Below are 41,609 nucleotides of genomic sequence, written 5' to 3'. Positions count from 1 at the left end.
CCCTCGGTTTGTTTTACCATGACTGCGCTTGTGATATTTCTTACCGTGTCGGCGCAGATGTAGGTATAACTCACCACCTGCTTTTTTATCTTCCCAGATATACAGATAAATGCATTCATGGCTGACAGACCGTTCACTTTCTTTGCGCAACCATCCCGTTATTTGTTAAGGACTCCACTTCTCATTAAGCTTCTGGGTAATTAAAGCCATCATTTCAGGTGTCATCTTAAGCGGTTTTCTTACACTTCTTCGGCGAAACAAAGCCCGCTCATGAGCTTGTTTGTGTCTGTAACCTCGCTTACCTGTATTTCTAGAAAGCTCTCTTGAAATCGTAGATTGCGATAAATTAGTTAGCTCAGCAATACTTTGTTGCGTAAAACCACTTTTCTTTAGAACGGCGATCTGGCATCTTTGCGCATAGGTTCAGTTGTTTGTAATGTCTCATTGTAAAATCTCTTGCCGGAGAAAAAGCAGTTAGCTTATGAGCAACTGACCACTTAATCTAGCCAAAACAAGTTATGCACTTACAATTTGAATCTAGGTAGTAAAATAACCTTTCCTAAGCATAATATTTATTAATGGCAATAACTTACACTATTTGCTATTAATAGAAACTCATAAAATAAGGGCGTTTTCGCGCTAGAATAGGGAAAGTGTCCACTGATAAAGCCGTTATGTAGCTTGGAGGATAATCATGCAACATGTCATAAATGTGTTAGAGCCTATTTTTCAAGAACATTGTTGTAGGGTCAAGTCGGCACCTGAGGAGTCTCTAACGATATTTAAACTCAGAGCTCATGGCCATGGTGTTCCTGATGAGGTGACTAAACAGTTAACCTCCTTTTATTTACAAGTTGCAGAAGTTCCTTGTTTGGACTCATTTGCTGTACATGGTTGTGATGAAATCATCATATTCGAGTGGTGGCAGGACGGTGAGCTATGGCTAGGTACAAAGGATTATTACATTTTACGTTGGTCATCTGAGAAAGCACGTTTTTGTATTGGGGATGCAAACAACGTAAGCTTCAGCAATGAAGAAGAGTTTATAATGTTTTCCGATGCCGTTGTAGCTTTAGCCAATGTATATTCGTGATGTTGAGTTTTTATGCTACATAAGAAAGGTATTTAAACTAAACAAAAAAAACAGTGAGTTACGATTTGTTTTGCTACGCATTTCACCCCACAATTGTTGTCCGCATAAGGCGGCGTTATCAACGTCCGCAATTGGCACTTACCTGCCAATAATAGTCACATCACTCCCACCGGCACTCGCGTATATTCACTTTGTCGTTTTTAAACAGTACGCCTTCTGATAGTAGCTTTTCGCGTTGTTCTTGGTATTTTTCGCTACCTTCAGGGAATGATATTTTACCTTGGCTATTCACTACCCTGTGCCAAGGTATAACCGAGTCGTTTGGCATCATTTTTAATAAGCGCCCGACCAACCGTGAGTTTTGCGGGTAGCCCGCAAGTGCTGCAACTTGCCCGTAACTTGCTACTTTTCCTACTGGTATGCCTGCGATAACAGTATAAATAAGCGTTTCTTTATCAATATCCATTGTTGTTAGAATATTCCTTACTTAATTGTTTAAATTGCTCCCAGATAGTACGCGCTACAGGGCCGTGGTGCATTGCATGCTGCCTAAAGGCTCTAATTTGCGCGCTAAATTTATGCTCTCGGTCAGTTATGTGTATTTCTTGAAGTAAGCCTGCTTTTATTTCAGGGTCGCAGTGCTCTAGGCTCATCATTGCCCAACCCGCACCTGAGAGTAAAAACGATTTTAGGGTCGATACATCATCAATTTTCATCATGGCGGAGCCTTTTGAGTACGATAGCCTGTCGCTGTCGATACTCAAGTCACTTTCAAACATGGCTAAACACGGATACGTTTGCAGTTCGCTATAGGTGAGTTTTTGAGGGAGTACGCCTTTAGCGCTCACAATGCCAATATCGAGCCTGCCTATGGGTACGCTTTCTAAATCGCCTGTTGCATGAAATAAATCAAACCACGGGCCAATGCCTAATTCGGCTTGCCCACTGTTTACTTGCTCTAATGAAATAAAGCGCTTCCCGCTGGTTAAGCTAAACTCTGTGCTGGTAAACAACCTAAAAGTATTACTTATGATCTCGTTATAACTCTGCATATGACAAAGTTGCTCGTAACAAACTCTAAATTGGGGTTCATTACCTAATGCCAATTCTTTAGCGAGCTGTGCCAGCTCGTCGTTGGCATGCAGTAGTTGCTGCGCTTCGCGGTGAAAAACACGCCCTTTTTCAGTAAGCTGCAATCGGTACTTACTTCTGTCTAGTAACTCAAATCCTATTTTGGCTTCTAAGTTTTTAATTGCGAGTGTAAGCGCGGGCTGCGTTTTATGTAGCTTTAGTGCTGCTCCACTTAAGCTTGCGCTTTGCACTATGGCATCTAAAATTATTAATTGATTCAGCTTCATATACCGCCCTGCAACATCATAAATAAAACTTATTGAGTTTCTAAAATTTAATGATTTTTATTTTATATGTTTGCAGCGTATGCTGCACTTAATTATTTTGCCATGATTGCAACGGAGAAGACATGAAACTCTTTCGTCTATGTTTATTAACAACGACCTTACTTAGCTTAATAGCCTGTTCTGAGCCAGAACAACAAGTTAAAGAAGAGCCTATTCGCCCTGTTAAATTATTCAACATAGGTCATGATACGCAAATTAACATTCGTAGTTTTCCTGCTGAAGTTGTTGCAAACCAAGGCTCTTACCTTGCTTTTAGGGTAAACGGCGAACTTGTTAAGTTTCCGGTTCTTGCTGGTGAACACGTTGAAAAAGGTGATTTATTAGCAAAACTGGATCCAGAAGATTTTCAATTACAGTTTGACGAACGTAAAGCGCGCTTTGAATTGGCAAAGTCACAACTTGGCCGTATTGAGCAATTGTTTGAGAAAAAAATCACCAGCCAATCAGAATTAGATCAAGCCACTGCTAATATGCAAATTGCTGAATCTGCATTTAGAATTGCACAAACGAACCTTGAATACAGTGAACTACGCGCACCATTTTCAGGCACTGTCGCTAAGGTGTTTGTTAAAAACTTTGAAAATATTCAAGCAAAGCAAAATATATTACGCTTAGAAACACGCGATTTAATGGATGTAGAAATCCAGGTTCCTGAAAAAATAATCGCTCGCCTTAAAAAAGGCACCGATTACCACCCTACTGTAAAGTTTGATGGCTTTGACGATAAAGAATACACACTTGATATCAAAGAGTGGGACACCCAAGCTGACCCTGCAACGCTTACCTATAAAGTTGTGTTTTCGCTACCAGTACCTGAGGACTTTAATTTACTAGCGGGTATGACGGGTAGCGTGCTTATAGATTTAAGTAAAGTAACACGCTCGCAAGTTGCTTATACAATATTACCTATCGAGTCGGTGTTTTCTGAGCCGCAAGAATCAATTGAAGATAACGCCTACGTATGGCTTTTTGATTCAAAAACTAGCCAAGTGCACAAACAAGCTGTAAAGGTTGGCCAGTTGCACCGCGATGGTATTGAAGTATTAAGCGGTATTGAAGAAGGCCAAATTGTGGTTTCTGCCGGTGTGCATTCACTAAAAGAAGGCATGAAAGTAAGAGCATGGAATAAAGAGCGAGGCTTATAATTATGAGCTTTGCACAACTCTCCATAGAGAAAAAAGTAATCAGTTGGATGTTTACGCTGCTGCTATTAATTGGCGGTAGTGTGTCGTACTTTGATTTAGGGCAACTAGAAGACCCTGAGTTTACGCTTAAAAAAGCCATGGTTATTACCATGTACCCTGGCGCTTCGCCGCAGCAAGTTGAAGAAGAAGTTACTTTTCCGATTGAAAACGCGATTCAGCAATTACCTTATGTTGATTACGTTACGTCTATTTCATCTAACGGGAAATCACAAATTACTGTTGAAATGAAAAGCACTTATCGTAAGGAACAACTCCGCCAAATTTGGGATGAAATGCGTCGAAAAATTAACGACCTTTCTCCGTCATTACCCAGTGGTGTTTACCCAAGCACTATTTTGGACGACTTTGCCGACGTTTACGGTGTTATGTATTCGGTAACCGGTGATGGTTATTCGTATGACGAGCTTAAAGATTACGTCGATTTTTTAAAACGTGAACTGGTATTGGTTAAAGGCGTAAGTAAAGTAACAATAGCGGGTGAACAACAAGCGCAAGTAATGGTTGAAGTTTCTACGCGTAAACTTGCTCAATTAGGTATTGCGCCAAGCCATATATTCCAGTTATTGCAATCGCAAAACACGGTATCTAACGCGGGTAAAATTCGCGTGGGCGATGAATCAATTCGCCTGCACCCTACCGGTGAATTTAAAGACGTAAAAGAACTCGAAACGTTGCTTATTTCAAAATCGGGTGAAAGTGAACTTATTTATTTAGGCGATGTTGCAAAGGTTTACAGAGAGTATGCAGAAGTACCAAATAACATTATTCGTTATAACTCTCAGCAAGCTTTACTTATTGGCGTGTCGTTTATGTCGGGTGTTAACGTGGTTGATGTGGGTAAAAACATAGACGAGCATTTAGCATCACTTGAATATCAACGCCCTCATGGTATTCATATAAATTCTGTATACAACCAACCACAAGAGGTTCAAAAATCGGTTGATGGTTTTATTATCAGCTTACTTGAAGCCATTGCGATTGTTATTGTAGTCCTGCTGTTATTTATGGGTTTAAAAAGCGGTATTTTAATTGGTGGTATTTTACTGCTTACCGTACTGGGTACGTTTATATTTATGAAGTTGTTTGCTATCGACTTGCAACGCATATCGCTTGGGGCACTTATTATTGCGCTTGGTATGCTGGTTGATAACGCAATAGTCGTCACCGAAGGCATACTTATAAACCTTAAACGTGGCCAAACAAAACTCAAAGCGGCTGTTAATATTGTTGAGCAAACAAAATGGCCTTTACTAGGTGCAACAGTAATTGCAGTCACTGCCTTTGCGCCAATTGGTTTAAGCTCTGATGCCAGTGGTGAATTTGCCGGTAGCTTGTTTTGGGTGTTGTTTATTTCGCTTTTATTAAGCTGGATAACAGCAATTACGCTAACGCCATTTTTTGCTAATTTAATGTTTAAAGAAAACGAATTTAAAAACGAAGAAGGCCAAGAAGATGAAGACCCATACAAAGGCTTTATTTTTAATGGTTACAAAGCGATTTTAGATTTAGCGCTGCACTTTAGAAAAACCACGCTTATATTAATGGTTGTTTTACTGTGTACAGCGGTTGTTGGTTTTGGCTCTGTAAAACAGTCGTTTTTTCCTGCCTCTAATACGCCTATGTTTTATGTAGATTACTGGCAAGAGCAAGGTTCTGATATTCGCTCAACCCTTGAGGGCGTTAAAAAACTTGAACAGTTTTTATTAAAAGAACAGCTTGTTGAAGAAGTAACAAGTACAACAGGCCAAGGTGCACCGCGCTTTATGCTTACCTACGCGCCAGAAAAATCATACCCAGCGTACGGGCAATTAATTATTCGTGTTTCCAACAGAGAAGCCGTAGCAACTGTAATGCAAACAGTGCGTGATTACTCACACAATTATGCACTCTCTGCACAGCTTAAAATTAAACCTATGGAAATTGGCCCCTCTACTGATGCAAAAATAGAAGCTCGTTTTTCGGGTCCTGACCCCGTGGTATTAAGGCAGTTATCCGCTAAAACCAAAGAGATATTAGGCAAGGACGACGGTGCATTCAATATTCGAGATGACTGGCGCGCACGTACCAAAATGATTCGCCCGCAATTTAACGAGCAAAAAGCACGTCGATTAGGTATTAGTAAATCAGATTTAGACAATGTATTACTAACGAGCTTATCGGGTAAACAAGTGGGCGTATATCGCGATGGCACGCAGTTGCTACCCATTATTGCCCGTTCTCCCGCTAACGAGCGCTTAAACGTAGAAAGCGTACACGACCTTCAAATATACAGCCCAGTATTGGGTGTATTTGTACCAGTGACTCAGGTTGTAGACGAATTTGATGTGCAGTGGGAAGACAGCCTAATAATGCGCCGCGATCGCAAACGTACTATTACAGTAATGGCCGATAATAATGTATTAGGGGATGAAACACCTGCAAAACTATTTGCCCGTATTCGCGGTCCGATAGAGAACATGGAACTACCGCGTGGTTACCAACTAGAATGGGGCGGCGAGTTTGAGTCATCAAGCAAGGCGCAAAAAGCAATATTTGGCTCATTACCGCTGGGTTATTTAGCGATGTTTGCAGTCACGGTATTACTTTTTAACTCACTTAAACAGCCACTTGTTATTTGGGCAACTGTGCCTTTGGCTATTATTGGTGTAAGCGCGGGCTTGTTAGCAATGAATGCTCCGTTTAGCTTTATGGGTCTACTTGGTTTGTTAAGCTTAAGCGGTATGCTAATTAAAAACGGTATTGTATTAGTTGATCAAATAAATCTTGAATTAAGGGAAGGTAAATCGCCCTATGAGGCCGTATTTGACTCTGGTGTGAGCCGTGTACGACCGGTTGCAATGGCAGCTATAACCACTATTTTGGGTATGATCCCGCTGTTATTTGACGTGTTTTTTCAATCAATGGCGGTAACGATTATGTTTGGTTTAGGCTTTGCTACAATTTTGACTCTAATTGTAGTGCCAGTACTTTACACGGTTATATTTAGAATTGATTACGAGCCACGTAAGTAGTTAAACATATAATTGGTTAACATTAAAAAATGCCACTGGCTCAAGGTCAGTGGCATTTTTATTTAATACCGATGAAAAAAGAAAGGCTACATATTTAGTTGTTAAGAAACTAACCGCAACACTTTTTATATTTTTTGCCACTACCACATACACAGGGTGCGTTACGCTCTGGTACTTTATCAAATACTTGTGGTGTTGACTTGCTAAGCGCAAAGTCTAGTTCGCGAATATCTTCTGGTACGTCTGCTTTAACTTCAATTGAAGCAAACAGCGAATGCTCTTCTAGTATTGCTTCTATTTCTGATTGTCGTTCAGCTGAGTTTACAATTAGCGTTAACGGGTGTAACTCTGTGCCGACCTTTGCGGTACGATTTGGCGCAAATCCATTACTGTTATTTTTACCCATTATGTCGGGCTTACCCATAAAGAAAAATTTTGACATGTTACTTCTATAACCTTTCTACATTATTAAGACGGCGCATCTTAACAGCTTACCCAACATATAACTAAGTGTACTTGCTAATGCACAATATAAATCAAGCTTTAGCGTATATACGCCTAATATAGCGACATAATGAGACCATTTAATGGATTTAGGCAAAATTTGAATTCGAAATATAGTAAAATTATCATGACTCAACTTAGTGCCGTTTTAGTATCTAACTCAATATTATGGAAAAGCATTGGAAACCTTTAAAATTGCAGTACTAATAGCAGGCAGTCTTTTTATACTTTTTGGTTATTTACGCTTTATAACTGACGATAGTGGTAACGTGAACTTAAACAACTACCGTTTTACAGGGGGCATACTACTGGTTATTTCCGGTATGGTTGATGGCACACGCGACCTTGTTAAGCGCTTGCGTTCTAAAAACTCGTTATCGGCGATTGCAGTTTATTTAGGTATACTCTTATTTTATATTGGCTTTAGCATTCAATAGCTAAACATTAAGCGCTAATTTGGGCTTTATACAAGCAGCATTTTATAAGTGAATCCCCTGTGACCTTTAAACAACTATTCAACAGCGCCTTATTACTTTTAGTAACAGCACCTCCGCTGGTTTTACTTGCATGGGATGAACAAGCCGATCCCGCTTTTATCCCCAACGGTATATATAACACCTTAACATTTACGTTATTTCCAATAATAACGATCGTGTTATCGGTTGCTTTATTTAGGCACCTATATAAAAAATACAATAATAACGTTGAATTTAAACATACGGTTAAGGATTATATTGTTGAGCACGGGAAATTCCGCTCAGTATTTATACCAATCGGTTTACCTATTTTAATTTACTTATGGTTGTGGACGTCAGTATGTATTTCAGTAAAGTTACTGGCTAATAAATACGGCGATAATATATGGCAGCAAGAATATCAGTTACTCGAAGTAGGTACTTGCCCAACTGATTATGAATACAGTTGCGCAAAACTGACTGTACTGGATTTAAAAAGCTATAAAAAGCACACTTTTAGATGGTATTTAGATAAAGGTAGATTGGTGGGTTTGCAAAATAACAACGTAAACTTAGTGGGCGTTAAAAGCCCACTTGGTAATATAGTACAAGAAATACAGTGGTAGTAGAATACCACTTAGCTGCACATTATTTTTTTAGACTGAGAATACGGTCCGAGCTTGGTTTTGAGTCTGATTTAGCATTAGACGACTTGTTCTCTTTAATGCTTTTTGGCTTACCCACATACGTTGTAGAACGCTTTTGGTAAGGAGTATTACTGCGCTCATTTTTGCGCTCGCCATTAGCGTTGCTGCGCTCAGAGTTACGATTTGTATTTCGCTCAGTACTACGCTCACTATTTCGATCACCATTATTAAAGCGTCGTGGGTTTTCGCCCTGAAAATCGCGTTTTTTAGGTGCTAAAGGTGCATTATTTTCTGATTGCTTATTAGTATCAAGCGAGTGCTCTTGAGTTTTACCAGAATCAGAAATTGAATCGTTTATTTGCGCCATTTCAATATCTGACAAGTGACGCCATTGTCCTACTTTTAAACCTTTAAGTGTTACGTTCATTATGCGCGTACGTTTTAAGGTTACCACTTCGTAGCCTAAGTATTCACACATGCGGCGTATTTGACGGTTTAAACCTTGAGTAAGTACTATTTTAAATTCTTTGGGGCCACTTTGCGTTACTTTACATTCTTTAGTAACGGTATCTAAAATAGGCACACCATTCGCCATTTTTGTAACAAACTGACGATTAAGCGGTTTATCTACCGTAACAACGTATTCTTTTTCGTGATTATTGCCTGCACGCAAAATTTTATTAACGATGTCGCCTTCGTTAGTTAAAAATATAAGCCCTTCAGACGGTCTATCTAAGCGCCCTATTGGGAATATACGCGTAGGATAATTTACTGCGCGAATAATATTACTTTGAATTTTACTTTCGGTAGTACACGTTATGCCAACGGGTTTATTGTAGGCAATGTAAACGCGCTTCGGCGTGGCTTTAAGAGGCTTACCATCAATTAATACAACATCGGTAGCGGCTACTTTTACGCCCATTTCTGGTGAGTAGCCATTAACGCTGACACGACCTTGCTCAATATATTTATCGGCTTCGCGGCGTGAACAAAATCCTGTTTCACTAATAAATTTATTTAAACGTTTTAATTCGGTCATGGCACTTATAGCGTAGTAATTTTTAAGGCGAGTAGTGTAAACCACCCACACTATTTTTTCGCCCCTAATTTACTATTTATAGGCGTTTAAGCACTAATTTTTACTTTAGTTAATTTACGCCATACACATTCAAGCGGACCTTGATTAAAATAGCGGCTGTATAAAAAGGTAAATATGAGCTGCAGCGCAACTAATGCCGTTGCAACTAACCAATAGTCAATACGATCAAAACTGAGCACCCAGTGGGTAAATAGCACTTTATATAACAACAGTTGTATGAGTGTTTGGCTAATATATAAAGTAAATGCTAAGCGCCCTGCTTGTTGAATAAGCATGCCGACGTGTGCCCTGTTATTGCAAAATTTAACAATTAAATGAATATATAGCGTAGCCATACCTAGGGCCGCAAACATATTTACAAATTCTTGCACCCCATATCCTAAGCTGCCATTAAGCTGTGATGCATAAAGCCTGATTCCACAAAAAACAAGGGTCATTGCACCGCAAACTATTAATTGCTGAGTCGTTAAGCCTTTACTAAAAACGTCTTGTTTATATAAATAAATGCCAATGAGCATAAGGCCCACGCACATCCACATTGTCATTATTGGCACCATAACAAGCATCAATGTGTTCATGGCGAGGTTACTAATAAAGTAATCAATATAGTGTGGGTTATATAAATCTATAAACTGTGCTGAATCACGGTAAATCACTTCATCGGGTACGTTAGATACAATAAGCACTGTAGCTACACCCGATAACAAAATAAACTCAAGTCCTCTTTTTAAAAGAACAGTGCTATCACTCTCTAAATATTTAATAACAAACCAGCCAGATACACCGTAAACAAATAAAATATCACCTGCCCAAAGTAAAAAACCATGTGCTAAGCCAAAGAGGATTAACCAATAGAGCCTGCTTTTTAACTGCAATTCAGATTTGTAACGTTGCCACTGAATGTAAAGCCCAGCACCAAAAAGCAAACTAAACAGTGTTCTAAAACGCCCGTCTACAAACAAACTGCTAAAGGTGTGAATAATTGAGTCGCTAACAGGAGGATTAGTTAAGGAGGTATACCCGTATTCAAAAAGGCCGAAGGCGTAAGCATTCATGTAAACTAGGCCAAGTACGGCAACGCCGCGAATAAAGTCCATATTATAATTGCGCATTAAAGCTATTATCCGTTAAATATTATTCTTATAACTGTCAGCCCAATCGACTGACTGCTGGTAAAGTGGAGGAAGTATAGCACTGTCTATATTTAGCAAAAGTACAGCTTGTTCAAGTGCCCACCAGCTTCCTGTTTCGTATGCTTTAACAACGTTTAAAATATAATAAAGTGTGTTTTTATCCCCTAATAATGCCGTTTTTATTTCATCAGGGAAAGGTAGCTTTTCAACAAGCAAGCTCATTGGTTGATCAAGGATTGCATCCAGCAGTGAAAATAACCCAGTTAAAAATGCTTCGCCTGACTGGCTTTTATTAACCTTTTTTGCTAACAACTCACAAAAACGAGCACGTACAACACACACTTGCATTAGCTCTGCAGGCTTTTTACCCGCTGTATGAGCAGTAACAATAAGGCTCACAAACTTTTTAAGGCGTTCATGGCCTAAATACACAAGCGCTTGCTTTAATGACGATATTTGGCTTTGTATAGGAAAAACACCGCTGTTAATTAAACGCAGTAATTTATATGCAAGTGCAGTATCAAGCTCAAACAGTCCAGATATAGCTTTTATATCTGGACTGTTTTTCATTATTTCGGCGTAAATAGCGACGACTAAACCATAATTATAATCAATGTCATTTTGTTTGATCATGGTAGGTTTTGCAAAAAAATAGCCTTGAAAATAATCAAACCCCATATCAAAGGCGAGCTTATAGTCTTCTTGTGTTTCTATTTTTTCGGCTAGTATTTTTATTTGTTTATGTGTTTGTAACTTTTTAATTATGGGCTGTATTTCGCTAAGAGGTGTAATTGCAATATCAAATTTAATGAGCTTCACAAGCTTTAAAAAACGATCCCATTGTGGTTTATATACAAAGTCATCGAGTGCGAGTTTGTAGTTACTATGAAATAAACCTCGGCACAGTTCATAGTTATCGTCGGTAGGTTCAATGCTTTCGAGCAACTCAATAACAACATCTTGGCATGGTAAAAAAGCACATAAATCGAGTTTTAATGATTCAGGCCCTATATTAATAAGTGCCTTTTTGCCTGATGTAATATGACGTGTACCTAAATTTAATTGATTTTCCATAATAAGCCTTGCTGTTGCTTGGCCTTCTGCAATATCTGGAAAATAATTTTTAGGACTATCACGAAAAAGTAGCTCATAGGCTACTACTTTTTTACTTCGATTGAATATTGCTTGCCTTGCAACAAATACAGACACATTACCTACTTCTTAGTTTTTATATAATACTAAGTAATTAAACCCTAAGCAGGCACAATTGTCACTAAACTTTAAAGTACAGTAACGATTTACCGGTATAAGGTTGTTATATAATCAGCTGCCACTTGCGGCCACGAAAAACGCATTTGCTCTGCGCTGTGCTTAATTTTATGCCACTTTTTAGGATTCTGCTTTTTAATTAAGAGAGTTTCGTCTAAACAGCTAATTAAATTACTTGTTTGCGTTGCTAACGTGTCGCCATTAAAGCTAAAACCATTTTCATGATGTTTTACCGTGTCTTTTAATCCGCCAACACTGTGTACTAAACATGGTTGCCCGGCACGCATTGCCAACATTTGGCTAATACCACAAGGTTCAAACGAGCTTGGCATTAAAAATAAGTCACCTAGCTGATACATTAAATCGCCAACACCTTGACCATAACCCTTCAAAAATAAAAGATTAGAATTACGCGCCATTGCTTTGGTAAATATGCTTTCGAGTTCTTTGTCACCCGAACCTAAAACAATGAGTCTGCCGTTATATTCATTAATAACTTGGCACACTTTATCAATAGCTAAAGCCTCATTAACCTGCTGGCACAATAACAACACTTTTTGCTCTGTAAGTCGGCCAACGCTTGTAACTAATGGGCCATTATTAACCGTTGCTTTAAATTGCTGTAGTCGTTGGTGGGCAATATAGTAACCGCTTTGTAACTGCTCGCTATTTGCCATCCAAGTAAATAAAGTGTTCTCGGCTTGGCTATAAAAATCGGCGAGAGTTGCTCCTTCAAGTGCATTGCTTGGATATTCGCAGCCATTTAAAATACCGACAAGCTTACCCTGGCTTGCTGCATTTTGCAGATCTTGCTCAAGCCCTTCGCCACCAAAAAAACCATGCTCGTAATTACTAGGTTCAAGAACCTCTTGGCTGTAGGTTGGTGATACAACATGTATTTTATCGCAAAGATTTATTGCACTGCGCATAGGATTAAAGCAATGAGGGTAACGCGGGTCGCATAGTTGCTGGCCATTATAACTAAGTGACGGAAACCATGCCTCTAAGCTTGAGTCGTCGTGTTTAAAAGGTCTTATACCTTGCAGTGCAATATTATGTACCGTGTAGGCAATGGGTAAGGTATTAAGTGAGCTATAACGTGGCTCAAACTTAAGTAAAACTGCAACGCAGGCGCTGTGCCAATCATGTAAATGTAGCGCTGTAGGGCGCTTTAATACACCTTGTAATAATGCTTCGCAGACAGCTGCATTAAATAAAGCAAATTTTGTCGCATCAGTTGCAAAAGGCCTCCCCGGTGCATCGTTACAATATACACTACCTGATTCACTAAATAGCGGGTGGCTAATAACAATTTGGCTTACATTATTTTCGGCTTGTTGTACTTTAAAAACTTTTAATACATGGGGTTGAGCATTAAATGCAACGGTTACTTCACCTATATAAATACGCTCAAGCGGCTCAAACCCGTAGTCAGGAATAACAACGTCAACAGTTATACCTTGTTTTGCGAGTGCCCTTGGGGCATCGCGTACTACATCTGCCACACCACCTACTTTTGCGCCTGGTAACGCGTCATTCTCTGCTGCAACCATTAATACATGCATTAATTTACTACTTCCTTTAACCTGTGTGGGCTTGCTCATAAATGAGCAAGCTTTGTTGTCGTGCTTAATATTTAACGTGTTTTACGCTAGCTTTTTATTCTCACGCGCTTGGCGCTCTAACTTTTTTGCAAGCTCAGTGAGCATATCACGAGTAACAAGAACGATGCCTTTCTTAGATACCCTAAAGCCGTTTTCTTCATCTGTTTTTTTGTCAAAACCGATTTCGAGACCTGCAGGTATTTCACAGCTTCTATCTATAATCGCACGCTTAATTTTACAACCTCGATTTATAACCGCACCGGGTAAAATTACCGACTGCTCAATAGTACAAAATGAGCGAACGTGGACATTAGAAAACAAGAGTGACTTTCTAACCGCAGAGCCCGAAATAATACACCCACCCGACACGGTTGAGTCCAAGGCCATACCGCGCCTATCTTCGTCATCAAAAATAAACTTAGCAGGTGGTAGTTGCTCTTGATATGTCCATATTGGCCACGTTGGGTCATATAAATCGAGTTGTGGCTCAGGCATTACCAATTCCATATTAGCCTCCCAGAACGAATCTAGGGTACCTACATCGCGCCAATAAGGTTGCCCTTCTTGGTTTGGATCTCTAAATGGGAAGGCAAATACATTATGCTCTTCTATAATCGCTGGAATAATATCGTGACCAAAATCTCGGCCAGAACCTTCATTCTCAGAATCTTTTTTAAGTTGCTCAAACAAAAATTCAGTATTAAAAATGTAGTTTCCCATTGATGCTAAGCATGTACCTGGCTTGCCAGGTACGGAGCTAGGCATTGCTGGTTTTTCATCAAAACGACACACTCTGTTTTCTTCATCAACGGTCATTACACCAAATGTGTCTGCAGCTTCTTCAACAGGCACTTCAATACAACATACCGTCATATCTGCGCCCTTTTGCACATGTTCAGCCAATAGAGCGCCATAGTCCATGCGGTACACGTGATCTCCAGACAAAATCATCACATATTTAGGCAGTTCGTGGCGAATAATATCTATGTTTTGAAAAACAGCATCTGCGGTGCCACAGTACCAATCATCACCTTGGCGCTGAGATGCAGGTAGTATTTCAACCGACTCTCCTAGCTCTTTTTTAAAGTGCCCCCACGCGCGGTTTACATGACGTATTAATGAATGTGATTTATATTGTGTAGCAATACCAACACGTCTCACACCCGAGTTAATACAGTTTGATAGTGGAAAATCGATAATTCGATGTTTACCACCAAAGTAAACTGCTGGCTTTGCTCGCCAATCGGTTAGCTCATGCAGGCGAGAACCGCGTCCGCCTGCCAGTATTAACGCGTAAGTTTCTCTGGTTAGGCTACTTATGTAGCGATTTGCATAATTGGGCATAATACTCTCTCCATTTAGTCTAGGCTGTTAGTGGCATGGCTTTTAGTTGTCGTTAAGTCTGTTTCACTAATATTGAGGGGTTCTAAATGCCAAATGTCTTCACTGTATTGGCTTATGGTTCTATCACTTGAAAACATGCCACTGGCTGCCGTATTTAAAATACTCATTTGTGTCCAGTAGGTTTGATCTGCGTAAGCTTTATCAACTTCTTTTTGAGCTGCTACATAACTTTCAAAATCGTGCGCAACAAGCCATGGATCGTGTGGGCTTTTAATTGCATTTGTTATATCGTCAAATAAGCACGGTTCAAACAAGTTAAAATGGCCGCTTTCGAGCAGTTGCATTACATTATTTAAATCGCTATTTTGCGCGATTAAATGCTCAGGATTGTAACGTGACTTAATATCATCAATTTGATGAGCTTGTGCCCCAAACAAAAAGAAGTTGTCTGCACCAACTGCATCTCTAATTTCAATGTTTGCGCCATCCAGCGTGCCTATCGTCAATGCACCATTCATCATAAACTTCATGTTGCCAGTACCAGACGCTTCTTTGCCTGCGGTAGATACTTGCTCTGACAAATCGGTTGCAGGACAAATAACTTCCATAGCGGTTACGTTGTAATTAGGTAAAAAGGCGACGCGTAAATACGGGGCTGCTAACGGGTCTTTATTTATAACTTCTGCCACGTTATTAATAAGCTTAATAATTTTTTTAGCCATGTAATAACCCGGTGCTGCTTTACCACCTAATAAAACACAGCGAGGAACAAGCCCTTGGGTATCACCACGGCGAATACGGTCATATAAATGAATAACATGAAGTATGTTTAATAGCTGACGTTTGTATTCGTGGATACGTTTTACTTGTACGTCAAACATCATCGATACGTCAAAATCAACATCGCAGCGCGCCTTAACTAAATCAACTAAACGCTGTTTGTTTTCGCGTTTAGCATTTTGCCATTGCCCATGAAATGCTTTGTCATCGTAAAAACGACGTAGGTCGCTAATTGTTGAAAAGTTTTTAACCCAGTCATGACCAATTTTTTCGCTGATTAATTTACTTAAAACGGGATTACAATGCGCAAGCCAACGTCTTGGTGTAACACCATTTGTTTTGTTATTAAACTTATCTGGCCAAAGCGCGTAAAACTCTTTAAATAAACCCGCTTTTAACAGTTCGGTATGCAGTGCTGCTACGCCATTTACAGAGTAACTCCCTACAATGGCTAAGTAAGCCATACGAATTTGCGGCTCATCGCCCTCTTCAATCAACGACAATGCACGCTGTTTATTAACATCACCCGGCCATTGCTGTGCAACTTGTACTAAAAAGCGTGCGTTTATCTCGTAAACTATTTCTAAAATGCGTGGTAATAATTTTGAAAACAACGAAACAGACCACTTTTCAAGCGCTTCAGGAAGTAGCGTATGGTTTGTGTAGGCCATTGTTTTAGTAGTGATTTGCCAAGCATCGTTCCAATCAAGTTCGTAATCATCAATTAAAATACGCATCAGCTCTGCAACAGCAATACTTGGGTGCGTATCGTTTAACTGAAAAACATGAAAATCAGCAAAGTCGCTAAAGCTCTCGCCATGTTGGGAAACCCACTGATCAACTACGTCTTGAATACTCGCAGATGATAAAAAGTATTGTTGGCGCAATCTAAGCTCTTTACCATTTTCGCTACTGTCGTTTGGATATAGCACCATGGTAATTTGTTCAGCTAGGTTTTTTTGAGCGACGGCTTCTGAGTAACTGCCTGCATTAAATTCGGTCAAATTAAATTCATCTGTCGCTTCTGATTTCCATAAGCGTAGCGTATTTACAATATTGTTTTTATAACCTGGGACAGGGACATCGTAAGGGACAGCTAATACATCTTGTGAACTCATCCATTGACGATGCTCTCGGCCAAATTTATCCGTGTAACTTTGCACGTAGCCGCCAAATTTCACACGTTTTGCATGTTCTGGCGCGCTTAGCTCCCATGGGTGCCCTTCGCGCAGCCAGTTATCTGGTTGCTCAATTTGGTTACCATCTTTAATTGATTGGTTAAACATGCCGTATTCGTAACGAAGGCCATAACCAATGACAGGTAACGCTAGACTTGCACAGCTATCTAAAAAACAAGCAGCTAGGCGGCCTAAACCACCGTTACCTAGGCCTGCGTCGTGCTCGGCATCTTCAAGCGTTTCTACTGTTGTGCAGTATTCTTGTAATGCAGCAGCAACTTGGTCGTCTAAATCTAGGTTTAGTATTGCATTACCCAGCGCACGTCCCATTAAAAATTCAAGAGAAAGGTAAGCCGTTTTGCGGCGTTTCTCTTGCTTAATTTGTTGGTTCGTTTCTCTGCAGCGGGCAACAAGTCTGTCGCGAATAGTCAGCGCTAAAGCATGGTATAAATACAGTCTTGATTCGCCGACCTTATCGCGACCTAGGGTATAATAAAAATGCCGTGTTAAGTCATCTTTAAGCGTACTTTCATCTATAACAGGACCTTCTTGCCAGCCCTTTACTACACACACTTGTTCACTTTGTTTAGCCATGACTTACATCCTCTAAATTAGCACTAAAAACCCAACTACTTTGTGCTGAAATTTCAACCATCGCATCTTCATTACTACTCACAGATGCATTATTTACACTTGATAAAACCATTTGCCACGGCGCATTAATAGGCGAAGGCGGCATTTGGCAAAAAACTGTTTTTTTACTGGCATTAAATACCATCAGTAATGCATGATTGTTTTGCTTATCAAGTAAGCTATACATTAAAAACTGTCTGGTATCTTCATGCCAATGAGCGTCGGTCATGGTTTTACCTTGTTCAGTAAACCACTTAACGGTAAAACGCTCGTCTATATCATCTAAAAATACACTGTGTTTGAACGCACTGTGCCCGCGTCTAATTTTTAAAGCATCGTCAATAAATCGTGTTAGCGAATGATTAAGCTGAGAATCTTTCCAGGCAAGCCAGCTAGTGCGATTATTTTGGCAATAAGCATTGTTATTACCCCCTTGAGAGTGCGCCATTTCGCTGCCAGCGGCAATCATGGGAACACCTTTTGAGAGTATCAAAGTAAGTAAAAAGTTCTTTTGTTGTTGCAAACGCAGTGCGTTTATTTTTGAGTCACTGGTAAAGCCTTCTACTCCACAGTTGAACGAGTGATTTGCACTGTGCCCATCTCTGTTTTGCTCACCATTAGCTTCGTTATGTTTTTCTTCATAACTCACTAAATCGGCAAGCGTGAAACCATCATGACTCGTTATAAAGTTAATGCTATTAAGCGGTCCACGTTGGCTGTGCTCAAAAATATCAAACGATCCATGCAAACGTTTTGCAACGTTGGCAATTATGCCCGTTTCACTTTGCCAAAAACGTCTAATTACATCGCGGTATTGATCGTTCCATTCTCGCCATGGCGGCGGAAATGCCCCAAGCTGATAGCCACCAGGACCTATATCCCAAGGCTCACTTATTAGCTTAACCTTATTAAGCACAGGGTCTTGGGCTACTGCTTGTAAAAAAGTATGCGCAGAGCTAAAGCCTGCTTTTGAGCGCCCTAAAATGGTCGCTAAATCAAACCTAAAACCATCAACCCCCATTACCTCAACCCAATAACGAAGGCTATCAAGTACAAGTTGCAGTGTTTTAGGGTGATCAATATTTATGGTATTTCCACAGCCGGTATCGTTTATGTATACATTAGGCTGACCCTCCACTGTGCGGTAATACGCTAAGTTATCAAAGCCTCTTAGCGATAATATAGGGCCATCGGCCCCAGCCTCTGCTGTATGGTTATAAACAACATCTAAAATAACTTCTATGTCGGCAGCATGAAGCTCGCGCACCATTTGCTTAAACTCGTTTATATCGTCGTTTACTAAATAGTCTCTATGGGGGGTAAAAAAGTTAAGCGTGTTATAACCCCAATAGTTTTGCAGCCCTTTTCCTGTTAAAAATTGCTCACTAATAAAAGAATGAACAGGTAAAAGCTCAACTGCTGTAATGCCAAAGCTTTGTAAATGCTCAATAAAGCTTGGGTGGCTTAACCCTAAAAACTTTCCTTGTAGAGATTTAGGTATTTTAGGATGACGACACGTTGTGCCTTTAACATGGCACTCGTAAATAACCGTGTTTGACCAACGGTGGTTTGGCTTTTTATGCGCATACAACGTAGGGGGTGCTACTTTTGACTTAGGTATATCAATCGCATTATTTACGGTGCTTTTAGTGCCAATTGGCATTTGCCCATAATGGCGTTCGCTCCATGTAAACTCACCAAACAAGTCTTTTGCGTATGGGTCTATCAGTAGTTTATTTTCGTTAAATAGTTGGCCATTTTTAGGGTTATATTCACCCTCAACTCTAAAGCCATAAAGTGCGCCGGCGCTTAATGGCGAAATATGAATACTCCAAATACCCCCTTCGTTAATATTCATCGCCATTTTTAGAATTTCTGAATGGCCACTTTTATCAAACAAACACACATAGGCTTGGCTTGCACCTGGCGCATAAAGCGCGAAGTTAACCCCATTATTAATAACACTAGAACCTAGCGGTTCTACATTACCGGGGGCTACATCAAATTGGTTACTCATCATCAACCTTTTGTAAGTAAATAGTTGTTAAGCCACCAAAGGCAATTGAAATACTGTGTTTAAACCCATGATTTGATTCATTTATAGCGTGAACTATCTGCGATGAATCTTTAGTTACCTCAACGCCAGAGCCAAAAAACTGAGTATCGTCTGTATTTAAAACAACTTTATAACGCCCTTTACTCGGTACGCCAATAACGTAGTTTTCATAGGACGCGGGGGTAAAATTAGCAATAACAACCACAAAGTCTTTTGCGTTTTTAGCATAGCGAACAAAGCTTAAAATACTCTGCTGATTATTATTGTTATCTATCCAGGTAAAACCAGCCGCGCTCGAATCTAGCTCATACAACGCGGGTTGGTTTTTATAAACGGTATTGAGCGCTTTTACGGTGTGCTTTATACCGTTATGGCTTTGGTGCTCAAGTAAATGCCAATCGATAGAATGATCGTGTCCCCACTCTTTTCGCTGTGCAATTTCACCGCCCATAAACAAGAGTTTTTTACCCGGATGTGCCCACATAAATGCGTAGTAAGCGCGTAAATTAGCAAATTTCTGCCAATCATCGCCTGGCATTTTTTCAATTAACGATCCTTTACCGTGGACTACTTCATCGTGGCTTAATGGCAATATATAGTTTTCACTAAAAGCGTATACCATCGAAAAAGTCATTTCATGATGATGATGCTGACGATAAAGAGGGTCGTGCTGCATGTAATGCAAACTATCGTTCATCCAACCCATATTCCACTTATATCCAAAGCCTAAACCGTTGTGCTCAACACTTTGCGTGACGCCCGGCCACGCTGTTGACTCCTCAGCCACCATCATAATGCCTGAGTTGTTTTTATAGCTGCGCATATTGACTTGCTTTAGGCACTCAATTGCACCTAAGTTTTCGCGCCCGCCATAACAATTAGCAACCCACTCGCCTTCTTTTCGGCTGTAATCTAAATACAACATAGAGGCTACGGCATCTACACGCAGACCATCTAAACCAAATTGATGTAACCAATACATAGCATTTGAAATCAAAAAGCTTTTAACTTCAGGGCGGTCGTAGTTATAAATGTAGGTATTCCAATCAGGATGAAAACCTTGGCGCTTATCGGCATGCTCATATAAATGAGTGCCATCAAATCGGTGCAAACCATGCGGATCACTAGGAAAATGCCCTGGTACCCAATCAAGTAAAATACCCAAATTCGCTTTATGGCACTGCTCTACAAAGTATTTAAAGCTGTTGTAGTCGCCAAAACGGCTAGTAGGTGCAAATAAACCAACAGGCTGATACCCCCACGAACCATCAAACGGGTATTCACTTATTGGCATAAGTTGTAAGTGAGTAAAATTCATTTCAAGGGCGTAGCTAACGAGTTTGTCAGCAAGCTCTGTGTAACTTAAATAACGGTTGTTTTCAGCGCGTTGCCATGAGCCTAAATGCACTTCATAAATACTAATTGGCGCATCAATATGATTGCGTTTTTGCCTGTTTTGAAGTGCCTTTTCGCCAAGCTTTATAGGTTCTGGTTTATACTGCAGAACACTTGCAGTACCCGGTGCTTGTTGCATTTTAAAGGCATAGGGGTCGGCTTTTTCGAGTACTTCTCCACTTTGCGCGGTAATTGCAAATTTGTAGCACATGTCGGCTTTAAGGCCTGGTACGAATAACTCCCATACACCACTTGCAGGATGAAAACGCATAAAGTGGCGATTAGCTTGCCAAAAATTAAACTCACCAATAATAGAAATACTTGCTGCGTTGGGTGCCCATACACAAAAGCGCACACCCTCTACGTTTTGTTGAGTACTAAAATGTGCACCAAAATGAGAGTAAGCATGTTCAAGGCTGCCTTCGTTAAATAAATACATTGCCTCTGCATCAAGTGTGCTTTCAAAGCTATATTCATCATAAAAGGTAGTGCTGCTATTTGTGTACTTAGCAATGCATTGATAAGGCGCGGTGGGTAGAGCATCAACTTTAGCTATAAATAAGTCACTTTGTTGGTAGCGCTGCGCCTCAATGCTTTTATTATTTAATGTAACACTTACGTTTATTGCACAAGGTAAGTAAAGACGGATTTCAACCTCAGCATCTGTTTTATGTGCCCCTAAAAAGCTAAATGGGTCTTTAAATCGTCCTGTATTTAATGCATGCACTTGTGCATCGTAACTATTTTCATTAGTTGTACTGCTCATTTAACCTTTCCTTATTGAATCGATAGCAGCTAAAAGTGAGGCATTTTTGGTAAAAATTTCTTCACTGGTATGCGTTAATACACGTCGCCAATTAGGATATTCTTTGTCTGTCCCGGGGATATTAACCGGATACTTCTGCTCATCTAAATCATCTATTTGTATTGCAAATAAACGCGATTGAGAACCCGCCAAACATAATGCTAGTGCGTTATATACTTCGACTGAATTACTATGTAATAGAAGCTCGGTTGTATTGGTATGGCGATTAATAAATCGTAGTATCCTATGTTTCTCTTCTATTCGTTGTTGCTTTAATTGCTCGTATTCATTGCAAGTAATAAGCTTGTATCGTTGCTTAATATTTAAATCAGCATGCTGCCACCAACCTGTAAAAGGCGGTACATCATGATTGGCTATCATTAACAAACACTGTGTTGCTAGCTCATCTGTCGATAAAAACTCACCACTGTGTTGTTTTTCAAAATAAAATAAGCTGTTAGAAAAAATACCGCTAGATGCCAAAGCCTGCCTTACCTCTGGCGGCACAACGCCTAAATCTTCTCCAATAACAATACTCTGATTAATATGTGATTCAATTTTTAAAATGGCGAGTAAGTTCTCAAACGGGTAGTAAACATAACAGCCATCTTGTTCACCATTGCTTTCAAAGCACCACCATAGGCGCCTAATAGCCATTACGTGGTCAATTCTAAGTCCACCTACATTTTGCATGTTTGCGCGAATGAGCGAGCGATAGAATTGGTAGTGATTATTACTAAGACTTTGAGGATTTAGTGCTGGAAGCCCCCAGTTTTGGCCAGCTTCGGCCCATGGATCTGGTGGAGCACCTACACTTGCACCTTGGCTAAACAGTGGCTTTTGATTTTTAAACTCGGCCCCATCACCCGCACAACCAACAGCTAAATCATTTATTAAGCCAATAGCCATACCTCGCTCTGCACAACTTTGTTGACACAGTGCCAATTGCGTATGCGCTTGCCACTGCAGGTAATAATCAAATGTTAAGTTATCTGATTCGAGGGTATTTAACGTAGTTGAATGAGTATTACAAAAATCAGTAAACGCTTGGCGACGCTCATCACTTGCCGTTAATTCAAACTGATTATAAAGCGCTTCAAATAACGCATACTTTATACGGCTTACATTTTCATAATCTATAAATTGATCATTACTTTTTATAAGTGTAATTACATCGTCTCGTTGCATGAGGTCATGTAGAACTGCGTTATTTTGTGCGTCTTCGCTTAATACTATAGAAATATAAAGAGGGTTTAATAAAGCCCGACTACTAGGGCTATAAGGGCTTGCACGCTCTGGCATATCAGCAAATAACAAATGCAGTGGATTAAGTAATATGTAATCCATATTTTGCGAGCTACATAATTTTGTAAGCGTTAGTAAATCGTCAAAATCGCCAATACCTAAATGCGCTTTATTTTTTAATGTGTAAAGCTGAATAGATAATCCAGTGCGCTTTGTGTCTTCAACTTGATAGACTTGCTCAGGCACGCACCAAATTTGTGTAATAGCGTGTTGCTCACCTACCTGAACATTAGCGTCATGATAGCCAATTGGCATAGTTTCTATGGGTAGTGCTAGCTCAATATAGCGAACGCCATGTAAGTAATATTCACCTGTAACTACCAAATTATAAAGGTTCTCAACCGCTATATTCATCCCAAGAGAAGGGACATTAATGTTGGCGGCTAAATACTGCTGACGTTCGTCTATACGAAGCTTTAAAGCGCATTTTTTTTGGTCAACCAAACTCACACTGGGTACTAAATCCAGCCAAAGCGATGCATCTAAATCATAAGTTAGTTGAGTTATTTCGGCTTCGTTATTTGTATCAACACCGCAACATTGCAAAGCACGTTTACGCGTGTCTTCGCTAAAAAACACCTGTTCACCTGTATACTTAGTGAATTCAAAGCCAATACCATGCAGGTAAAACAACTGCGAAAGAGCATCCATTGAATCGCCTTAATTAATGCGTTGAGTATTTACTATGCTGTTTTCTGTGCCAAATGTATTGCCAATATAACCATCAGCTTGGTGGTCGTTATCCCAAATGTCTCCATTTATTAAATAACGAAAGTGAAATTGTTGATCGATAGGTAAGCGTTGCTTAAATTTAAACACACCTTGTTTTTTATTAAGCTTCATTGGCACAGGTTGCCAATCATTAAATTCGCCTAGTAAGCAAACTTCTTCTGCCTCTGGATGAGAAAATTCAAAGGTTACTTCAGCTTCATCTTTTGTTTTAAAAAAACGTTTATTCAACATAGCAGGCTCCAACTAAACCAAAAAGGGTACTTAATCTTTGCCACAGGCCATACAACTAAACAAAAAGGCGATGTGGATTCCATTCAAAATCATTAAACACGTTGTAAGTTAACCAAAACTTTATTTACGCATTATTACAGTGCAACAATTCATTTTTTCTGCACTTAAAAAGTGCGGTTAGTATATAAACAATCTTTTTTAAAAAGCTCAGTAGTACAGAGCAATATTTGAACCAACTAAGCGTACATCACATATTATTTATTTAATCGAATTTAAAGTTAAATAATCCAAAAGTATTGCCTAAATTTATAAAATTCTTTTGTTCTGTACTTTCATCAGCGATAATACACAGCATCTTAATACTCTGAAATATCATAATTTTCATGTTGAAAAAAAGCATTTTAATAACTATAGCCATCATCTTTTTAATAATAGCCACACTTGTTGGTTCTTCAATCTATACCCTTTATAGTAAAAAAGAAATCTCAGTTGATCCTAAATTAAAAGAAATCTCAGGTATTGAATTTGATAAACAAAAACGTCTATGGGCTATTAACGATGGAGGCAATGAACCCAAGCTTTACCGCCTTAACAAAGATGGTTCTATCGCCAAAGAAATTTTGGTTGAAAATGCTAAAAACATTGATTGGGAAGACATGACCCAAAACAAATTTGGGCACTTTTTTTTAGGGGATTTTGGTAATAACAAAAACGATCGTAGATGGCTGACTATTTATAAAATAGAAAACCCGATAGATATAAAAACAGATACGACCCAAGCCGAAATAATTAAGTTTACCTACCCTGAAATGGATGGAAGCCCAATAAAACCTAATAACCGTAATTTTGATTTAGAAGCATTTGTAGCACTAGGTCGTCATTTATATTTATTTACTAAAAACCGCACAGAACCTTTCGATGGTATTACTAAAGTGTATAAAGTGGGCGATCATGCAGCAAATTTTGATGCTGAACTAATTGACTCTTTTAAAACGTGTACCACGCTTGAAAAACTATGCTGGATAACCTCTGCTGCGCTCAGCCCCGATCGTAAAAAATTAGTCTTACTTGATTCAACCAGTCTTTGGTTATTTGAAAACTTTGAAGGTGATAAGTTTTTCTCTGGTGATGTATCAAAAATAGATTTAGGGATTGTTACTCAAAAAGAAGCAGTCACCTTTTTTGATGACAACACGATTGTATTTACAGATGAAGAGTTTAAAGGCATAGGCGGTAATGCTTATTTTATAAAGCTTGATAAAGCCAAAAAAGAAGTTATAAGAAAAAAACCTATTTCAGAAAAAACACTTCCATAGCATCTAGTTAGCTAAGCTAAAGCATTAAAGCTTAGCTAACTTATGTGAAAGGTAATGAGTTAATTACTCTTTTCATTTGACGAATGAAGTGCTTTTTCTACATCAACACCTAAAATCAACACTCCAATATGACTATTATTATCATCTAAAACAGGAAAACTTAGCTGAACTTGAAAATGATGTGTTGATGCATCATATGTGACGCTATCAAAGTTAAAATCTTTTGACTGTTTAAATGTTTTAGTAAACTTATTTTCATCTCCTTGCCAGTAGTCACTGGTTAGCTTACTAATAGCGATGTTTTTTCCTTGGTTATCAGTCAATATTAGCTCAGTAACAACACCTTTGAATTGAGATTGCCATTTTTTAAATACTTTAGATAACGGTAAATTAAGCATAGCTAATCCATCAGGGTGCTTTACTTGTTTACTTTCTTTTATCCATAGCTGGTCTAGTCTTTTAATTTCAGATTCACTTAAGGGAGACTCATTACTTATTTGAACTTGTTCTACTAAACTAGGTAAGTTTAGTAAGGTTTTAGCACTACTGGACAATCTATCAAGTATTTGCTTTTCTTCACTTTTTGATAGTGAAAATGGAGCCTGCGCGCAAGTATTTATATTTTCATCAAACTGCTGCATAAATTTAGGGAAGCGTTTAATAAGTGAATGCGAAGCAAATAATCCCAAAGGTACATACCTAAAAAATTCTCTTTGATACTCATCTTCATTAATGCCTAGCTTTGAGGCTGCTAATTCAAAATCGTCTAAATCAAGTAGAATTCTATCAATCCGCTTATGGTGCATAACATTTACTATTTCTTCTAATGAATTTACTTCTACCTCAGCAATAATATTCTGAGTTTTAAACCAATTAGCCTGGTAACTCCCTCTTACTGCACCATAACGCATTTTATTTTTTGGTTTATTAATGCTCTCTGGATGAGTAAACCAGTACCAGCTTTCTAAAAATATGGGGGATGATATGCGCCCATAGGCCTTCATTTCAGGCATTAAATGAGTTGTGAAATAACCATCTAAGCGGTCTAACTTTACTTCTCGACGTGCACGTAACCATGGCAAGGTTTGTAGCTGAAAAGGGGCTCCCATTTCAAATAAAATACACTCAACTTGGTTGACTGCATTATTAGGTGCACTGGTGGGTAAGTTTGTCCCAAACTGAAGAGGCTCAGTTAAACCCAATAAGAGGGTAAAAAAATATGCAGGCATAATCCATTACTAAATATTGTACAAATTAAAATGAGTATAGTCATGCATATTAAAAAAGCATAAATTCTCCTTACAAAATTTTGTATCTTATCAATGGCTTCAATATTTAAATCTATGTTCTACTGCTATTAGCTTATAAAAAGTACACTTAAATATTTAAATTAATGCATTTATATCTAGGGTCTGTTGATCTTTGAGGATTAAAATTTGTTCAAATTAGGTGCTATTTAATCGCGGCGCGAGATTTGTAACCTAGTGGGCTCAATAACTGCTCCTGCGTTGTTCTAATGGCTTACACCCATGTAAGAATAAGTAAAAACCGAGCAAAGCTTCCGCGTCTTGCTCACGCCCCTTACCTACATCCATGCAGGCAACAAAGAGTAAATAGCTCCTAGGAAGAACCCTTTGAGCAGCGCCTGTTTGGCATTAATGCTACGTTATCGCCCATTTATGGGGAGTAACCACACTGCATAGGCTCTGCCTTGCCTGAATACTAAACAGGCTACTGAAAATTCAACCTTGAAAGATCAACAAACCCTAGCCTTTCTATTACTTACCTAAAGTATACCGAGTGTTCACTTAACGACTAAAACAAAAACTCACTGACTCTAGCGCTTAAATTTAGTTTCTAAAATAACAGAAGATGTTGTGCGCTCTACTCCATCCAGATTTCCTATATCGTCAAGTAAATGGCTAAGCTGCTCTAAATTTTGAGCCTGTACTACAGCAATTAAATCAAACTCACCACTTATGGCATAGAGCTGCGAAATTGCATCAATTTGCTTAAGCTCAATATTTGTTTTAGTTGTTAGTTTTTGTCTTACTTTTATAGACACATGAGCTGATACCATTTTACTGAGGTAGTCATCTCCATAATCAACGCTATAGCCTTTAATTACACCCGTTTCTTCTAGTTTGAGCATACGGCTTTGTACCGTTGAACGAGATAAGTCAAGCATTCGAGCAAGATCAGAAATACTCGCTCTAGCGTTTGTTTTTAGTACAGAAAGTAGCTTTTCATCTTGTGGAGTTATCATAATGGTTATTTTCTTCGTTATTTTGTCTTTTATTTTAATCATTTTTCACAAAATAGCACTGCAATTTTAATAGCTAACCTTCGATAATGACCTCCACAAGAAATAATAACGTGTTTGCTGAAGAATAAAGGCTATATTCTTCTTTGAGTTAGCAACTAATCTTTTATCTAAGCCCATTAAATTTAGGTGTAAAAATGCAAGTAACAAGAGACTTATTTAACGACGTAATGGTACCAAACTATAATCCATCAGCAATCATTCCAGTTCGTGGTGAAGGTTCACGCGTTTGGGATCAAAATGATAACGAGTTTATCGATTTTGCTGGTGGTATTGCCGTTAACTGTTTGGGTCACTGTCATCCTGCATTAGTTAAAGCATTAAAAGAGCAAGGCGAAAAAATTTGGCATTTATCGAATGTTATGACTAATGAGCCAGCACTTCGTTTAGCTCAAAAAATGGTTGAAGCAACATTCGCTGATAAAGTTTACTTTGCAAACTCAGGCGCAGAAGCAAACGAAGCAGCGCTTAAGCTAGCGCGTCGTTATGCACTGGACGTATATGGCGCTGAAAAAACGCAAATAATTGCATTTAATAAAGGTTTCCATGGTCGAACATTTTTCACAGTCACTGTGGGCGGGCAAGCTGCATATTCGGACGGCTTTGGTCCTAAACCTGCTGACATAGTACATTGTGATTTTAACGATATAGCAGCATTTGAAGCGCTGATCAGCGATAAAACATGTGCTGTTATGATGGAACCATTACAAGGTGAAGGCGGTATTATTTCACCAACAGATGAATTTGCTAAAAAAGTACGTGAACTTTGTACTAAACATAACGCGTTACTTATTTTTGATGAAGTACAAACAGGTGTTGGTCGCACAGGCGATTTATACGCTTATGAAGGTTTAGGGGTTGTTCCTGACATTTTAACAACGGCAAAAGCATTGGGTGGTGGTTTTCCAATTGGCGCTATGATCACTCGTACACCAATTGCTGAGCATTTAAAAATTGGTACTCACGGTTCTACTTATGGCGGAAACGCACTTGCTTGTGCGGTAGCCGAAGCGGCATTTGATACAGTAAATACACCTGACGTACTAAACGGTGTTAAAGAGCGGGAGCAATTATTCCGTGACGGATTAAACGCAATCAACGAAAAATACAACGTATTTAGCGAAGTACGTGGTAAAGGCTTATTAATTGGCGCAGTACTAAATGACAAATTTGAAGGACGTGCACGCGACTTTTTAGTAGCCAGTGCTAATAATGGTTTAATGAACCTTGTAGCTGGCATGAATGTAATTCGCTTTACACCGTCTTTAGTTATCCCGTTTGAAGATATTAAAGAAGGCTTAGCGCGCTTTGAAAAAGCCGTTAGCGATGTAGTAAACGGTTAATATAGTTTAAATTAGCACGCCTACTGGCGTGCTATTGGAGCAAGCAATAAATGCAAGTATTACGTCCTATTACTGCCAATGATTTTGACGCGCTTAAACAAATAGCGATTGAGTCCGGTCATGGGTTCACCTCTTTACCTGTGGACGATGCACAGCTTAAAGAAAAAATTGAACGTGCTGAAAAAAGCTTTGCCAAAAACATTAACCAGCCACTTGATGAAAGCTATTTATTTGTTTTAGAGGACAGTGAAACAGGTGACGTTATTGGCACAACCGCTATAGAAGCCGCAGTAGGTTTATCGGTGCCTTTATATCATTATCATTTAGGTAAAACAGTACACCACTCGCCTACTTTAAATGTATATAACACCGTTGATATTTTAAGCATGTGTAACGACTACACAGGTTGCTCTGAAATATGCACATTATTTTTGCGCGAAAATAGCCGTAAAGGTTTAACAGGTCGATTTTTATCACGTTCACGCTTTTTGTTTATGGCTCAGCATAGCGAGCGTTTTGCCGATACTGTTATCGCAGAAATGCGCGGTGTTAGCGACGAAGACGGCCATTCTCCTTTTTGGCAATGGCTGCAAGAGCACTTTTTTAGTATTGAATTTCCAGAAGCGGATCACTTAGTTGGCTTAGGCGATAAGGTATTTATTAGCGAGTTAATGCCTAAATACCCTATTTATGTGAACTTGCTTAGCAAAAAAGCCCAAGCAGTTATTGGGCATGTGCATGAAAAAACAAAACCTGCGCTAAAATTATTAGAAAAAGAAGGTTTTGAGCACAGAGGCTACGTTGACTTATTTGACGCAGGCCCAACGGTTGAAGCAAAGCTTGGTAATATTCGCAGCATTCGCGACTCTCAAGTTTGCCCTATTACTATTGGTGAGCTTGATCACATATCACAAAATAGCTCTGATACGCTGGCTGTATGTAATCAAGGCGTAAGTGGCTTTAGAGCAACATTTACCAAAGACGCACATTACAATCATGCAAAACATACTCTCGTCATTAGCCAAGATGTGGCTAAAGCACTTAATTTAAGCCAAGGAGATGCAGCGCGATTTTTCCGCCTGTAAATAATTTATGAATACACACCTAATTAATAATCAGTGGCATGCAGGGCAAGGTCCAGCATTTGAGTCAATCAATCCAAGTAATGGCGATGTGGTATGGCAAGGTAATGGCGCAAACGCTGATCAAGTAGATTCAGCTATAAAAGCAGCCAGAGCAGCACAGGTACAATGGGCAGATAAGCCGCTTGAAGAGCGTATAGCCATTTTAGAAAACTTTGCCGCTCAATTAAAAGAACACAGTGAAGAATTTGCGACCATTATTGCACGCGAAACAGGTAAGCCATTATGGGAAACCCGCACCGAAGTGGGTGCAATGACAGGCAAAGTAGCTATATCTGTAAAAGCGTACCATGAGCGTACCGGTACAACCGAAAACCCAATGCCCGGTGCTAAAGCGCTTATTAGACACAAACCGCATGGCGTTGTGGCTATTTTTGGCCCGTATAACTTTCCGGGGCATTTACCAAACGGGCATATTGTTCCTGCAATTTTAGCAGGCAACACCGTAGTATTTAAGCCATCAGAACTAACACCGCACGTTGCAGAATTCACCCTCTCACTTTGGTTAAAAGCGGGCTTACCAGCAGGTGTTATTAACCTTGTGCAAGGTGAAATTGAAACAGGCAAAGCGCTTGCTTCTCATAAAGATATAGATGGATTGTTTTTTACCGGTAGCTCAAACACAGGTCACTTACTACATAAGCAATTTGCAGGGCACCCTGGCAAAATTTTAGCACTTGAAATGGGCGGTAATAATCCTCTTATTGTAAAAGACGTGAGTGATGTAAGCGCTGCTGTGCACGATATTATTCAATCAGGCTTTATTACCTCAGGTCAGCGCTGTACGTGTGCACGCCGCTTATTTATTGAAAAATCGCTCAATGGCGATGCTATTTTAGAAAAGCTAATAAGCGCGACTAAAAACATAGTTGTAGACGACAGTTTTGCTACAGAGCAGCCTTTTATGGGTGCAATGATAAGCGAAAAAGCAGCACTGGGTATGGTCGCTGCGCAAAGTGAATTAGTGTCAAAAGGCGCGCAAATCCTTGTTGAACTTAAGCAATTAAAATCAGGCACCGGTTTTGTAAGCCCAGGCATTATTGATGTAACAAACATTACCGACATGCCAGATGAAGAGCATTTTGGACCGCTTATTAAAGTGTATCGTTACAACGACTTTGACAGCGCAATTATTGAAGCTAACAACACAAGCTTTGGCTTATCTGCAGGTTTACTTAGCGACAGTGAAGATGATTACACTCACTTCTTAAAGCGCATTCGTGCAGGTATTGTTAACTGGAACCGCCCTATTACGGGTGCCTCTAGCGCGGCTCCATTTGGCGGCATAGGCGCCAGTGGTAATCACAGAGCAAGTGCCTATTATGCCGCCGATTATTGTGCATACCCTGTGGCATCTGTTGAGTCAGACAAAGTGAGCTTACCGCAAACCCTAGCGCCAGGCTTGATAATTGAATAAGTAATAAACCAAAATTTTAGATTTAAGGATTTAACATGCATACTGATGTAAACACATTATTTGAGAGCCTTTGGAAAAACTACTTAAACGTAACACCATCGGCAGATAAAATTCATGACCTTTTAGGGTCAACGCAAAAAGATGACATTATTAACGATCATATTGCGCTGCGTACATTTAATATTGAAAAAGTAGGTCTTGAAAAACTCGCTGCTCACTTTTTAGCTATTGGTTACAAAGAATGTGGTGAGTACCACTTTGAAGCTAAAAAACTTTACGCAAAGCACTACGAGCATAGCGATCCTAATCAGCCAAAAGTGTTTATCTCTGAGCTACTAGTAGAAAAATGCTCGCCTGAGTTACAAGCCATCGTAACCGACATGATTGACAAAATTGACGAAAGCGCAGTAACAGCAGAGAACTTTTTGTATTCAGGCACGCATTGGCAAGTAAGCACCGATACTTATAAGCAGCTGCTAGCTGAAAGCGAGTATGCAGCGTGGATGTCGGCGTGGGGTTACCGCGCCAATCACTTTACAGTAAATATTAATACGCTTGCTAAGTTTGATAACATTCATGATGTTAACCAAGCCCTAAAAGACGCCGGCTTTTCGCTTAATACGTCAGGCGGTGAAGTTAAAGGCTCACCAGAGGTGTTACTAGAGCAATCGTCAACACTTGCTGATGAATACTCTGTTACCTTTAGTGACGGTGATATGAGCATCCCTAGCTGTTTTTATGAGTTTGCTATTCGTTACCCTAAAGCCGACGGTGAGCTTTATACTGGTTTTGTTGCAGCCTCAGCTGACAAAATATTTGAAAGCACCAACGCTCGATAGCAAAACCTAAAGTACTTTATTTAAAAAGCCCGTTATGGGCTTTTTTTATGTAGGTAGGTTATGTTGATTAATTATAAAAATAACGGTTTATAATCGTTTTCTAACTTTTCAAACGATAAATCGCCAATAAAGCGGCCAAAGCTCAACCAAGTTGCCAAACCGCGTAAGTCTTTAAAGTGTGGTGGCACAAATTGTGGGCTCTCAATTACACCTAAATCATGAAGCTGCGATATTAATCTAAAATCATCTATCGATATTTTACCTACCAGTAATAAAGGGAGTCTATCTATTCGACCAAGCTGTATTGCAACGCGTATTAAGTTATAAACCAATACAAAGCCTTTAATGTAGGCAATATCTTTTGTAAAAGGCAAACCTGTTGGCGTACTGCCTCTAAATACACGCTGCGCGAGTGTGTAGCTGTCATCTTTTGATAAACCTTGCGCTACGTAATCACGGTAAATGTCTACAAACTCAGCGCCATCTATTACCTTTGTAACGGCCTGAATACGGTTAACTAATTTAGATAAGCGCCTTGGGGTCGATTTTAAAGTAATAATTTCGGTTAATACCGCTAGGCCTTCTTGGGTAATAGTAGAGCTAGGCGTGCCTTTACTCAAACATGTTAAATACGGCTGTGCTAAACCATTTTGAGTGGTACCTACGTGTATCCACCCTTCGTGAACTTCCAATATATCAAGTTCACGCTGAGAAAACTTAACATCTTGATTAAGCTTTATATTATTAGCACCTGCGGCTGCATCACTAACAATACCATCGCTAAGCATTACCTCTACATTTATGCCTGCCATACTGGCATTTACTTGCTCAGACAAAATACGCACAGCATCAACAGCATCAATATTTTTAGGGTCGTCAGGCAGTATGTCGGCTATAAGTAAATTTTGCAGCGGTTTATCTAGCATATTAGCTAGCTCAGAAAGTGAGGGCTCACCAGCATGGAATAAGTCTTTAGGGTGTCCAAATAACTCCACTGATAAGTCATGAAACTCTGGCGTTCCACGATACTCAAGCATACTTAATACCGTTTTATACTCGGTGCACATTTTTCCCATATATTGAGCAATCGGATTTAACTGCCCCAATTGGTTAATAATGTTACGGTGCAAAGTAGAAAATGCTTGGCGTAACTCGCTAGGTACAAAACCAAGGTCGCGCTGTTGATAATATGCACGATCGATGAGTGGGTTTTTTTGACATTTCTGTCTAAAAAACTCCTCTTTAGTTTGTTTATCCCAATTAATAGCATCGAGTATCCTAATTGGAGTTTGCAATGCAATTAATTGATCCGATAACTCACGAGTTTTTAGTAGTAACGCCTTGTCTATCATGCTCTAAGCTCAACAATAAATGAGTTTTGAGCATAATTTAAAAAAGCGAAATTACAAAGCAATATCACACTTTTTTAGCTATTGTTTTTAAGATGATCGACCCTCATATCTGTATCGTATGAGTTACTAAACGAAGGGCATAAAACATGAAAAACGAAATCGACAATAAACAGATTTTAGCCGTATATGAACGTATAATTCAAAAAGGTGAAATGACTAATGAAGGCAAGCATTATCAAGGTGTTACTGCTTATTCAGACGTAGATGGCTACACAGTATACCTACAAGGTAGCGGCGTTGAACTGCGCTTTGGTTTTCATAATACTTACCACCTTGACTACGAACATGAAAAGCATAAAGACGACTTTTTGAAAAAATTATATAACATTGCAAACGAGAGCTAATGCACCCACGAAAACGCAGACACCGCCCTACCAGTAAGCTCAATACTACTTTTATAAACCAAGTAGTAGAAGAGCTTAGAGCTGATCCAAGCAAAGTCTCAATTATTCAAGACAATTTAGAACAGTACCGTGCTCAAACTCATTTAAAGCGTGGTTTTTTACTGGCTATAGAGCGCTTTGATTGGGTTTTTGAAGCAAGCAAAGATATAGACTTTATTTGCCAGCAAATTTTAGCTGATGACTATATTGGCAATAGACTAAGACGTTACCCCCTACTTTTTAAAGGCGTTATTAATAATGCCTGACCTTTCAAAACCAAGCGCTTTAAAACGATAAAACTACAAAGTTTACTCTCTATATAAATTTATTAGAGCACTAAGCAATTGCAGGTTTAGTGCCCTTTTGTATTAAATTAATACCATTAGTACTCTAACTATTACTGCACTAATGATTATTGAACATTTTATTCATTTGTTGCTGTAAACAAATCATTACTATTATTTAATTTCAAAATAAAATTCACAAGCCTTTGTTTTAAATAAAATAAAACAAAGTAAAACCTTATCTTCTTTATCGCATTAGTTGCGCTTTTATTAATGATTAATCTACATTTTGGCATCTAGATATTTACTTCAGCCTTGAATTGTTAGAGCTATTACCTTAAGCTTATGTTTATTGAACGTTCAATTAATAAAAATTATGCCTAAAGTCGGAATGGAACCTGTCAGACGTCAGCAGCTAATTGACGCGACTATAGAGTCAGTTGCAACTAATGGACTACAAGGCACAACTATAAACAGCATTAGTAAAAATGCCGGTTTATCGTCAGGTATTATTAGTCATTATTTTGGTGGTAAGCAGGGGTTAATTGAAGCCACTGTTAGATACTTACTAACAAGCTTAAAACAAGGCTTAATAAGTAAAGTAAACAACCAAACGAATGCCATTGAACGTTTAATGATTATTATCGAAGCCAACTTTGCGCTTGTACAACAGCGTAATGATACAACCCGAACGTGGTTAAGTTTTTGGGCGCAATCGATGCATGATGAAGAATTACACAGACTACAAAACGTAAACAGTAAACGCTTGCAAAGTAATTTAGCATTTTCTTTTAAGCAATTAATGCCTATTGAGCAAGCAAAGCAAGCTGCAGAACTTAGCGCCGCAATGATCGATGGCCTATGGTTAAGAGCAGTACTGAGTAAATCAGACAATAATCAGTTTAAACACAGTGAAAAGTTAGCAAAAAGCTACGTACTTTCACTTATCAAGCAATATGGAGCCTAGCGTGACTACACCTGTCTATCAAAATTTTATTAACGGCCATTTTCTTGCAAACCAGAACGGCAAAACATTTGATGTAACAAACCCAGCAACGGGCGAGGTTATTTACGCAGTAGAAATTGCCGACGAATTTATTCAAAACGCAGCCATTGCCAGTGCAAAGCAAGGTTTTGCTCAGTGGTCAGCAATGACACCCATTGAACGTAGCCGCATTTTATTAAAAGCAGTGGCTATTTTACGCGAGCGCAACGATGAGCTAGCACTTGTAGAAGTACTCGACACCGGTAAACCAATGCAAGAAGCAAATTGTGTTGATATTGAAACCGGCGCTGATGTAATTGAATACTTTGCAGGCCTTGCGCCAGCACAAGTAGGCCAACAACAAATGGTTGGTGATGACTTTTACTACACACGTAAAGAGCCATTAGGTATTTGTGCGGGTATTGGTGCATGGAACTACCCACTACAAATTGCATGTTGGAAGTCGGGCCCTGCCCTTGCAGCTGGTAATGCATTTATATTTAAACCATCAGAAGAAACACCACTGGGCGCACTTAAACTCGCAGAAGTCTTTGTTGAAGCTGGCGTACCTGCAGGTGTATTTAATGTTGTTCAAGGCGCGGGCGATGTAGGCCAGTGGCTAACGCAGCATAGCGATATTGATAAAGTATCATTTACGGGTGAAGTAGGCACAGGTAAAAAAGTAGTAGCAAGTGCTGCCGGTACTTTAAAAGATGTCACGATGGAACTTGGTGGTAAATCTCCACTATTAGTATTTGATGATGCCAACATTGAGCAAGCGGTTAGTGCTGCTATGTTAGGTAACTTTTATACGCAAGGCGAAATTTGTACTAACTGTACACGTATTTACGTTCATAAAAATGTATATCAGCAGTTTATTGATGAGCTTAAAGCGCGCACTGAGAAAAACATTATTGCTGGCGACCCACAAGATTTAAATACTAACTTTGGCGCACTTATTTCTAAAAAGCACCAAGAACTAGTAATGAGCTACGTTAATAAAGGTATTGAAGAAGGTGCAACGCTATTAACCGGTGGTACAACGCTTTCACCTAAATCTGCACCAAATGGCTATTTTGTGGCACCGACTGTGTTTATTGATTGTAATGACGACATGACTATTGTTAAAGAAGAAATATTTGGCCCTGTAATGAGCGTGCTTGTTTTTGACGACGAAGACGATGTTATTGCACGCGCTAACGGGACTCACCTAGGCTTAGCCGCAGGCGTATTTACTAGCGATATTAAACGTGCGCACCGCGTTATTCATAAGTTACAAGCCGGTATTTGTTGGATTAATGCATACGGTAACTCACCTGCTGAAATGCCAGTTGGCGGTTATAAGCAATCGGGCATTGGCCGTGAAAATGGTATACAAACTCTTGATCAATACACGCAAACTAAGTCTATTTATGTTGGTATGGCCGACATAGAAAGCCCATTTTAAGGCGCCCTACTATGAGTAATCATTACGACTATATTATTGTTGGCGCGGGTTCGGCGGGTTGTGTTTTAGCAAACCGTTTATCTGAAGATTCAAGTAACCGCGTGTTACTACTTGAAACTGGCGGTAGCGATAAAAGTATTTTTATAAAAATGCCAACCGCGTTATCTATTCCTATGAATAGTGACAAATACGCATGGCAGTTTCATACGCAGCCTGAGCCTCATTTAGATAACCGTGAGATGCATTGTCCTCGAGGCAAAGTGTTAGGCGGCTCGTCATCTATTAATGGCATGGTATATGTACGTGGCCACGCAAAAGATTTTGACGAATGGCAGCAACACGGTGCAAACGGTTGGGATTACCAATCGTGTTTACCGTATTTTCAAAAAGCAGAAAGCTTTTACCTTGGTGAAAATACTTACCGTGGTGGCAAAGGCCCGCTTGGCGTTAATAACGGCAACGAAATGAAAAACCCGCTTTACCGCACCTTTATCAAAGCAGGTGTACAAGCCGGTTACGCTTCTACAGATGATTATAATGCGTCGCAGCAAGAGGGTTTTGGCCCAATGCACATGACCGTAAAAGACGGCGTGCGCAGCTCTGCTTCTCGTGAGTATTTAGACCCTGTTAAATCACGTAGTAATTTAACAATTATTACAGGTGCACTAGCACAACGCGTGATTTTAGATGGCAAAAAAGCCACTGGCATTGAATACAAAGTAAATGGCGACGTTAAAACTGCACATGCTGCAAAAGACGTTGTACTAAGTGCAGGGCCAATTGGCTCTCCACATATTTTACAACTCTCTGGTATTGGTGATACTCAAGTGCTTGAAAAAGCAGGCGTTGAAGTACAGCATCATTTACCAGGTGTTGGTCAAAACTTACAAGATCATCTTGAGTTTTACTTTCAATACAAGTGTAAGCAACCTATCACACTTAACGGCAAGCTAGGCATTGTATCAAAAGGTTTGATTGGCGCGCGCTGGTTATTAACGCGTTCGGGTTTAGGTGCAACGAATCATTTTGAATCGTGTGCGTTCATTCGCTCAAAACCAGGTGTTGAATGGCCAGACATTCAATATCACTTTTTACCAGCGGCTATGCGTTACGATGGTAGAAGTGCATTTGCAGGTCATGGTTTTCAGGTACATGTTGGTCATAACAAACCAAAAAGTCGCGGTAGTGTCACTATTGCTTCTGCGAACCCTGAGCAACCACCAACCATTTTATTTAATTACCTTGAACACCAAGACGATATTGAAGGCTTCAGAGCGTGCGTTCGCTTAACACGCGACATAATCGAACAAAGTGCCTTTGATGAATACCGCGATGAAGAAATTCAACCTGGTAAACATATTCAAACAGATGAAGAAATAGATGCCTTTGTACGCCAAGCCGTAGAAAGTGCCTACCACCCTTCTTGCTCATGCAAAATGGGTGAGGATGATATGGCCGTTGTTAACTCAAATACGCAAGTACATGGTATTGAAGGACTACGTGTTGTTGACTCATCTATATTCCCAACAGTTCCTAACGGAAACTTGAATGCGCCTACTATTATGGTTGCCGAAAAAGCAGCTGACATAATTTTAGGTAAAGAACCATTACAGAAATCGGATGTGAATGTTGCCATAACAACAAACTGGCATGAAACACAACGTAGTACGGAGATCTAACTTTAGCCACATGCTTAGGTTTGGTCTCGTCGGGCTAAACCAATGCGTGCCTTGCAGTGGCACACGATGTAAATAGGTTACGTTGTGTTAATGCGAGAATAAAACAATAAAATACGGAGTGCTTATGAATTATTTTTATTCATTACTGGAGGGTAACAATGACTATTTGGCTTAATGCTGGCATCATTTTTACTTTACTAGCGGTTATTATTATCTTACTTAAATGGGGTAATGTTCGCGTAGTAGGTGTAACACCGGTAAAAACGTTTACTTTTATCGCTATACTATTTACGTCAGGCCTTGATGTAGGTCTTATAATGTTTCCTTTAACTGAGTTTGCAGGTTATGCAGACATAAAAGCAAGCCCAGAATACGCGTTTGCAAATCCACTGGCTATTGAGTTTGGCTACTGGGGATTTTTGATCTGGGGATTTTACTTTCTTACGTGCTTTTATTTCTGTGTAATAGAACCTAAAGTGAAATTTTTCGAAATTCCTTGGGTTAAATTTATCAATAATGTTGTAATTATTGGTACATGCGCATTCACCGCTTATTTATTATTGAACAATTTATCTTGGTATTTACCTGGATTGGCTGATGATTCAAGTGTAGCTCCTGAGTTTTATCTAATCGTATTCGCTGCTATTTGTTTTGCTGTGTACTCGAGTACAGATATTAAATATGTTCGTATTTTAAGTATTTCTACTACGTGGCTGTTTTTAGCATTGATTGCCTTTATGTGGGTTGGCGCTTTTGCAATGGGCGACAATGAGATGTCAGCATTTACAGATAACCTAGGATCAATCGGAACGTATTTCGCTAATCTTAATGAATTTGTTTTACCACTTAATGACTATCATGAGTTTTATTTATTTTGGTGGTTTGCGTGGAGCATAATGATTGGTCAATTTACATCACGTTTTGTCGGGGGTCTTAAAACATACCAAGTACTTGGTGCAATGTTAATATTTCCTTCAATTCCAATTGCAATCTGGTTTAGCGTGCTATACCAATACCACGAAGCAGGCATTTCGACTCAGGGAATTAAAAACTTTGCGATGGTGTTTGTAGGTATTGTATTTGTAATTAACTCACTTGATTCGTTAGTGCGCTTATACACAGATAACCTAAACTTTACCGTAAAGCGTTTTGGCAAAATGAAATACATGATCGGAAATGTTGTTGCTCTATCACTACTTACGTTATTGTTTAAATTAGAATTTTTACAAATTCAATGGGTAGGCGCGTTAGTCATTGGTTTGTTCTTTGTTTGTGCCGCATTTATTGGCTATAACAAATTTAAAACAGTAACGAATATTGATAGTTCACCAAAAGAAAATAAAATTGATTACACAAAAATAGACACTGTACACTAGGGATAAACAATGAATAACAAACTAAAACAACTTGTAGTAGCACTACCATTTGCACTTTTATCAACAACCGCAGCTGCTGATTGGTCAACAACAATCACAGCAGCCTCTGATTATACATTTAACGATGTGAGCCAAACTGATAGCGATCCTGCTATTCAAGGCAGTTTAGACTATGCTTTTGATAGCGGTGTATACGCAGGCGTATGGGCTTCAAATGTTGATTTTGGTGATGACACTGATTTTGAACTTGATGCTTATGTAGGTAAGTATGTGCAGCTTAATGAGCAATTGAGCGTTGACTACGGTATTGCTTATTACACTTATCAAGGTAATAACAGCGATGGTAACTACGCTGAAGCTTACACTAAGTTTGGTTATGCAAGTGAATACGGCCAAACTGAGCTTAACTTTTGGTACAGCTGGGATTATTTTGGTCAAGGTGGAGGCCATGTAATCTCAATGATTGCACACACCTATGAGCTGGCTCCAAATCATGCACTACGTGCAAGCTTTGATATTTCAAACTCGCTTGATGGACAAAAATGGGCGTGGGACGTAAACGAGAAAAAATCATACAATCATTACCGTTTAGCATATCAAACTAGTTATGAAGGGTTTGGTATTGAAGTGGCCGCTGAAAACACAAGCTTAGATTACGATTATGCTGATGAGCGTATCGTACTTGCCGTTTCTCGCACATTTGATCTTTAATACAATAATTACTGATTAAACAAAAAATGCCACTCTATTTAGAGTGGCATTTTTATTTGTAAACTAACTAACTATATCCCAAGCACTTGTACCCGATGCTGAAAGGTTACTAGTGTTATTGCGTAATACTTTATTACCTACATTAGCTGATGACTCAGGTCGACTTACTAAATAACCCTGAACAGAACTCACACCCATTTTTTTAACAAGTTCAAACTGCCCTATTTCTTCAACGCCTTCTGCTACAATTTTAAGGCCAAGCTTTTGTCCAAGCTCACTAATTGTATTTAATATATCATTATATTTTTGGCTTTTATTAGCTTGAGCTATAAACGAGCGATCAATTTTAATAACATCTATTGGTAAATCCGCTAATGTGCTCAACGAGCTAAAACCTGTGCCAAAGTCATCAATAGCAATAGTGATACCCTCTTCTCTTAGCCTACTTAGCTCTTTAATTATTTTAGGACTGGCTTTAATAAATGTTGATTCGGTAATTTCAAGCATTAAAGACGTAGCCGGTAAACCGGTTTTTTTGAGCTTCTTCATTACCCAATCATAAATGTCACGGTGCTTTAATTGAATGCCCGAAACATTTACTGATATTTTTACTTTACGCATACCTGCATTGTGCCATGCAGCCATTTGCCTACATGATTCAAGCATAATCCAATCGCCAAGTTCTAATATTAAATTAGACTCCTCTGCTATTGGAATAAATTCTGAAGGGGGGATCATACCCTCAACTGGGTGGTCCCACCGGGTAAGCGCTTCAAAATAATCAATCATACAATCTTCAACATGCACAATTGGCTGAAAAGATAAGTAAAAATCTTTACAAGCGACCGCTAAACGCAGCTCTTCAAGTAAATAATGGTAACGGCGCATTTTGTTACCCATTTCTGGCGAGTAAACTTTAAATATTCCCTTACCATCACTTTTAGCTCTATACATAGCTACATCGGCTAATTGTAAAAGCGCTTGAGGCGTTGATGCACTTTCTGGGTAAGCCGCAATACCAATACTGGCACTAATTTTTACTATTTTATTGCCAA

At 39.2% G+C, this 41,609-nt stretch carries 34 protein-coding genes and 1 pseudogene (1 of these 35 only partly in view); 17 read left to right on the top strand and 18 right to left on the bottom strand.

Annotated elements, in window-relative coordinates:
* Positions 1 to 445, bottom strand: a pseudogene (locus L659_RS1000000124145) (IS30 family transposase); the annotation flags it as partial.
* 249 nt (positions 446 to 694) lie between these two features.
* On the opposite strand from L659_RS1000000124145, the gene L659_RS0120900 reads away from it, so the two are divergent.
* Positions 695 to 1,093 (top strand): hypothetical protein, encoded by a 399-nt coding sequence (locus L659_RS0120900; protein ID WP_024591782.1) that lies wholly within the window; start codon positions 695 to 697, stop codon positions 1,091 to 1,093.
* Between the two features lie 160 nt (positions 1,094 to 1,253).
* Here the strand turns inward: L659_RS0120900 and L659_RS0120895 are convergent, their stop codons facing one another.
* Positions 1,254 to 1,559 (bottom strand): MGMT family protein, encoded by a 306-nt coding sequence (locus tag L659_RS0120895; protein ID WP_024591781.1) that lies wholly within the window; start codon positions 1,557 to 1,559, stop codon positions 1,254 to 1,256.
* Complete coding sequence (locus L659_RS0120890; protein ID WP_010552989.1) at positions 1,549 to 2,451, bottom strand: LysR family transcriptional regulator; 903 nt, start codon at positions 2,449 to 2,451, stop codon at positions 1,549 to 1,551. The genes L659_RS0120895 and L659_RS0120890 overlap by 11 nt, the downstream gene beginning before the upstream one ends.
* A 122-nt stretch (positions 2,452 to 2,573) precedes the next feature.
* Between L659_RS0120890 and L659_RS0120885 the strand changes: the two genes are divergently transcribed.
* Positions 2,574 to 3,656, top strand: a complete 1,083-nt coding sequence (locus L659_RS0120885) for an efflux RND transporter periplasmic adaptor subunit (RefSeq protein WP_024591780.1) — start codon at positions 2,574 to 2,576, stop codon at positions 3,654 to 3,656.
* 2 nt (positions 3,657 to 3,658) lie between these two features.
* A complete protein-coding gene (locus L659_RS0120880) occupies positions 3,659 to 6,727 on the top strand; it encodes an efflux RND transporter permease subunit (RefSeq protein ID WP_024591779.1) in 3,069 nt (1,022 codons plus the stop codon).
* A 109-nt stretch (positions 6,728 to 6,836) separates the two neighbouring features.
* Here the strand turns inward: L659_RS0120880 and L659_RS0120875 are convergent, their stop codons facing one another.
* Positions 6,837 to 7,169, bottom strand: coding sequence for a PBPRA1643 family SWIM/SEC-C metal-binding motif protein (locus L659_RS0120875; RefSeq protein WP_010552992.1), 333 nt, complete (start codon positions 7,167 to 7,169; stop codon positions 6,837 to 6,839).
* 241 nt (positions 7,170 to 7,410) lie between these two features.
* Between L659_RS0120875 and L659_RS0120870 the strand changes: the two genes are divergently transcribed.
* Together L659_RS0120870 and L659_RS0120865 are read left to right on the top strand one after the other, a co-directional pair.
* Positions 7,411 to 7,668, top strand: coding sequence for a hypothetical protein (locus L659_RS0120870; protein ID WP_024591778.1), 258 nt, complete (start codon positions 7,411 to 7,413; stop codon positions 7,666 to 7,668).
* 59 nt (positions 7,669 to 7,727) lie between these two features.
* Positions 7,728 to 8,312, top strand: coding sequence for a hypothetical protein (locus tag L659_RS0120865; protein WP_024591777.1), 585 nt, complete (start codon positions 7,728 to 7,730; stop codon positions 8,310 to 8,312).
* Positions 8,313 to 8,334: 22 nt separating this feature from the next.
* Here L659_RS0120865 and rluF read toward each other — a convergent pair whose 3' ends face one another.
* From rluF to L659_RS0120815, 10 genes are all read right to left on the bottom strand, one after another.
* Positions 8,335 to 9,372, bottom strand: coding sequence for a 23S rRNA pseudouridine(2604) synthase RluF (rluF, locus tag L659_RS0120860; RefSeq protein WP_024591776.1), 1,038 nt, complete (start codon positions 9,370 to 9,372; stop codon positions 8,335 to 8,337).
* An 86-nt stretch (positions 9,373 to 9,458) separates the two neighbouring features.
* Complete coding sequence (locus tag L659_RS0120855; RefSeq protein WP_024591775.1) at positions 9,459 to 10,529, bottom strand: DUF418 domain-containing protein; 1,071 nt, start codon at positions 10,527 to 10,529, stop codon at positions 9,459 to 9,461.
* A gap of 30 nt (positions 10,530 to 10,559) precedes the next feature.
* Complete coding sequence (locus L659_RS0120850) at positions 10,560 to 11,774, bottom strand: EAL and HDOD domain-containing protein (RefSeq protein ID WP_024591774.1); 1,215 nt, start codon at positions 11,772 to 11,774, stop codon at positions 10,560 to 10,562.
* A gap of 89 nt (positions 11,775 to 11,863) precedes the next feature.
* Complete coding sequence (locus L659_RS0120845; protein ID WP_024591773.1) at positions 11,864 to 13,399, bottom strand: glycogen synthase; 1,536 nt, start codon at positions 13,397 to 13,399, stop codon at positions 11,864 to 11,866.
* Positions 13,400 to 13,480: 81 nt separating this feature from the next.
* Positions 13,481 to 14,782: a glucose-1-phosphate adenylyltransferase gene (glgC, locus tag L659_RS0120840; protein ID WP_002958601.1), complete on the bottom strand. Its 1,302-nt coding sequence runs from the start codon at positions 14,780 to 14,782 to the stop codon at positions 13,481 to 13,483.
* Positions 14,783 to 14,796: 14 nt separating this feature from the next.
* A complete protein-coding gene (locus L659_RS0120835) occupies positions 14,797 to 17,334 on the bottom strand; it encodes a glycogen/starch/alpha-glucan phosphorylase (RefSeq protein ID WP_024591772.1) in 2,538 nt (845 codons plus the stop codon).
* Positions 17,327 to 19,390: a glycogen debranching protein GlgX gene (gene glgX / locus L659_RS01000000123125; RefSeq protein ID WP_024591771.1), complete on the bottom strand. Its 2,064-nt coding sequence runs from the start codon at positions 19,388 to 19,390 to the stop codon at positions 17,327 to 17,329. The genes L659_RS0120835 and glgX overlap by 8 nt, the downstream gene beginning before the upstream one ends.
* Positions 19,383 to 21,590 carry a 1,4-alpha-glucan branching protein GlgB gene (gene glgB / locus L659_RS0120825; protein WP_024591770.1) on the bottom strand — a complete coding sequence of 736 codons (2,208 nt, stop codon included), beginning with the start codon at positions 21,588 to 21,590 and terminating at the stop codon, positions 19,383 to 19,385. Before glgB ends, glgX begins: the two co-directional genes overlap by 8 nt.
* Entirely contained in the window at positions 21,591 to 23,585 is a 1,995-nt protein-coding gene (gene malQ, locus L659_RS0120820) for a 4-alpha-glucanotransferase (protein ID WP_024591769.1), read from the bottom strand.
* Between the two features lie 9 nt (positions 23,586 to 23,594).
* Positions 23,595 to 23,897, bottom strand: a complete 303-nt coding sequence (locus tag L659_RS0120815; RefSeq protein ID WP_007580752.1) for an isoamylase early set domain-containing protein — start codon at positions 23,895 to 23,897, stop codon at positions 23,595 to 23,597.
* 383 nt (positions 23,898 to 24,280) lie between these two features.
* Here L659_RS0120815 and L659_RS0120805 point away from each other — a divergent pair, with 383 nt between their 5' ends.
* Entirely contained in the window at positions 24,281 to 25,213 is a 933-nt protein-coding gene (locus L659_RS0120805; RefSeq protein WP_024591768.1) for a hypothetical protein, read from the top strand.
* Between the two features lie 59 nt (positions 25,214 to 25,272).
* Here L659_RS0120805 and L659_RS0120800 read toward each other — a convergent pair whose 3' ends face one another.
* Positions 25,273 to 26,442 carry a cache domain-containing protein gene (locus L659_RS0120800; protein ID WP_024591767.1) on the bottom strand — a complete coding sequence of 390 codons (1,170 nt, stop codon included), beginning with the start codon at positions 26,440 to 26,442 and terminating at the stop codon, positions 25,273 to 25,275.
* Between the two features lie 608 nt (positions 26,443 to 27,050).
* A complete protein-coding gene (locus tag L659_RS0120795; RefSeq protein WP_002958609.1) occupies positions 27,051 to 27,479 on the bottom strand; it encodes an Lrp/AsnC family transcriptional regulator in 429 nt (142 codons plus the stop codon).
* Between the two features lie 194 nt (positions 27,480 to 27,673).
* Between L659_RS0120795 and L659_RS0120790 the strand changes: the two genes are divergently transcribed.
* From L659_RS0120790 to L659_RS0120775, 4 genes are read left to right on the top strand one after another with little or no spacing between them, the layout of a single operon-like run.
* Positions 27,674 to 28,879: an aspartate aminotransferase family protein gene (locus L659_RS0120790; protein ID WP_007580760.1), complete on the top strand. Its 1,206-nt coding sequence runs from the start codon at positions 27,674 to 27,676 to the stop codon at positions 28,877 to 28,879.
* A 50-nt stretch (positions 28,880 to 28,929) separates the two neighbouring features.
* A complete protein-coding gene (gene astA / locus L659_RS0120785) occupies positions 28,930 to 29,964 on the top strand; it encodes an arginine N-succinyltransferase (protein ID WP_007580762.1) in 1,035 nt (344 codons plus the stop codon).
* Between the two features lie 7 nt (positions 29,965 to 29,971).
* A complete protein-coding gene (astD, locus tag L659_RS0120780) occupies positions 29,972 to 31,438 on the top strand; it encodes a succinylglutamate-semialdehyde dehydrogenase (protein WP_024591766.1) in 1,467 nt (488 codons plus the stop codon).
* 35 nt (positions 31,439 to 31,473) lie between these two features.
* Positions 31,474 to 32,277, top strand: coding sequence for a DUF1338 domain-containing protein (locus L659_RS0120775; RefSeq protein ID WP_024591765.1), 804 nt, complete (start codon positions 31,474 to 31,476; stop codon positions 32,275 to 32,277).
* Between the two features lie 71 nt (positions 32,278 to 32,348).
* Here the strand turns inward: L659_RS0120775 and L659_RS0120770 are convergent, their stop codons facing one another.
* Complete coding sequence (locus L659_RS0120770; protein WP_008169642.1) at positions 32,349 to 33,629, bottom strand: flavohemoglobin expression-modulating QEGLA motif protein; 1,281 nt, start codon at positions 33,627 to 33,629, stop codon at positions 32,349 to 32,351.
* Between the two features lie 146 nt (positions 33,630 to 33,775).
* Here L659_RS0120770 and L659_RS0120765 point away from each other — a divergent pair, with 146 nt between their 5' ends.
* The 7 genes from L659_RS0120765 to L659_RS0120735 all read left to right on the top strand — a co-directional run bounded on the left by L659_RS0120765 (position 33,776) and on the right by L659_RS0120735 (position 40,554).
* A complete protein-coding gene (locus L659_RS0120765) occupies positions 33,776 to 34,033 on the top strand; it encodes a DUF3081 domain-containing protein (protein WP_024591764.1) in 258 nt (85 codons plus the stop codon).
* Positions 34,033 to 34,338 (top strand): hypothetical protein, encoded by a 306-nt coding sequence (locus L659_RS0120760; RefSeq protein ID WP_024591763.1) that lies wholly within the window; start codon positions 34,033 to 34,035, stop codon positions 34,336 to 34,338. The genes L659_RS0120765 and L659_RS0120760 overlap by 1 nt, the downstream gene beginning before the upstream one ends.
* 409 nt (positions 34,339 to 34,747) lie before the next feature.
* Entirely contained in the window at positions 34,748 to 35,323 is a 576-nt protein-coding gene (gene betI / locus L659_RS0120755) for a transcriptional regulator BetI (RefSeq protein ID WP_010553010.1), read from the top strand.
* Position 35,324: 1 nt separating this feature from the next.
* Positions 35,325 to 36,788 (top strand): betaine-aldehyde dehydrogenase, encoded by a 1,464-nt coding sequence (betB, locus tag L659_RS0120750; RefSeq protein ID WP_024591762.1) that lies wholly within the window; start codon positions 35,325 to 35,327, stop codon positions 36,786 to 36,788.
* An 11-nt stretch (positions 36,789 to 36,799) separates the two neighbouring features.
* The gene (gene betA / locus L659_RS0120745; RefSeq protein ID WP_024591761.1) at positions 36,800 to 38,467 is read left to right on the top strand and encodes a choline dehydrogenase; all 1,668 of its coding nucleotides are present in this window, start codon (positions 36,800 to 36,802) and stop codon (positions 38,465 to 38,467) included.
* A gap of 158 nt (positions 38,468 to 38,625) precedes the next feature.
* Positions 38,626 to 39,843, top strand: a complete 1,218-nt coding sequence (locus L659_RS0120740; RefSeq protein ID WP_024591760.1) for a BCCT family transporter — start codon at positions 38,626 to 38,628, stop codon at positions 39,841 to 39,843.
* A gap of 9 nt (positions 39,844 to 39,852) precedes the next feature.
* Positions 39,853 to 40,554 (top strand): TorF family putative porin, encoded by a 702-nt coding sequence (locus L659_RS0120735; RefSeq protein WP_024591759.1) that lies wholly within the window; start codon positions 39,853 to 39,855, stop codon positions 40,552 to 40,554.
* A 63-nt stretch (positions 40,555 to 40,617) separates the two neighbouring features.
* Here the strand turns inward: L659_RS0120735 and L659_RS0120730 are convergent, their stop codons facing one another.
* Positions 40,618 to 41,609: the 3' portion of a putative bifunctional diguanylate cyclase/phosphodiesterase gene (locus L659_RS0120730; RefSeq protein ID WP_407072741.1), read on the bottom strand. It continues 763 nt past the right edge of the window; the window shows 992 of its 1,755 coding nt (coding positions 764-1,755); its start codon lies beyond the right edge, outside the window; its stop codon occupies positions 40,618 to 40,620.

The sequence above is a fragment of the Pseudoalteromonas sp. S8-8 genome (assembly GCF_000497875.1).
Classification (GTDB): domain Bacteria; phylum Pseudomonadota; class Gammaproteobacteria; order Enterobacterales; family Alteromonadaceae; genus Pseudoalteromonas; species Pseudoalteromonas arctica.
Note: the sequence above shows the minus strand (reverse complement) of the source record. Positions and strands in the feature narration are given on the sequence as shown.

What these genes read in the sequence shown, in the direction of transcription:
- L659_RS0120765 (WP_024591764.1), top strand. Translation starts at nt 33,776, where the DNA reads ATGAAAAACGAAATCGACAATAAACAGATTTTAGCCGTATATGAACGT.
- betA (WP_024591761.1), top strand. Translation starts at nt 36,800, where the DNA reads ATGAGTAATCATTACGACTATATTATTGTTGGCGCGGGTTCGGCGGGT.
- L659_RS0120795 (WP_002958609.1), bottom strand. Translation starts at nt 27,479, where the DNA reads ATGATAACTCCACAAGATGAAAAGCTACTTTCTGTACTAAAAACAAAC.
- L659_RS0120740 (WP_024591760.1), top strand. Translation starts at nt 38,626, where the DNA reads ATGACTATTTGGCTTAATGCTGGCATCATTTTTACTTTACTAGCGGTT.
- L659_RS0120900 (WP_024591782.1), top strand. Translation starts at nt 695, where the DNA reads ATGCAACATGTCATAAATGTGTTAGAGCCTATTTTTCAAGAACATTGT.
- L659_RS0120855 (WP_024591775.1), bottom strand. Translation starts at nt 10,529, where the DNA reads ATGGACTTTATTCGCGGCGTTGCCGTACTTGGCCTAGTTTACATGAAT.
- L659_RS0120890 (WP_010552989.1), bottom strand. Translation starts at nt 2,451, where the DNA reads ATGAAGCTGAATCAATTAATAATTTTAGATGCCATAGTGCAAAGCGCA.
- L659_RS0120895 (WP_024591781.1), bottom strand. Translation starts at nt 1,559, where the DNA reads ATGGATATTGATAAAGAAACGCTTATTTATACTGTTATCGCAGGCATA.
- glgB (WP_024591770.1), bottom strand. Translation starts at nt 21,590, where the DNA reads ATGAGCAGTACAACTAATGAAAATAGTTACGATGCACAAGTGCATGCA.
- astA (WP_007580762.1), top strand. Translation starts at nt 28,930, where the DNA reads ATGCAAGTATTACGTCCTATTACTGCCAATGATTTTGACGCGCTTAAA.
- L659_RS0120880 (WP_024591779.1), top strand. Translation starts at nt 3,659, where the DNA reads ATGAGCTTTGCACAACTCTCCATAGAGAAAAAAGTAATCAGTTGGATG.
- rluF (WP_024591776.1), bottom strand. Translation starts at nt 9,372, where the DNA reads ATGACCGAATTAAAACGTTTAAATAAATTTATTAGTGAAACAGGATTT.
- L659_RS0120775 (WP_024591765.1), top strand. Translation starts at nt 31,474, where the DNA reads ATGCATACTGATGTAAACACATTATTTGAGAGCCTTTGGAAAAACTAC.
- glgC (WP_002958601.1), bottom strand. Translation starts at nt 14,782, where the DNA reads ATGCCCAATTATGCAAATCGCTACATAAGTAGCCTAACCAGAGAAACT.
- L659_RS0120790 (WP_007580760.1), top strand. Translation starts at nt 27,674, where the DNA reads ATGCAAGTAACAAGAGACTTATTTAACGACGTAATGGTACCAAACTAT.
- L659_RS0120735 (WP_024591759.1), top strand. Translation starts at nt 39,853, where the DNA reads ATGAATAACAAACTAAAACAACTTGTAGTAGCACTACCATTTGCACTT.
- glgX (WP_024591771.1), bottom strand. Translation starts at nt 19,390, where the DNA reads ATGAGTAACCAATTTGATGTAGCCCCCGGTAATGTAGAACCGCTAGGT.
- L659_RS0120885 (WP_024591780.1), top strand. Translation starts at nt 2,574, where the DNA reads ATGAAACTCTTTCGTCTATGTTTATTAACAACGACCTTACTTAGCTTA.
- L659_RS0120845 (WP_024591773.1), bottom strand. Translation starts at nt 13,399, where the DNA reads ATGCATGTATTAATGGTTGCAGCAGAGAATGACGCGTTACCAGGCGCA.
- L659_RS0120815 (WP_007580752.1), bottom strand. Translation starts at nt 23,897, where the DNA reads ATGTTGAATAAACGTTTTTTTAAAACAAAAGATGAAGCTGAAGTAACC.
- L659_RS0120805 (WP_024591768.1), top strand. Translation starts at nt 24,281, where the DNA reads ATGTTGAAAAAAAGCATTTTAATAACTATAGCCATCATCTTTTTAATA.
- L659_RS0120875 (WP_010552992.1), bottom strand. Translation starts at nt 7,169, where the DNA reads ATGTCAAAATTTTTCTTTATGGGTAAGCCCGACATAATGGGTAAAAAT.
- betI (WP_010553010.1), top strand. Translation starts at nt 34,748, where the DNA reads ATGGAACCTGTCAGACGTCAGCAGCTAATTGACGCGACTATAGAGTCA.
- malQ (WP_024591769.1), bottom strand. Translation starts at nt 23,585, where the DNA reads ATGGATGCTCTTTCGCAGTTGTTTTACCTGCATGGTATTGGCTTTGAA.
- L659_RS0120760 (WP_024591763.1), top strand. Translation starts at nt 34,033, where the DNA reads ATGCACCCACGAAAACGCAGACACCGCCCTACCAGTAAGCTCAATACT.
- astD (WP_024591766.1), top strand. Translation starts at nt 29,972, where the DNA reads ATGAATACACACCTAATTAATAATCAGTGGCATGCAGGGCAAGGTCCA.
- L659_RS0120800 (WP_024591767.1), bottom strand. Translation starts at nt 26,442, where the DNA reads ATGCCTGCATATTTTTTTACCCTCTTATTGGGTTTAACTGAGCCTCTT.
- L659_RS0120835 (WP_024591772.1), bottom strand. Translation starts at nt 17,334, where the DNA reads ATGGCTAAACAAAGTGAACAAGTGTGTGTAGTAAAGGGCTGGCAAGAA.
- L659_RS0120770 (WP_008169642.1), bottom strand. Translation starts at nt 33,629, where the DNA reads ATGATAGACAAGGCGTTACTACTAAAAACTCGTGAGTTATCGGATCAA.